Source organism: Ruoffia sp. FAM 24228, from assembly GCF_045528575.1.
Taxonomy (GTDB): Bacteria; Bacillota; Bacilli; order Lactobacillales; family Aerococcaceae; genus Ruoffia; species Ruoffia halotolerans.
On the sequence record NZ_JBGQQZ010000014.1, the window covers coordinates 1 to 43,514 of the forward strand.

General features: G+C 36.6%; 39 protein-coding genes and 3 other annotated features. Of the genes, 37 read left to right on the forward strand and 2 right to left on the reverse strand.

Features of this window, described 5'->3' with window-relative positions:
* Positions 1-200 precede the first annotated feature (200 nt).
* The 17 genes from ACEN33_RS03835 (at position 201) to rpmA (ending at position 17,161) form a co-directional block, all read left to right on the forward strand.
* Positions 201-935, forward strand: a complete 735-nt coding sequence (locus ACEN33_RS03835) for an NAD-dependent protein deacylase (protein WP_197105340.1) — start codon at positions 201-203, stop codon at positions 933-935.
* Between the two features lie 79 nt (positions 936-1,014).
* Positions 1,015-1,218 (forward strand) — a binding site (T-box leader).
* A gap of 88 nt (positions 1,219-1,306) precedes the next feature.
* A complete protein-coding gene (locus ACEN33_RS03840; protein WP_407094630.1) occupies positions 1,307-3,943 on the forward strand; it encodes a valine--tRNA ligase in 2,637 nt (878 codons plus the stop codon).
* 107 nt (positions 3,944-4,050) lie between these two features.
* Positions 4,051-5,391 carry a bifunctional folylpolyglutamate synthase/dihydrofolate synthase gene (locus ACEN33_RS03845; protein WP_407094622.1) on the forward strand — a complete coding sequence of 447 codons (1,341 nt, stop codon included), beginning with the start codon at positions 4,051-4,053 and terminating at the stop codon, positions 5,389-5,391.
* 56 nt (positions 5,392-5,447) lie between these two features.
* Positions 5,448-6,143 (forward strand): DNA repair protein RadC, encoded by a 696-nt coding sequence (gene radC / locus ACEN33_RS03850; protein ID WP_407094623.1) that lies wholly within the window; start codon positions 5,448-5,450, stop codon positions 6,141-6,143.
* A gap of 158 nt (positions 6,144-6,301) precedes the next feature.
* The gene (locus ACEN33_RS03855; protein ID WP_338489361.1) at positions 6,302-6,502 is read left to right on the forward strand and encodes a cold-shock protein; all 201 of its coding nucleotides are present in this window, start codon (positions 6,302-6,304) and stop codon (positions 6,500-6,502) included.
* 219 nt (positions 6,503-6,721) lie between these two features.
* Positions 6,722-8,125 (forward strand): aldehyde dehydrogenase family protein, encoded by a 1,404-nt coding sequence (locus tag ACEN33_RS03860; RefSeq protein WP_407089585.1) that lies wholly within the window; start codon positions 6,722-6,724, stop codon positions 8,123-8,125.
* A 220-nt stretch (positions 8,126-8,345) separates the two neighbouring features.
* Positions 8,346-9,365: a rod shape-determining protein gene (locus ACEN33_RS03865; RefSeq protein WP_407089586.1), complete on the forward strand. Its 1,020-nt coding sequence runs from the start codon at positions 8,346-8,348 to the stop codon at positions 9,363-9,365.
* A 27-nt stretch (positions 9,366-9,392) separates the two neighbouring features.
* Positions 9,393-10,232 carry a rod shape-determining protein MreC gene (gene mreC / locus ACEN33_RS03870; RefSeq protein WP_407089587.1) on the forward strand — a complete coding sequence of 280 codons (840 nt, stop codon included), beginning with the start codon at positions 9,393-9,395 and terminating at the stop codon, positions 10,230-10,232.
* Positions 10,233-10,775, forward strand: a complete 543-nt coding sequence (gene mreD / locus ACEN33_RS03875; protein ID WP_407089588.1) for a rod shape-determining protein MreD — start codon at positions 10,233-10,235, stop codon at positions 10,773-10,775.
* A gap of 110 nt (positions 10,776-10,885) precedes the next feature.
* Positions 10,886-11,107 (forward strand) — a binding site (T-box leader).
* 110 nt (positions 11,108-11,217) lie between these two features.
* Positions 11,218-12,033 (forward strand): transporter substrate-binding domain-containing protein, encoded by an 816-nt coding sequence (locus tag ACEN33_RS03880; protein WP_407089589.1) that lies wholly within the window; start codon positions 11,218-11,220, stop codon positions 12,031-12,033.
* A gap of 43 nt (positions 12,034-12,076) precedes the next feature.
* Positions 12,077-12,880 (forward strand): transporter substrate-binding domain-containing protein, encoded by an 804-nt coding sequence (locus tag ACEN33_RS03885; RefSeq protein WP_407089590.1) that lies wholly within the window; start codon positions 12,077-12,079, stop codon positions 12,878-12,880.
* A gap of 141 nt (positions 12,881-13,021) precedes the next feature.
* Entirely contained in the window at positions 13,022-14,389 is a 1,368-nt protein-coding gene (locus tag ACEN33_RS03890; RefSeq protein ID WP_407089591.1) for a Sapep family Mn(2+)-dependent dipeptidase, read from the forward strand.
* A 16-nt stretch (positions 14,390-14,405) separates the two neighbouring features.
* Entirely contained in the window at positions 14,406-15,383 is a 978-nt protein-coding gene (locus ACEN33_RS03895) for a dipeptidase (RefSeq protein WP_407089592.1), read from the forward strand.
* 9 nt (positions 15,384-15,392) lie between these two features.
* A complete protein-coding gene (locus tag ACEN33_RS03900) occupies positions 15,393-16,019 on the forward strand; it encodes a DUF1054 family protein (RefSeq protein ID WP_407089593.1) in 627 nt (208 codons plus the stop codon).
* 61 nt (positions 16,020-16,080) lie between these two features.
* Positions 16,081-16,156 (forward strand) — a sequence feature (ribosomal protein L21 leader region).
* A gap of 42 nt (positions 16,157-16,198) precedes the next feature.
* Positions 16,199-16,507: a 50S ribosomal protein L21 gene (gene rplU, locus ACEN33_RS03905; protein ID WP_138403602.1), complete on the forward strand. Its 309-nt coding sequence runs from the start codon at positions 16,199-16,201 to the stop codon at positions 16,505-16,507.
* A gap of 2 nt (positions 16,508-16,509) precedes the next feature.
* A complete protein-coding gene (locus ACEN33_RS03910; protein WP_138403601.1) occupies positions 16,510-16,857 on the forward strand; it encodes a ribosomal-processing cysteine protease Prp in 348 nt (115 codons plus the stop codon).
* A gap of 13 nt (positions 16,858-16,870) precedes the next feature.
* Complete coding sequence (rpmA, locus tag ACEN33_RS03915; protein ID WP_197105071.1) at positions 16,871-17,161, forward strand: 50S ribosomal protein L27; 291 nt, start codon at positions 16,871-16,873, stop codon at positions 17,159-17,161.
* Between the two features lie 222 nt (positions 17,162-17,383).
* On the opposite strand, the gene ACEN33_RS03920 is transcribed toward rpmA, so the two are convergent.
* Positions 17,384-18,925, reverse strand: coding sequence for an ATP-binding cassette domain-containing protein (locus ACEN33_RS03920; RefSeq protein WP_407089594.1), 1,542 nt, complete (start codon positions 18,923-18,925; stop codon positions 17,384-17,386).
* Positions 18,926-19,288: 363 nt separating this feature from the next.
* Between ACEN33_RS03920 and ACEN33_RS03925 the strand changes: the two genes are divergently transcribed.
* Complete coding sequence (locus tag ACEN33_RS03925; RefSeq protein WP_407094624.1) at positions 19,289-21,634, forward strand: ATP-binding cassette domain-containing protein; 2,346 nt, start codon at positions 19,289-19,291, stop codon at positions 21,632-21,634.
* A 144-nt stretch (positions 21,635-21,778) separates the two neighbouring features.
* On the opposite strand, the gene ACEN33_RS03930 is transcribed toward ACEN33_RS03925, so the two are convergent.
* A complete protein-coding gene (locus ACEN33_RS03930; RefSeq protein WP_407094625.1) occupies positions 21,779-23,002 on the reverse strand; it encodes an NADH-dependent flavin oxidoreductase in 1,224 nt (407 codons plus the stop codon).
* A gap of 163 nt (positions 23,003-23,165) precedes the next feature.
* Here ACEN33_RS03930 and ACEN33_RS03935 point away from each other — a divergent pair, with 163 nt between their 5' ends.
* The 19 genes from ACEN33_RS03935 to ACEN33_RS04025 form a co-directional block, all read left to right on the forward strand.
* Positions 23,166-23,954: a hypothetical protein gene (locus tag ACEN33_RS03935; protein ID WP_407089597.1), complete on the forward strand. Its 789-nt coding sequence runs from the start codon at positions 23,166-23,168 to the stop codon at positions 23,952-23,954.
* An 18-nt stretch (positions 23,955-23,972) separates the two neighbouring features.
* A complete protein-coding gene (gene anmK, locus ACEN33_RS03940; RefSeq protein ID WP_407094626.1) occupies positions 23,973-25,112 on the forward strand; it encodes an anhydro-N-acetylmuramic acid kinase AnmK in 1,140 nt (379 codons plus the stop codon).
* Positions 25,113-25,282: 170 nt separating this feature from the next.
* A complete protein-coding gene (locus ACEN33_RS03945) occupies positions 25,283-25,603 on the forward strand; it encodes a PTS lactose/cellobiose transporter subunit IIA (RefSeq protein ID WP_407089599.1) in 321 nt (106 codons plus the stop codon).
* 25 nt (positions 25,604-25,628) lie between these two features.
* Complete coding sequence (locus tag ACEN33_RS03950; protein WP_407094627.1) at positions 25,629-25,946, forward strand: hypothetical protein; 318 nt, start codon at positions 25,629-25,631, stop codon at positions 25,944-25,946.
* A 12-nt stretch (positions 25,947-25,958) separates the two neighbouring features.
* Complete coding sequence (locus ACEN33_RS03955) at positions 25,959-26,276, forward strand: PTS sugar transporter subunit IIB (protein ID WP_407089601.1); 318 nt, start codon at positions 25,959-25,961, stop codon at positions 26,274-26,276.
* Between the two features lie 12 nt (positions 26,277-26,288).
* Positions 26,289-27,638 (forward strand): PTS sugar transporter subunit IIC, encoded by a 1,350-nt coding sequence (locus ACEN33_RS03960; protein ID WP_407089602.1) that lies wholly within the window; start codon positions 26,289-26,291, stop codon positions 27,636-27,638.
* 66 nt (positions 27,639-27,704) lie between these two features.
* Positions 27,705-28,799, forward strand: a complete 1,095-nt coding sequence (locus tag ACEN33_RS03965) for a DUF871 domain-containing protein (protein WP_407089603.1) — start codon at positions 27,705-27,707, stop codon at positions 28,797-28,799.
* A 26-nt stretch (positions 28,800-28,825) separates the two neighbouring features.
* Positions 28,826-29,677: a MurR/RpiR family transcriptional regulator gene (locus ACEN33_RS03970; protein WP_407089604.1), complete on the forward strand. Its 852-nt coding sequence runs from the start codon at positions 28,826-28,828 to the stop codon at positions 29,675-29,677.
* 146 nt (positions 29,678-29,823) lie between these two features.
* Positions 29,824-32,445 carry a pyruvate, phosphate dikinase gene (gene ppdK / locus ACEN33_RS03975; RefSeq protein WP_407094628.1) on the forward strand — a complete coding sequence of 874 codons (2,622 nt, stop codon included), beginning with the start codon at positions 29,824-29,826 and terminating at the stop codon, positions 32,443-32,445.
* Positions 32,446-32,480: 35 nt separating this feature from the next.
* On the forward strand, positions 32,481-33,101 hold the full coding sequence (locus tag ACEN33_RS03980) for a helix-turn-helix transcriptional regulator (RefSeq protein WP_407089606.1): 621 nt from the start codon (positions 32,481-32,483) through the stop codon (positions 33,099-33,101).
* The gene (locus ACEN33_RS03985) at positions 33,101-33,937 is read left to right on the forward strand and encodes a pyruvate, water dikinase regulatory protein (RefSeq protein ID WP_407089607.1); all 837 of its coding nucleotides are present in this window, start codon (positions 33,101-33,103) and stop codon (positions 33,935-33,937) included. Before ACEN33_RS03980 ends, ACEN33_RS03985 begins: the two co-directional genes overlap by 1 nt.
* Positions 33,938-34,096: 159 nt before the next feature.
* Entirely contained in the window at positions 34,097-34,549 is a 453-nt protein-coding gene (locus ACEN33_RS03990; protein ID WP_407089608.1) for a MarR family winged helix-turn-helix transcriptional regulator, read from the forward strand.
* A 9-nt stretch (positions 34,550-34,558) separates the two neighbouring features.
* Positions 34,559-36,733: an ABC transporter ATP-binding protein gene (locus ACEN33_RS03995; protein WP_407089609.1), complete on the forward strand. Its 2,175-nt coding sequence runs from the start codon at positions 34,559-34,561 to the stop codon at positions 36,731-36,733.
* Complete coding sequence (locus tag ACEN33_RS04000) at positions 36,733-38,613, forward strand: ABC transporter ATP-binding protein (RefSeq protein ID WP_407089610.1); 1,881 nt, start codon at positions 36,733-36,735, stop codon at positions 38,611-38,613. Before ACEN33_RS03995 ends, ACEN33_RS04000 begins: the two co-directional genes overlap by 1 nt.
* A gap of 138 nt (positions 38,614-38,751) precedes the next feature.
* Positions 38,752-39,702, forward strand: coding sequence for a hypothetical protein (locus ACEN33_RS04005; RefSeq protein WP_407089611.1), 951 nt, complete (start codon positions 38,752-38,754; stop codon positions 39,700-39,702).
* Positions 39,703-40,047: 345 nt separating this feature from the next.
* Complete coding sequence (locus tag ACEN33_RS04010; protein ID WP_407089612.1) at positions 40,048-41,535, forward strand: SLC13 family permease; 1,488 nt, start codon at positions 40,048-40,050, stop codon at positions 41,533-41,535.
* 10 nt (positions 41,536-41,545) lie between these two features.
* Complete coding sequence (locus ACEN33_RS04015) at positions 41,546-41,821, forward strand: chorismate mutase (RefSeq protein WP_407089613.1); 276 nt, start codon at positions 41,546-41,548, stop codon at positions 41,819-41,821.
* A 24-nt stretch (positions 41,822-41,845) separates the two neighbouring features.
* Positions 41,846-43,102 (forward strand): LL-diaminopimelate aminotransferase, encoded by a 1,257-nt coding sequence (locus tag ACEN33_RS04020; RefSeq protein WP_407089614.1) that lies wholly within the window; start codon positions 41,846-41,848, stop codon positions 43,100-43,102.
* A 64-nt stretch (positions 43,103-43,166) separates the two neighbouring features.
* The coding region (locus tag ACEN33_RS04025) for a transposase (RefSeq protein ID WP_407094629.1) at positions 43,167-43,514 on the forward strand (348 nt) is incomplete at its 3' end.

Here is a 43,514-nt window from a genome sequence, read left to right on the forward strand (position 1 = left end):
AACACAACACAAACTATCGTTGCATAGAGAGACACTTAAACATAGGAATAAAAAAAGAGCCAAGGTGACTGCGTCACCTGGCTCCTCGGTCCACCAACATCAAAAATTCATGAACCTTTATTTTTCAGCAAAGTCATTTGTATGAAAAATAAAGAGTTTTTTAGTAATATGAATATTAACAATGACATCAGGAGGCTATTATGAATAATATTGAAAAGTTACAACAACAAATAAAAGATTCAAAGCGTATCGTCTTCTTTGGTGGGGCAGGTGTATCGACTGAAAGTGGGATTCCAGATTTTCGTTCGGCAGAAGGAATCTTTGTTCAAGAGACCGGTTACCAATATTCACCCGAAGAAATTATTTCGCACTCATTCTTTCAACAGCATCCTAAAGTTTTCTTTGATTTTTACTTTGATAAATTAATTTATCCTGATGCAAAACCAAATTCAACGCATCAATTTATTGCTGATTTAGAAAAGTTGAATAAAGACGTCACAGTCATTACACAAAACATTGACGGCTTGCATCAAGATGCGGGAAGTACGACAGTCTATGAACTGCATGGAACGGTGAGAGAAAATTATTGTCTAAAATGTCATCGAGAATTTACAATTTCAGAGTTAGAAAGAGATGCTGATGGCATTCCAAGATGCCCGGATGATCAAGGAATCGTTCGACCGAATATTGTCTTGTACCAAGAAGGTTTAGATCAAGATATTCTCAATCATGCGATTAAAGCGATTCAAGAAGCAGACATGCTAATCATTGGAGGAACTTCTTTAGTCGTATATCCTGCTGCTGGTTTAGTAAATTATTTTGGTGGCGAATATTTAGTGGTTATTAATAAAACAATCATTCAAGCGGGTCAACAAGGGGCTTTAACTTTCGAAGACAGTTTATCAAATGTATTTAACCAAATTGAGTTAAACTAAGTTGAATAAACTGTGTAAAATGAGCCGTCGGCTACTTGTAGAATGTAGTAAGATTTGATACACTATGTCTATATTTTAATACATTGCTAAGAAGAGAAGAGTAATCGACAGCACACTACAGAGAGGGAACAATCGGTGAAAGTTCCTAATGTTGATGAAGGTAGCTTGGAGCAATAAAGTGCGAAGATATTTTTGAGTGCTTTACGGAGATGACACTTCGATACGAACAAAGAGAATGAGTAATCATTAAATTAGGTGGTACCACGATAACGTCGTCCTATGTTCAGACATAGGACTTTTTTTGTGAGAAAAATAAAGTGATACGATTTAATAATGCATACTAAAAATAATTATACTTAGAAAGGATTGACATAATGAGTAAAAAAGTATTATCAACTAAGTACCAACCGCAAGAAGTTGAAACGGGCAAATATGAACAATGGCTAGAAAAGGGTGTTTTTAAACCGAGTGAGGATCCGAATGCAGAACCTTATTCAATCGTTATTCCACCTCCTAACGTGACAGGTAAACTTCATTTAGGACATGCTTGGGACGTTACTTTACAAGATATGATTATCCGTCAAAAACGTATGCAAGGTTACGATACGTTATGGTTACCAGGAATGGACCACGCCGGAATCGCAACTCAAGCAAAAGTTGAAGCAAGATTACGTGAACAAGGTGTTTCAAGACATGACTTAGGTCGTGAGAAATTCTTAGAAAAAACATGGGAATGGAAAGAAGAGTATGCTTCACACATTCGTGAACAATGGGGAAAAATGGGGGTATCTGTTGATTACTCTCGTGAAAGATTCACCCTAGATGATGGCTTAAACAAAGCGGTTAATAAAGTCTTCGTTAAATTATACGAGAAAGATTTAATTTACCGCGGTGAATATATCATTAACTGGGATCCAGTAGCACAAACAGCTTTATCAGATATTGAAGTTATCCATAAAGATGTTCAAGGGGCATTCTACCATGTTGAATATCCAGTTGTTGGCTCAGATGAGCGTGTAGAAATTGCGACAACTCGTCCTGAGACGATGTTAGGAGATACTGCAATTGCGGTTCACCCTGAAGATGAACGTTACCAACACTTAATCGGTAAGACTGTTCTATTACCACTAATGGACCGTGAAATACCAGTTGTAGCCGATGAATACGTGGAACGCGAGTTCGGAACAGGTGTTGTTAAGATTACACCAGCGCATGATCCTAATGACTTTGAAGTAGGAAATCGTCATGACTTAGAACGTCTAAATGTGATGCATAAAGATGGATCAATTAATGCTAACGGTGGAAAATACGAAGGCATGGACCGTTTCCAAGCACGTAAAGAAGTAGTTAAAGACTTAAAAGAACAAGGTTACTTAATTAAAGTTGAAGAACACCTACACTCTGTAGGACACTCTGAAAGAAGTGGGGCTGTTGTAGAACCATATCTTTCAACTCAATGGTTCGTAAGAATGGAACCTTTAGCTAAACAAGCGATCGATAATCAAAAGACTGATGATGCGGTAGAATTCTTCCCACCAAGATTTAATGATACATTTATTACTTGGATGGAGAATGTTCATGACTGGGTTATCTCACGTCAATTATGGTGGGGACATCAAATTCCAGCTTGGTACCATAAAGAAACAAATGAAGTATATGTTGGTGAAGAAGCACCATCAGATATCGAAAACTGGGAACGTGATGAAGACGTATTAGATACTTGGTTCTCATCTGCATTATGGCCATTTTCAACGATGGGTTGGCCAGAAGAAACTGACGATCTTAAACGTTACTTCCCAACAAATACGCTAGTAACTGGATATGATATCATCTTCTTCTGGGTAAGTCGTATGATCTTCCAATCATTAGAATTTACTGGTGAAAGACCGTTTAAGAATGTTTTAATGCATGGTTTAATTCGTGACCCTGAAGGACGTAAGATGAGTAAATCTTTAGGTAACGGAATTGATCCAATGGACGTAATTGAAGAGTATGGTGTGGATGCATTACGTTGGTTCTTAGCGAATGGTTCAGCGCCAGGGCAAGATGTTCGTTATATTCCAGAAAAACTATCATCAGCATGGAACTTTATTAATAAGATATGGAACGCAAGTCGTTATGTATTAATGAATGTGGATGATATGACGCTTGATGAAGTTCAGATTGGTGATGATATGACCTTAGCGGATCGTTGGATCTTATCACGTTTACAAACCGTAACAGAAAATGTTACTCGCTTATTCGATAAATTCGAATTCGGTGAAGCTGGTCGTATACTATACCACTTTATTTGGGATGATTACTGTGACTGGTACATCGAAATGACAAAAGAAAACTTACAAGATGATAGTACAGACAATACAACAACGAAAAGTATTTTAGTATATGTTCTAGACCAATTCTTACGTCTATTACATCCAATTATGCCATTCGTGACTGAAGAAATTTGGCAACAAATTGCTCCCGCAGACGAGTCAATTGTTGTATCAAACTATCCAACTGTACAAGATAAGTTCATTGACAAAGATAGTGAAGAAGCAATGACGAAATTAATTGATATTATTCGCTCAGTTCGTCAAATTCGTAATGAGATGAATACACCACTTTCAAAAGCGGTTGATTTATACATCAAAGTAACAGACGAATCAGATCGTAACGTATTAGAAGAAAACATTGCTTACATTCAACGATTCTGTAACCCAGAGCATTTAGAAATTGGTAGCGAAGTTGAAACACCAAGTGAGGTTGTAACACAAACTTTACCATTCGCGCAAATCTTAATGCCATTAGAGGGCTTAATTAAGATTGAAGACGAAATCAAACGTCTTGAACAAGAGAAAGCTAAACTAGAAAAAGAAGTTGAACGTTTAGTTAAAAAATTAGGTAACGAAAACTTTGTTAAAAAAGCTCCTGAAGCCGTTGTAAATGAAGAACGTGCTAAAGAAGCAGACTATAACAAACAATTAACTGCAGTTACCGAAAGAATTGCAGAATTAAAAGCACTATAAAAAACAACGAGTATTCCCTAAAAGAAACAATTGGGCAATGAACAAGGAGTATTATTTTCAGGGGAGTTAATATTCGAATTATATTAACGGGGAGTCTTGATTATAAAATGAAATTTACTACTGTCGAACAAGCAACGGCTTGGCTAGATGCACATAAAAATCCTAAACAAAGAATTGGACTTAAGAAAATTGAAACAGCAATGAACTATGTTAATAATCCACACCTAGGACTTCCAGTTATTCATATAACTGGAACGAATGGTAAAGGATCAACAACCACTTTTCTTAAAGAATTGTTATTAAGCCAAGGACTAGCTGTTGGAACATTTACATCACCACACATTATGCGATTTAACGAAAGAATCAGTTACAATGGCGAAAATATTAGTGATGATGATTTAATTCGAATTATCGAACAAATGGTTGAAGTCAATGAATATATGGAAACAACTGAATATGGACGTTTAATTTTCTTTGAACTATATACTGTCATGATGGCTTTGTACTTCCAGGAAAAACAACCAGATGTTTGTTTAATTGAAGTAGGTATTGGTGGGGAAAATGATTGTACCAATGTATTTAAAGCTGATTTAGCGATATTAACTACAATTGGATTAGATCATGAAGATTTATTGGGAGATACTGTTGAAGCAGTAGCTACTGAAAAGTCAGGGATTATTAAAGAGAAATCGATTGTAGTCACTGGTCCCATCCAAGCCTCTCCCTTAAATGTCGTAAGTGAGCGTGCAAAATTAATGAACGGTTCGCATGTGAAATTTGATGTCGATTATGGTTTTGACAATATCCAAAACTTAAAAGAAAATGGATCATCATTTGACTTTTGGCAAGTCGTTGACGGTCAAAAACATGTTCGAAATTGGCAAATTACAATGCTAGGACGTTATCAAATAGATAATGCTACAATTGCCTTAAAAGCATTTATTGCTTGGATGTCACATCACGGTCAGTACATTAATTTTGAAGATGCTGCTTATGCGTTAAAACATACAAAATGGATGGCCCGAATGGAGAAAATTTCGGAAAACCCAATTATTTATATCGACGGTGCTCATAATGCGCATGGTTTAACTGCTCTAAAATCATTGGTCGATGAATATTTCTATGATAAAGAAATCACTATTTTGTATGCAGGCTTATCAACAAAAAATCAAGATGAGCAATTGCCAATATTACAATCCTTTGAAGCTGATAATCTTTATTTAACTCAATTCGATCATCGAAAAGCGATGTCGATTGATGATTTTGAAGAGTTAGCAGATGAGTTACTTGATACTTCTTTTGAGATGGTTGAGGACTGGCAAAGTTTTCTTTTAGAATTTGTTGAGGAAGCTGATGAGACCAAGGAAAGAATCCTATTAGTTACAGGTTCATTGTACTTTGTTTCAGATGTGAGACAATTATTTTTAAAAAAAGTGAAAATTAAATAATGGAAATGCCTCTTTTTTGCGTATTTATATATATACACAAAAAGGAGGTATTTTTTATGAACATTTCAAAATCATTTATTCGAGAAGTTCCAAAAGATTTGCAACCGAGGGAAAGATTACTGACTTATGGTGAAAAAGCTTTGTCAGATCAGGAATTATTAGCAATATTGTTTAGAACTGGAACACGAGAAGAGAATGTACTCAATCTTTCGCTGCGTTTTATCGATCACTTTCAAAATTTAAATGAATTAAAACATTCCAGCATTGAAGAGTTTCAACAAGTCAAAGGTGTCGGACCGGTGAAGGCCATTGAGCTTAAAGCCGCGATAGAATTAGGTTACCGGATTGCGACGAGTGCAGTACCAAAGTATGGACATATTGTGTCTACCAAGTCTGCTGGGGAATGGCTCATTACAGAAATGGCTGATTTACATCAAGAACATCTTGTTGTATTATTTCTTAATACCAAAAATGAAATTATTAAGAAACAGACTATCTTTATTGGCTCCGTAAATAGTTCTGTCGCGCATCCTAGAGAGATTTTCAAAGAAGCGGTAAAGTATCCAACGGCTCGAATTATCATCGCTCATAATCATCCAAGTGGGGATACACAACCAAGCCCAGCAGACTTACACTTTACTAGGCGAATGATTGCGTGTGGTGAGTTAATGGGGATTAATGTTTTGGATCATTTGATTATAGGGCAGCATGAATATTTAAGTATTCATGAAACCACGAACTTATTTGATTAAAATTTTAAATAAAAATGTAAAAATATTGCATTTTTTATCCATTGTGATAACATTAACATATGTTTTTGTCAGAGGTAAGAAAGATTTTTAAATAATTCAATTCGTACCATCAGCAAGAATATAATACAAGTGCTAGGCACGAAGAGGAGGCTATGAAAATGGCAGAAGGAAAAGTAAAATGGTTTGACGCTGGTAAAGGATTCGGATTCATCGAACGTGATGGAGAAGAGGACGTATTTGTACATTTCTCAGCAATCCAAGGTGACGGATTCAAATCTTTAGAAGAAGGTCAAGAAGTATCTTTCGATATTGAAGAAGGAGCTCGCGGACCTCAAGCAGCTAACGTTAATAAACTATAATTTTGTTAACAATGACTAATTAAAATCTCTTTAAAGAGTAAGGCTCAGGACATTTGTCTTGAGCTTTTTTATATGCATATAAATTGAATGAAAGTGCTTCCGATGATAGACTGAATTGTGAACAGAGTAAATATTAAACCATTATATTGATAGTGACTCATGTATTTATTGAATGAATTTAAACATATGATGCTTATAATCATGAAAGGGGAAATATTAGTGAAGACTTACCAAATTTATATCGATGGTTCTTGGACAAATAGTCAAAGCCCAGAGACAAAAGATGTTATTAACCCTACAACCGAGGAAGTCATTGCGAAAGTTCCAATTGGAAATAAAGAGGACGCGAATAAAGCTGTTGAAGCTGCAAAAAGAGCATTCCCAAGTTGGAACACGTTATCACCTGAAGAACGCGCGGAATATGTCTTAAAAATTGGAAAAGGCATTCGTGAAAGAGCAGAGGAAATTACAGACTCAGTCGTAGCAGAACTAGGATCTGCTCGTAGTTTTAGTGAATATTCTCAAGTCGTTCGTTCAGCTGAAGAACTAGAGGCTTCTGTTGAAGCATTAAAACAATTTGATTTTACAGAAGAAATTGAGAATGCGACCATTATGAAAGAGGGCGTTGGTGTTGTTGCAGCTATTACACCTTGGAACTATCCTTTAAACCAAATTCAGCGTAAAATTACACCCGCACTTTTAGCAGGGAATACAGTTGTTGTTAAACCTGCTTCGGATACACCGATAACTGCAATGATACTAGCTGAAATCATTGATGAAGCTAGGTTACCTAAAGGTGTTTTCAACTTAATTACAGGTAGCGGGAGTGATTTAGGGGACTACTTAGCAGGACATACTGATGTCGGCTTAATTTCCTTCACAGGTTCGACGGATGTCGGTCGTAATTTATTCGACAGAGCTAAAGGTGGCATTAAAAAGCTTGTACTTGAACTAGGTGGTAAATCTGCCTTAGTTTATTTAAAAAATGGTGATTTACAAACAGCAGTGAAATCTTCAATGGATACGGTATTAAATAATACAGGACAATCGTGTTCTGCGTTAACTCGCTTACTTGTGCCAGAAGATGAACTTGACGCCGTGAAAAAGGCACTTGTTGAATATGTCGAAGAGGCTAAAGTCGGCGATCCAAATGATAAAGAGATTGTTGTTGGTCCCCTAGTTTCAAAAGGACAAAAAGAAACAGTTCTTGAATACATTGAAAAAGGAAAACAAGAAGGAGCGGAAGTTCTTATTGGTGGGAATGAAATTGGCCGTAAAGGATACTTTGTTGAACCAACTGTATTTGTGAATGTTTCTAACGATATGACTATCGCACAAGAAGAAATTTTTGGCCCAGTGCTTTCAGTTATTACTTATAAAGATGTCGCTGAAGCCATTGAAATCGCGAACGACTCAGAATACGGTCTAAGCGGCGCTGTTGTGGGTGTCGAAGAAGAAGCTTTAGAAGTAGCTCGTCAACTTAGAACAGGAAATGTTATTGTTAACGGAGCGACAGTTAACAATGCGGCACCTTTCGGAGGTTATAAACAATCGGGTGTTGGCCGGGAGAAAGGCCATTACGGAATTGAAGATTACTTAGAAATTAAAGCGATATTTAAATAAGTTTTATTAGGGGCTAGCAAGACAGCCCCTTTTTTATGGGAAAAATTAGAAGAATAATAAGTCTTACTTAAGAAGTTCGAGTAATCCTATTTATTTAGTTTACAAATTGAAAAAAACTTATATAATTTTATTAAGAGTGTGAAGATTGGTAGCTTTTTGATTGATTGGTTTGCTATAATGTTTTGGTATGATTATATTCTTGTCAAAAGGAGGAGAAGCAATGTTTTGGAATAAGCAAAGACTAGGCATTGACCTCGGTACTGCTAACACCATCATTTATATTGAGAAAAAAGGCATTGCGCTGAGAGAACCTTCCATTGTTGCCAAGCAAATAGAAACCGGTGAAATTGTTGCCTTTGGAAAAGAAGCTGAGCAGTTAGTTGGAAGAACCTCTGACAAATATGAAATTATTCGGCCAATGCGTGATGGGGTTATTGCAAATTTCGGATTAACAAAACAGATGTTATCGCACTATATAAAACAAGCTGTTCATCGGTCCATTTCACGGCCAGAAGTAGTTATCTGTGTGCCAAGTAATATTTCAAAAGTTGAAAGACGAGCAATGATTGACGCCATTAAAGACTTAGGAATTTCACGTGCTATGATCATTGAGGAGCCGTTTGCAGCAGCTTTAGGTGCTGACTTATCAATATCCGAACCCCGCGGAAAGATGGTGGTCGATATTGGTGGTGGAACAACGGATGTTGCGACCATCTCTTATGGTGAAGTTGTAGATAATATTACAACTCGTGCTGGTGGGAATCGCATGAATGAAGCGATTCAAGCATTTGTTCGTGAAAATTATCAATTAGCCATTGGTTACGGTGAAGCAGAAGCATTGAAGATAGAAATTGGGAATGCGAAATTTACTGAATATGATAAAAATGATAAGATGGTCGTTAAAGGTCGTAATATCGCAACTGGTGTTCCTGATGAGCGAATTATATATGCTAAGGTTGTTTCTGAAGCCTTAGATGAAGTCATCTCGATGATCGTAACGTCAATTAAACAAGTGTTAGAAGTGACGAAACCTGAGCTTTCTGTTGATATAATGGAATCTGGCATTGTCCTATCGGGCGGTGGCGCCTTATTGAAGCGTCTACCTGAAAGATTGTATGACGAAATTGGTATCCCTGTGCACTTATCTAAGATACCTCTCGATAGTGTCGCAATTGGTGCAGGAAAGATGCTGAAAGAACTAAATAAACAAGGTAAAGAACACGAGCGTCGCTCACGCTAGAGTTTTTTAGGTAAGGAAGAGGAATGAATGTTAAATAATAAGAAATTAATCGGATTACTTATCTCAGGTATAGCCGTAATTTCATTGGTATTCTTTTCACTGAATAATGGGACTACTAATGTTGTCAGTAGTGCAGTCAATGAAACCGGTGCGTGGGTAGGAAGAGTCTTCTCTGCTCCCGTGAATATCGTAGTGAATTTTGTTGATTCAGTTGATGAATTAATAAATACCTTTGAAGAAAATCAAAGTTTAAAATCTAAAATTGATGAAATCGATGAGATGCAAGTAAGAATTGCAGATTTAGAAACAGAAAATGAAAAAATGCGTCAAGAATTAGATTTATCAGAGACGTTAAGTGACTTTACTCGTGTCAATGCCACGGTCATTTCTAGAAACCCTGACCAATGGATGGAAACTCTAACAATTAATGTTGGGGCCAATGAAGGTATCAAAAAAGACATGTCTGTCATGGCTGGGAATGGTTTAATTGGACGTATTGTCGAAGTAAACCCAATGAGTTCTAAAGTGATGTTATTAACAACACAACAACAAAACGAAAGCATGGTCTCTGCAAGAATCCAAACGCAAGGTGATTCATCAGCCAATGGTATCGTGAGTTCATATGATCCAAGAACCGGACATTATATTATGACTCAAGTCGATCCAGCAGCAGAAGTGGCAAGTGGTGATATGGTTATTACATCAGGTCTTGGTGGAATCACACCTGCTACTTTATTAATTGGGGAAGTAGCTGAATCTTATATGGATGATTATGGCTTATTCCAAGTTGTTGAAATTGAACCTGCGGGTGAGATGACTGATATTCGTTTTGTCACAGTGATTATCGGTGAAGGGCAGAGTGAATAGATGAGAATCAATCGTTGGCAAAGATTAAAGTGGACAATTCCTGTAATTTTATTCCTAACAACAATTATTGATGCAGCCTTACCAGCCATATTTCCAGCTGCATTTTTAGGGAATGGCCAAGTGATCGTATCACATATCACTTTGTACTATATTGTGACATTTGCTTTTTATTTTCGTGAAAGTAATATTTTAATTTATAGTTTTATGTTTGGGTTATTCTATGATTCGTATAACACAACCGTTTTAGGTGTTTATGCTACTTTATATTTCATCATCGCTTATTCAATTATTAAAGTTAAAAAGTATTTTCCAAAGAAGATGCCAGTTCATGCGATGTTATTCTTTGTAGGGATTGTAATCCTCGATGCCTTAGTTTACGTCTTTTATAATGAATTAGGCACGTCAATGATTTCTATGACTGGCTTTTTAGTTTCAAGATTAAGCCCGACATTGATTTTTAATATTGTGATGGCGATTATTCTTTATTTCCCAACACGAAGCTTATTAAATTGGTTAGGTTACGAAGATTACATAATATTCTAATTATTAGAATGAAATGATAAAAAAACGGCAGAATGAAAGTTTTTTTAATAAAATGATAAAAACAGTTGACTTATCTTATAAGAATTGCTAAACTCATTTCAAGTTAATAAATTAAGTCTGAGATTAAGAGAGTAGACAATAAAGCTCATCAAAGCGAGGTAAGGTAGAGTGGAAGCTTACCGATGAATTATTGTTGAACCGCACTTATGAGACAGGCAAGTGAATAAGTAGCTTGCTTCGCTGTCTGAGCGTTAACAATTTTGAGGGAATTCTTCTAGTTTATTTAGAGGAGTTAACTAGAGTGGTACCGCGGTCTCAAACCCGTCTCTATGTTCGAAGGAACTAGAGACGGGTATTTTTGTATGCATTTGTAAATAAGGCTTAATATTTAACAGTCGCGTTGAAGTTGAATTAAATAGAAAAACAAAAAGGAGAAATAAAAATGAAAAAAATGATGAAAGTATTATTATCTGTCGTAGTCGTAATAGGTTTATTCGCATCAGTGAAACCAGCAGAAGCACAAAAAACATTAGCTGATATTCAAGAAGCAGGTGAATTAGTCGTAGGTACAAGCGCTGATTTCCCACCATTTGAATGGGTAGTCCTAGATGGAGGCGAAGCACAAGTCGTTGGGATTGATGCGGATCTAGCACAATTAATTGCCGATGAAATTGGTGTTGAGTTAGTTATTGAAGATACATCATTCGATGGTTTAATTCCTTCAGTTAGCTCAGGCCGTGTAGACATGGTTCTTGCAGGAATGACTTATTCTGAAGAACGTGCTGAGCAAGTGGATTTTTCAGAAGTTTATTATGAAACAAATAGTAAATTCGTTGTCCCTGTTGGAGAAGAAGGAAACTTTGAGTCAATTGAAGATTTCGCTAATTTAAAGATTGGTGTTCAAAAAGGTACAATTCAAGAAAGTTTACTAAATGATGTTCTTCCTGATGCTGAATTAGTATCAATGAACAAAAATGGCGATCTTATCGAAGCTCTAAAATCAAAACGAGTGGATGCAGTCTTAATGGACGGTATCGTCGTTGGTGAATTCGTTAACTTAAACAGTGACGCAATTGTCTTACTAGACGACATCCAAGTTGAAGAAGAAAACGAAGGTTTCGCTGCTGTAACGGCTAAAGGTAACACTGAGTTAATGGAAGCCATCAATGAAGTTATCGCTGATGTGACTGAATCAGAACAAATGGAAGAAATCGTAACTAAGAATACAGAATTAAACGCTGAACAAACGGAAGAATAGGCGATAAAGAAAGCATCAGCGGACAATATCAGGAGGCGTAACAATGAAAAAAATAATGAAAGTTATCACAGCTGTGATGTTATTAGCATCACTTGTCTTACCATTATCAAACGCAAAAGCACAAACAACGCTAAAGAGCATTAAAGAAAAAGGGCAACTTGTTGTTGGAACATCGGCTGATTATCCGCCTTTCGAATGGATTTCTATCGAAGATGGGCAAGAGGAAATTATTGGAGCAGATATTGATTTAGCACAAAAGATTGCCGACGAAATTGGGGTAGAGCTCGTTATTGAAAATATGGGCTTTGACGGTTTAATCCCTTCGTTAAAGACAAATCGTGTGGATATCTTAATTGCTGGTATGGGTTATACTGAAGACCGTGCTGAGCAAGTTGATTTCTCAACACCTTATTATGAAACAACAGATTACTTCGTTGTTCGTGCTGAAGACGCAGAACAGTTTGAAGATGTCTCAGCTTTTGCTGAGAAACGCTTAGGTGCTCAAAAAGCTTCAATTCAAGAAGGAATCATTCTAAGTGAATTCCCTGATGCAAATTTAACTTCTCTAGGGAAAAATAATGATTTAATTCAATCACTATTAACAAACCGTTTAGATGCTGTTTTATTAGACGAAGTCGCAGCAGCTCAATTTATAAAGCAAAATGATGGTAAACTAGTTCTTTTAGAAGAATTCCCATTCATTGATGAAGAAGCTCAGACAGGTCAATCAGTTATTTTGAATAAAGATAACGAAGATTTGTTAGAAGTCATTAATGGCGTTGTTGAAGAAATGGTTGAAAATGGCGAGTATGATGAGTTAATTGAAAAATATATAGAGTTAATCTAAAGAAATATCAAAGAAGCCGTTTGTAATATTACTGACGGCTCTTTTTTTAAATGAATATAAATATGTTAAACTTAATAAGAATGTAAGCCTTTATATCATATTTATAATTGAAGATAAGTATTTACGGGAGGATTTGGTTGAATGGATTTAGCAGAACGAATTAAACAATTGACAGAACAGCACAATGATATGATCATTGAAGGAATGGTTGACTTATTACAGATTCCCACAATATACGAAGAAAAGACTGTTTCTGAAGAAGCACCTTACGGTGAAGGTATCGCGAACGGACTTGCTTGGATGAAGGAAAGAGCCGATCAGGATGGCTTTAATACTTTTAACGATAAAGGCCAGTATTTAGTTATCGAACTACCTGCATCTGAAAAGACTGACAAACGTATTGACGTTGTTGGACACATGGATGTCGTTTCAGTTGGAGATGGTTGGAATTACGATCCATTTGGAGCAGAAATTGTAGGAGATCATCTCTACGCACGTGGTGCTCAAGATATGAAAGTGGCTGTTTGGTTGTCCTATGTATCTTTACTAATGATTAAAGAAATGGATTTAACTTTAAGCCATAATTTACGTCTCGTAGTAGGAACAGATGAAGAGAGTTCATTCGAAGATATTGTATACTATGTAGAACAAAATGGCTTACCAAACTTTATGTTTACACCAGATTCATCATTCCAAATAACACTTGGTGAAAAAGGGGATGCAGCCTTTTCATTAGAAGGGGAAATTCAATCAACGATAGTTGACACAATCGAAACAATTAACTCTGAAAATGCGATTAATGATCGTGTTGATGTCATTCTTAAAGAAGAAGCGATAGATAAAGTCACTGAAGCACTTGAGGAATTAACTTTCAAACATGCGTTAGTTGGTAATAGTTTAACTATTTATGGGAAATCTGCACACAGTTCTAAGCCTGAATTAGGAGAAAATGCACTCGCACACTTATTCAAATTGCTAGCGGAGAAATTAGATGAAGAATGGGCAGTGCCATTTAATGCAGCTTTTAATGACTACAACGGTGCTGGTTTAGACTTAAAATCACACTATGAACCTATGGGGTCACCGACTGTGAATCCGTCACAATGTCATTTAACAGATGGTGAACTTAGACTTGTGGTAGATATTCGTTTCCCTAATCCGGTTACTAAAGACCAATTACAAACAACTTTAGAAAGTAAGTTTCCAAATTTTATTATTGGGAACCATTTCCACTTCCCACCTACTGAAATTTCAATGGATAATCCCTATGTAAATCAATTAATGGGAGTTTATGATGATTGGATTTCAGAGGATCAGCCTGCATTTTATAGTGGGGGCATTACTTATGCCAAATTATTCCAGGGAGTTGGTGTCGCATTCGGAATCACATACTTAAATGATGGTATGGAAAACCGCGCACATCAGGCAGATGAATACTTTAATTTATCAGCCATACCTACCGTTTTGGGTGCTCTAACAGATGCAATGGTTCGTTTAATTCAATTATAGAAAGTAGGGTTTATGTATGAAGTTCATTGATTTACATGCAGACACACTTATGCATACGTCGTTATCAGGTGCCGATTCTTTAATGCACAATTCTCTAACACACCTTGATATTCAACGATTAAGTCAAGGCGGAGCGATGGCACAATTTTTAGCTGTTTTCATGCTAAATGAAGCCATATTTAAAAAGCAAAATAGACCAATAATTAGCGATAAAGAATACATCGATCAACTATACAAACATTTACAAGAAAGTATTGATAAGTTTAGTAATAGCATTCAATTAGCAACTAACTATGAGACACTTGGAAGCAACCAAATGGCTAATAATATCTCGATATTCTTAACTTTAGAAGACGGCAGACCGATTGGGGAAGATCTCACTCGCTTAGAAGATCTATACGAGATGGGCTTTAGATTAGTCACACTTACTTGGAATAAAGAAAATTCTATTGGATACCCGAATAGTTTTGACAAGAACGACATGCGAAAAGGCTTAAAGAAATTCGGCTTTGAAGCTATCGAATTAATGAATAGCCTAGGCATGGTAATTGATGTCTCGCATCTATCTGATGGTGGGTTCTATGATGTGATTGAAACGTCAACGAAACCAATCATTGCGAGCCACTCAAATGCAAGAGCTCTTTCACCGCATCCAAGAAACTTATCAGACGATATGATCAAGAAAATCGCTGAGTCTGGTGGAGTCATTGGTCTGAATTTCTTTGGCAAATTCTTAAATAAAGATATAACGCAAAATCAATCGACCATTAAAGTTATGATTGAACACTTGGACCACATTCGTAACATTGGTGGTGCAGAAGTCCTCGCTTTAGGAACAGACTTTGACGGCATGAGCGGTGAGTTAGAAATTGATGGCCCAGATAAGATGAATCTGTTATTTGATGCCTTATGGCATTCAGGCTGGGATTACGGAACTATTGAAAAATTTGGTTTCCAAAATGCCATGCGTGTAATTAAAGATGTAATGAAATAGGGGAATGTGATGGAAAATATTTTTACAGAAGAGGAATTCAATCTCTTCAATATTAAAGGCTTAGACACACAGATGGCTTTGATTCGCTCAGAAATCCAACCATTATTTAGATATTATGGTCATTTCATTTCGGAGCATATTCAAACAAAATTGAATTCAACTGAATCCTTGCCAGTTCATGTCGCAAAGCATATCCAACGCTCAGTTCACGAGCTAGAATCAACTTGGTGTGCCATTGGTGGAGATAACCGTGGTTATAAGAAATATCCTCATTTTCAAATTGGGATTAAGGGAGAGTATCTTTTTATTATGTTGTCTTTTATTGATAATATCTTATATCAAAAAGATATTGCGAAACTCTTTCAGGACGATATTGAAGTGTTTCAATCTTTACCTGAGGATATAATGATTATTCCCAATCATACCAAATTGGCTTATGAAACGATTCAAGAAGCGGATTTAGCTAAGTTATTCGAACGTCTAGAAATAGTTAAAAGTGCAGAGTTTATGATTGGGAGAATTGAACCTAAGATGAACCATCAATTACAGTCTGAAGAAGACTATAAAGTTTGGCTAGCAAAGACAGTTGATGAGCTTTTACCTATGTATCAAAAAGCAATGAAATTTTATGAATAATTATTAAAAATAGTTGACGCTTATCTATTATTTTGCTATGATACTACTGTTGTATTTGTGCACCCATCTGCAACCGCACATCTTAAGTATATAAGTGATGGAAACATCCACTTAAAATGGCGAGTCTCGGTGTAGGAGTAAGTGATTACTCTGACAATAAAAATATAGGAGGTGCTTGAATGTACGCAATTATTAAAACTGGCGGAAAACAAGTAAAAGTTGAAGAAGGACAAACAATCTTCATTGAGAAGTTAGACGTTAACGAAGGTGACACAGTCACTTTTGATGAAGTTGTATTAGTAGGTGGAGAAGACACTAAAATTGGTGCTCCATTTGTAGAAGGTGCTACTGTTGAAGCGACTGTTGAAAAACAAGGTCGCGGTAAAAAAGTAACAATCTTCAAATACAGACGTCGTAAAGACTCTCATACTAAACAGGGTCACCGTCAACCTTATACAAAAGTTACAATTAACTCAATTAACGCATAATAATGATTAACATATCATTTTATCGCGATACTCATAAGCACATTAAACAAGTCTTAATGACGGGTCACGCAGGTTATGCTGATCCAGGTTATGATATTGTTTGTGCGGCAGTATCGAGTCAAGTTATTTCAGTTGAGAATTCATTAGTTCAATTGTTGAACATTGAAGTTGAAACGGAAGTAAACGAAATTGAGGGAGGTTACTTAAAAGTAACGCTACCTTCAAATTTAAGTAAATCAGTGACTCATGATGCGCAGTTATTACTTCAACATTTGCATTTTGCTTTTGAAGTGCTGGCAGAAAGTTATCCTGAATTTATAAATATATACGAAAAAGAATTCATATCATAGGAGGTGCATTGGAATGTTAAAACTTAATTTACAAATGTTCGCTACGAAAAAAGGTGGAGGTTCGACACAAAACGGTCGTGACTCAATCGCTAAACGTTTAGGTGCAAAAGCATCTGACGGACAAACTGTTACAGGTGGATCAATCATTTTCCGCCAACGTGGAACTAAAATCCACCCAGGTAACAACGTAGGTCGTGGTGGGGATGATACATTATTCGCACTAGTTGACGGTGTTGTTAAATTTGAGCGCAAAGGACACAGCAAAAAGCAAGTTTCTGTATACCCTGCAGTTCAAGAAGCTTAATTAGTATTAATTAAGAATCAATTGAAATAAGCCAGTTTAGACGATTTAAAAGTCTAAACTGGCTTATTTTTTTATTTTGTTTTTGGCAGATTTATACTGGTCCTATGAACGTGGACAACCAGAGATATGTCCATTTCATTAGTGGGCTCATTTCATTTCTGAAAAAATTTAAGCAGATTCCTATATAGAACCCAAAAGCTTATGAAGACTAATCAAAGTCGTCTACTCCTTCAACATATCACTTCGATCAACAAAGCCATCTGGTGTTAATTCAACAATACGATTACATACAGCTTGTAAAAAGCGGCGGTCATGCGATACCGTGATGATTACACCAGGAAAGTCTTTAAAGTTTTGTCTTAATTCACCCTGCGATGTAGCTGAAAAGTTTCTTGACGGCTCATCTAATAACAATACATTTTGTTTTTGTAGGTCAAATTTTAGTAAGAATAGTTTTGCTCTTTGGCCACCAGAAAGGGCGTTGAAAGAATGCGACATTTCATCAGGCAAAAACTTCATGCTACCTAAGTAAGTCATAATTTGTGTTCTTTCTTCAGCCGAACCAGTTTCACTTAAGAAACTAATGGGAGTATCTTCGGGTGAAAGGATGTCTTCATAATTTTGTGGCATATAACCAACTTTTACTGCATCAGTATTCACCAATTTTTGCTCAATTTTCTTTAAGAAGGTACTTTTACCGATACCATTTTGTCCTATAATACCGATTTTGTCAGACCCATTCACAGTTAGTTTAAGGTTTTTGGCTAAAACTTTGTCATCAATTTCTATCGTTTCATTATATAGATTAAGAATTTGTTTACCTTGAGGAACAGGCTGGGTATTCGAAAAACGAATATCAATAGGATCTTCTTTTATTGGGACTTCGTCAAAATTTTCAGTTTCGCGGTCATAGCGATTCCCCGTAGATTTGACTGCTTTCATTTTCTTGGCAAGCAATCTACCAGCAGTTGCATCATGCGCAGCTCTTAACTGTTGTGTCACACTTTGTTCGATGCGATGATGACGTGCCATCTTTTTATCGTGTTCTTCGCGTTGCTTCAATGAAACTTTCATTTGTTGATTAAACTTGGATTCTTTTTGGCTAATATAGTCACTATAGGGTAAGTTGGCGAAGGTTGCTACAGGGCGTTCTTTGTGTTGCAATCTTTCAAGATGTAAGACACTTGTAGCAGTTTCTTCTAACAGGGCTTCATCATGGGAGATAAAGATGACCGTTTGTGTTGTATTTTTTATAAAATTCGTCAACCAATTCAAAGTTTCGATATCTAAATCATTGGATGGTTCATCTAATAGTAATAAATCACAGCCGATCATGAGCAATTTAAGAAGTTGAACTTTAATGCGTTCACCACCAGAAAGTGATTTCAGTGTTTGTTGGGAGTATAATCTGTCAATATCAAAGGCAAGTTGACTCCCAAATTTATATAATTCAGTGTAATCAAGTGTTGCGACGTCTATATCCGCAAAGAAAAATGATTCAATCTCTTCTTCTAATAATTCTTCCGGTAGAGCTTGTGGTAGATAGCCTACTTTACTAAACTGATTGACCAGCTCACCAGAAATATCTAAGTAACTGTGGATGTGATTTTGTTGTAAGATATAGTGCAGCAATGTTGATTTACCATTACCTTCTTGTCCAATAATCGCGAGTTTATCACCCGAATTCACCACGAAGTTGACATTTTCCATTAAAATCGATAAATCATATCGATGTCGTATAGTTAAATTTTTAATTTGTAACATAAATATTCACCTCATATTCAAAAAAACGGCCGACTACAATGAGATTGCAGCACGGCCGTTTTTAGGAAAGGGCATATTAGTAGGCAGTTTGGTATACCAAAAAAGCCTGTAGGATGCACAATTATCATCTAAAAAAGACCGCAGAAAATAAACCTTGTGTGTCTATTTTCCTAAAGCTGCTTTTTTAGATAATAATCATTTGTACACCACCTATCTTTTTATTATTCAAAATGTACCACAAAGTCAGATTTTTTACAAATATTTTCTTAAAAAGGGATTAATTAATGTAGAGTCAATAAATCAGTGGTAAAGTAAAAGGTGGACATAAATTCAATCTTAAAATATATATAAAGGAAGTGAAGTATGCTAGAGTTAAAAAATCTCAAAAAAGTATACAAAGTAGGAAATACAGTTACGAAAGCATTAGATGATGTATCTGTTGCGTTTCGTCAAAAAGAATTCGTAGCAATTCTTGGGCCAAGTGGTTCAGGGAAGACAACATTTCTAAACGTGGTCGGTGGACTTGACCGCTACGATAGTGGAGATATGATTATTAATGGGCAATCAACTAAATCTTTTAAAGATACAGATTGGGATGCTTATCGAAATAACTCTATTGGTTTTGTTTTCCAGAGTTACAATTTAATTAGTCACCTAGGCATTACTGATAATGTGGAATTAGGTATGACATTAAGTGGTGTTTCGAAAGAGGAAAAACGTCAAAAAGCGGAAGATGCCTTAAGACGAGTTGGCTTAGGAGATCACTTAAATAAAAAACCAAATCAATTATCCGGAGGACAAATGCAGCGTGTAGCCATTGCACGTGCGTTAGCAAATGATCCAGATATTTTACTATGTGATGAACCCACAGGGGCATTAGATTCAGATACTGGTATTCAAATTATGGAGTTAATTCAAGAACTATCACTTGAGAAATTAGTGATTATGGTCACACATAACCCTGAATTAGCTGAAAATTATGCCAATCGCGTTATTGAATTTAGCGATGGTCAAATGGTTAATGACTCAAATCCATATGACAATACGGTTGAAGCAGATAAATTAAATTTAAAACGTACTAAGATGAGCTATTTTACAGCATTAAGCTTATCATTTAAAAATATTTGGACTAAAAAAGGACGGACGTTCCTAACTGCATTTGCATCCAGTATCGGAATCATCGGAATAGCAGTAGTCCTATCTTTATCAAATGGTTTCCAAAAGCAAATTGACCAAACACAAGCAGAAACATTAGCGCAGTTTCCGATTACGATTTCTCAAATTGCTCAAGATACATCCGCAGAGAATCTGACGAATATTCAAGATAGCGGCGAACCTTTTCCTGAGACATCAGAAGTAGTCGCAGATGTGGATCCGAGAGAGAATTTACAACATATTAATCCAATTGATGAAGAATTTATTGATTATGTGGAAAATATTGATCCGGCGTTAAGTCAACATATTAACTATGCGCGTAGCACGCAGTTGAATTTAATGCGTGAAATTGATGGCGAGCCACAAGTGGTTCGATTTTCAAATGTTGATAGCGAAAATCAAATCACTGGTGATATGATGAATATGGTCTCAAGCATGACGGGTGTTGGTGTCTCAACATTCCCGCATAACTTAGATTCTGGCAACAATACATTCTTACAAGATAACTATGATGTCCTTTCTGGAAATTATCCAGCCAATGAAAATGAAGTCGTCCTAATTGTCGATGAGAATAACGAAGCGAACTTACATGGCTTGAATAATTTAGGATTTGAAGTAGAAGAAGGTGACGCGATTCCATTTGAAGATATTGTCGGAACTAAAATTGCATTAGTTTATAATAATGCTTATTATGAAGAGTTACCTACAGGTAATTATGTACCAAACCAAGATTTAGAAGAGGTTTACAATAATGATTCAAATGAAACAATCACAGTTTCAGGCGTTCTTCGAATTAAAGAAGACTCACCAATGGACTTATTAGCTCCAGGTATTGCGTACAGTGATTTACTCGCTCAAAAAGTTGTAAACGAAAATCAAGAATCTGATGTCGTTCAAGCACAAGAAGAATCCGATGTTAATGTGATGACAAATGAACCTTTAGAAGGTGAATCAAAAGATCAATTAATGACTTTCTTAAGTGCCAATGAAATACCAAATACAATTATGATTTACCCGAACAATTTCGAAGCTAAAGATGAAGTGTTGGCATACCTTGATGAATTTAATGAAGGTAAGGCTAATGAAGATAAAATTATTTACTCTGACTTAGCTGGTACGATGACAGAATTAACTGGAGGCTTAATGGATGCGATCACGTATGTGTTAATCGCCTTTGCAGCTATTTCATTAATTACAAGTATGATTATGATTAGTATAATTACTTACACGTCTGTACTTGAAAGAACGAAGGAGATTGGTGTACTGAAAGCCTTAGGTGCTCGTAAGAAAGATATCACACGTGTATTTGACGCTGAAACATTAATTCTTGGGGTCTTCTCAGGTGTTATAGGAATCGTCGTCGCTTACTTACTGACTTTCCCAATAAACTCAGTAATCGAATCGTTGACGGAATTACCTAATGTTGCCCAACTAGATCCAGTACACGCACTCGTATTAGTAATCATCAGCACGATCCTAACTGTACTAGGTGGACACATTCCTGCTAAAATGGCAGCTAATAAAGACGCGGCGATTGCTTTACGAGCAGATTAATCGGTTTATGGTTGGTGAGCGATACTATGGAAACTCAAAGTGTCACTTCCACGCAGAAAATCAATAAATTAAGAAGGATTCACATTAAATTTCCTACCTAAACCAAAAAAACGACTCAACCGCATAGGATTGAGTCGTTTTTTGCTATTTAAACTCTTTAAAGTAACTTGTGTCGTCTTGTTGAGTCAGTTTACGGAATTCATCGCGCGTTTCTTGAGGTAACGATCCACCGAAGTCCATAAATTCGATTAAATCTTTGAAAGCGCGTCTCGGAATCGCTAAATCAGCCAGCTCATCTAATTCAAAGCCAAGTCTGATGTCACCTTCTTTACCAATTTCCAATTTTTGAACAAAATCTGGTTCAGTAACAAACACAGATGACATTCCGATCATGTCAGCATTTTCTAAAGCTTCTAGTGCTTTATCGGGGTCATTTATCCCACCTGTTGCTATGACTGGAACACGTCCATTAATATGATCATAAACTGCTTTGTTAACTAATTCGCCTTCGTGTTTTCCAGCGCGGGCAGTTGCTTTATAAATGTCGCGCCCCCAGCTAGCAATCGCATAGTATTGAATATCTGACACTTCTAATAGCCAATCAAAATATTGATTAAACTCATCTACAGTATAGCCAACTTCAGATCCACGCGTTTCCTCAGGTGTTCCTCTAAAGCCAAGAATAAAGTTTTCAACACCTGACTCATCAATAGCACCTTGAACAGCTTTCATCACTTCAACACCGAAACGTGCACGATTTTCCAATGTTTGAGAACCGTATTCGTCATCGCGTTCATTTGAGAAAGGTGAGAAGAACTGTTGTGGTAATAGGCGTTGAGCATTCGAAATTTCAACTCCGTCAAATCCAGCTTCAATGGCACGGCGTGTCGCGTCAGCATATTGTTGAATCACGTGGTTAATTTTTCTTTTAGACATAGGTAAAACTTCGTGTTCAATCGGAGTTTTTAAACTCATTTGGCTTGGACCATATACTACGCCGTAATCGCGCAAAGTTACTTTCGCAAAACGACCGGCATGAGTTAATTGTAGTATGGCTTTCGCACCATCTTTTTTCATAGCTTCGGCCCATTTAGATAAACCATAGATATAACTGTCGTCACGAACACTCGGTCCAAACTCGAACAATTGTGCATAATCTTCGATATATGCAGCAGTAGTTATTTGTAGGGGCGCAGATTTACTTCGTCTTTCTGCATAGAGCGTTACTTCTTCAGTTACATAACCTTCTCGAGAAGATGCGTTCGTTGTTAATGGGTTTAATGAGAAACGGTTTGCAATCTCGATTCCATTAGGTAAACGCAAGGGTTCGAAAAGAGGGGCATATTTTTTGTTAATTTGGTTAGACATTAGATCCTCCTATTAATTTATATTATATCAATTGTATCATAGAGATAATAAAGCGACCACTCACACGCTTACACAATAACTCATATTAGTACCACTATGAAAGGGATTTCAGTATAATAAAACAAGATAGGTTGCTGCTTTATATGGAAGGGTGGAAATAAAAATGAAAAATATGAAAAAAAGTTTAGTCATGTTACTTCTATTCACGATGTTTGGTCCCCTAATAAATCATGTTCATGCAACATCAGAAACAACAAGCACAGACTTTGAAATGATACCTGATTGGGCACTCACATTGTTTGAAGACACAGCTCAGGAGAATAAAATGTTAGATCAAGCTTGGGAAGATTATCAAACTGCTATCGAAGAGTATCAATTAGCAGATTTAGAAACAATGGATCCAGGAACATCTTACACTCAAGTTCTTGAAACATATAATCCAGATGAGGATATTGAAGTTGCTGAGGAATCGGCAGAAGATGGAACTGCAACGATTAGTTTTATTTATCGGGCTGAAGAAGGGGATTTAAATCCGACCACCGGTATTGAAGACTGGGCTCAAGTTGATTTTTATTTTGTGAATGAGAATTTAATTTATACGGGGATTACTACTTTATCACTTGCCTTTATGGCAGACGGATTAGTTTCAACTACTGACCATTCAGCTCTAGTATCTGACAATGCAAGTGTGGATGAATTGGTAGAGGTTGAAAATTTTGAATTAAATGGGTTTGGACAAATAAAAGTAGACGGTGAGTATGCGTACGGAGTAGGCTATCCAAAAGAGTCAACAAATATTGGCGAAGGTGGTTTATTAATTATTCAAGATGGGCAAGTTGTGGGTGACTCAACAGCTACTTTTGAAGATTTAATGGCCTATAGTTTTTCAGGATTCATATATTTAATGCTTGTTTCGCAAGTGGATAATCAAGTCTTTGAACCTGCGCAATAAATAAAGAGGAGGTCGTTTATGCTTTCAGTTGGAATTATGTCGGGGACATCTTTAGACGGAATTGATGTCGCCTTATGTGAAATATTAGGCTCCGGAACGGATACGAGTGTGCGTTTAATTGAATTTGATACGTATGATTTACCTCAAGCAATTCAAGAAAAAGTTCGTCAATGTGCTGCAAATGAGTTCATTCGACCAGCCGATTTGTCATCGCTAAACTTTGAATTAGGTGAATTGTTTGCTGATGGAGTTAAACAAATTTGTCAAAAAGCTAGGATCGAAACAACTGAGTTGGACTTTGTTGCCAGTCACGGTCAAACAATTTACCACCATCCTTTTCCTAATAATGAATACGTTGCAAATACAATGCAATTGGGTGAAAGTGGCGTCATCGCAGCACGTTGTGGCTGTACAGTGATTAGTGATTTTCGCGTGATCGATGTTGCATTAGGTGGGCAAGGAGCCCCTTTAGTTCCATATTCTGAGTACGTAGTGTACGCAGATAAGAATAAATCCAGAGGTTTACAAAATCTTGGTGGCATAGGAAATATTACAATCGTCCCAAATACAATGGATTCCAACGATATTGTAGCATTTGATACAGGACCAGCAAATATGATGATTGACTCGGCAATGAACCATTATTTTCAGAAAAACTATGATAATGGGGGAGAATCAGCCTTGAGTGGTGAATTCATTCCTCAACTCCAAGCTGAATTGAAAGGTCATCCATATTTAAAGTTACCCATTCCAAAATCAACAGGTCGAGAAATGTTTGGCGATGATTATGTGGCGCCTATATTAAAAAGATATAAATCAAGTAAAGCAGAAGATGTCGTGGCGACACTAACTTGGTTCACAGCGTATTGCATCAGTTATCACTACTACGAATACGTAGAGAAAATACATACTCTCGATGAATTAATCATTTCTGGTGGGGGAAGTCATAATAAAGCCATAAGAAAGTACTTGTCAGAATTAATGCCAGAAGTGTCTATTTTAGTTCAGGAGGATATTGGGTTCAATTCAGATGCGAAAGAAGCGATTGCGTTTGTTATATTAGCCAACGAAACTCTTCATAAACAACCGTCAAATGTCCCAAGTGCCACTGGCGCTTCAAAACCAGCCATCTTAGGTAAAATTCAATACGCACCTTAAATATTATAATAGCTCAACAAGCTCAAAATCTTGTTGAGTTTTTTTGCTGATTATTGAAGAAAATTTCATTTATTTTTAAAATACACGAAATGATATTTCAATTTAAGTAAATGTATGTTATTATCAATGTGTGAAAACGTATTCATTAAAAATGAGACAGGAGCGATGAAATGGAAGAAATTATTTTCGAGATTATTTCTAATGGAGGCAATGCGAAGTCATTAGCCTATGAAGCAATCGAAGCGTCAGAAAAAGGGGAGTACGAGAAAGCCGAGGAATTACTTGTTGAGGCGAATGAGTTTTTGAAAAAAGCACATAAAGTACAAACAAGCATTATTACGGATGAAGTGAATGGAAACCATATTACGGTTTCAGTTTTATTCGTCCATGCCCAAGATCACTTGATGACTGCGATGGAAGTAAGGGATTTAGCGAATATACTCATTAGACAGAATAAACGATTGAATGAGTTGGAGAAGAAATTAAGTTAAGCATAAAAGGTGAAAGGTGATGATGATGGCTAAAAACAGATCAGAAACAAAAGCAAGAACGCAAGTTCCAACACTCAGTTTCAAAAATGCCTTTTTACTGATGTTGTATATATTTATAACATTTACCATTGGAATGACTATTATTGAATACATTCCAAGAAATATGCTTTTAGTAGTAATTACACTATTAAGTCTAGTCATTGGTTATGGTATAGGTTTTATCCAAGAAAAAATTCAAAACAAAAAGAAATTAGGTAAAGCTTTTCTTTGGTTAGGGGGCGTGTTTTCAGTCTTAGCTTTTGTCATGTTATTTGGAATTTATTATGCTGCTGTCTTATTTTAAGGAGGAATTAGAATGAAAATATTATTAGTTTGTGCCGGTGGAATGTCGAGTGCCATTGCTGCGAAGTCGTTAAAAGAAGCAGCTCAAAAAGATGGATTGGATTTTGAAGTAAATGAAATAAGTACTTCTGCCTTTTCTGATGAAGTAGGAAGAGAGTATGATTTAGCATTAGTAGCACCGCAAGTGCGTCACAGATTTGATACGTTTAAAGCAGATGCTGACAAAGCCAATGTGCCAATCTTATTAATTGCACCTAAAGGTTATTCACCCATCGGTGGGAAATTTTTATTAGAGCAAATTAAAAATGAAGCCAGTGATTTATTCAACTAAGGAGGATAAAAAATGTTTGAAAACATAGCGAATTGGATTGATTCACATCTTTCGACACCGATGGCAAAATTAGGTGAGCAACGTCACTTAAGAGCCATTCGTGATGGTATTGTTGCGACATTACCGATCATTATTGTTGCTTCTATGTTTATGGTTATTGCCTTTTTACCAAACTCATTACCTGAATCATGGGGTATTTCAAATTGGATTATGGAGAGTCAATTCAAGATTCTATTACCTTATAGAATGTCAATGTACATTATGACCTTATACGCTGTCTTTGGTATTGGGTATTCTTTAGCAAAATCTTACGATTTAGATGGTTTATCAGGCGGGATTTTAGCAGAATTAGCTTATCTATTAACTGTCATCCCGGTGATGATTCCTGCAGTCACTGATGGCGTGACTGAATTAGCTACACAGAATCCTGAATTGGCAACTTATTTAGAACAAATTCCAGCTGGCTTTAATATTCCAATGGCAAATCTTGGATCCGGTGGGATGTTTATCGGGATACTGAGTGCCTTCTTCGCCGTTGAAGTATATCGATTTACTCAACGTAGTGGTTTCAAGATTTCTATGCCAGAACAAGTTCCTGCTTCAGTGGCACGTTCATTTGAAGCCCTAACGCCAACTGCTATTATTCTAATTGTCGTATCAGCGATTACAATGTGGATGGAAATAGATGTTCACGGAATTATTGCAACATTTATGGAACCACTTATTTCAGCTTCTGACTCATTAGGTTCGGTATTACTATTAACGTTCTTAACGAATTTCTTCTGGATCTTTGGTATTCACGGTGCATCCATTGTTGGATCTTTAGCTCGACCTTTATGGTTAGTCCTTTTAGAGCAAAATACAACCGCATTAGCTGCGGGTGAAGCCATTCAGAATACAGCTCCAGAGCCATTTTATCAATGGTTTATCTATATCGGTGGTGCAGGAGCAACGATTGGTCTTGCATTATTACTTGCGTTCGCAACTAAATCTACTTATGGGAAAACCTTAGGTAAAACAGCGTTAGTTCCAGCAATCTTTAATATTAACGAGCCATTAATCTTCGGGGCACCAGTTGTCTTGAACCCAACATTAATGATTCCATTCACGGTTGCTCCAATGGTGAATGCTGTAATTGCCTGGTACGCAACAGAATGGGGATTTGTCAGTCGAACAGTCGCAAGTGCACCGTGGACGTTACCTGGCCCAATAGGAGCCTTCCTTTCTATGGGGAATGACTGGAGAGCAGCAGTACTAAATATTGTCTTAACACTCATCGCTGTCTTAATTTATTATCCATTTGTTCGTACTTATGACAACCAATTATTAGCCGAAGAACAACAAGATACAAGCGCAGAATAAAATATCATCACACATTCAAACGTCCTATTAATCTAGGGCGTTTATTAAGTAAAAAGGTAGGTAATTATGAGAAAACTAGGAATATCAATTTATCCAGAAAAAGATGACAGTCAACGTATCAAAGAATATATTAAAGCCGCTTCAGAAAGTGGCTTCAGTCGAATCTTTTCATGTCTTCTATCAGCTGATGGTAACAAAGATCAAATCATATCTGAATTTATAGAAGTGAATCAGTATGCTAAAGACCTTGGCTTTGAAATTATTGTTGATGTGGCCCCTCGTATCTTTGAGAAGTTAAACATAAGTTATGATGATTTATCATTCTTTAAAGAGATTGGAGCCGATGGCTTGCGTTTAGACATGGGCTTCACCGGAAGTGAAGAGGCTTTAATGACTTTTAATGAGCAAGATTTGCTGATTGAGATTAATATGAGTAATAATGTACATACGATTGATACCATCATGGACTATCAACCTAACCAATATAATTTAATCGCTTGTCATAACTTTTATCCACACCGTTATAGTGGTTTAGGAATCGATTTCTTCAAAGCATGTACAAAGCGATTTAGCCAATATGGGTTAAGAACGGCAGCCTTTATTACAAGTCAGAATAAAGATACATATGGACCTTGGCCAGTCACGGATGGTCTGCCAACATTAGAGATTCATCGGGAATTACCTTTAGATGTTCAATTAAAACATTATATTACATTAAACCTCATCGATGATATAATTATATCTAACTGCTTCCCAACAGAGGACGAATTACAAAAAGTAAAAGAATTAGATCTAACAATGCCGGTATTTAACGTTGATCCAATTGAGAATTTACCTGAAACTGAGACAGCTATTTTATTCGATACATTGCACTTTAACCGAGGCGATATCAGTGAAAATATGATTCGCTCTACCCAAAGCCGAGTAAAATACAAAGGACACCAGTTTGATGTCATAAATCCAGTAGAAGTCATCCGACGAGGTGATGTCATTATTGAAAGTAGTGAGTACGGACATTATGCTGGAGAATTACAAATTGCCCTCAAGGATATGAAAAACAGCGGTAAGAGTAATGTTGTAGGAAGAGTAAGAGAAGAGGAAATGTTTATCTTAGATGATATAAAACCTTGGCAAAAATTTAAACTTCAAGTAAATCGTTAATATTATAGAAAAGTGGTGAGGATTGTTTGGCTGAGACAAATATTATTGGCTTGATAAAATCAATCAAAGAGAGTTTACCTAAGGCGGAAAAGAAGATTGCTCAAGCAATTATAGATGCACCAGAAGACACAATCTATCTTTCAGCTAAGCAGTTGGGAGAAAAAGCGGGTGCCAGTGCTCCAACCGTGGTTCGTTTTTGTAGACGCTTAGATATTGATGGATATACCCAGTTGAAACTAATGATTTCCAGCGAATTATCAAAATTAACCGATTCAGGTTACTCTGATATAAGTGAGGATGAGAATTTTTATGAAATTAAAGAAAAATTATTGGGAAATGCGCATCAATCTTTAGTTGATACAACATCATTAATTAAAGAAGAAGAAGTCAATGCTTCCATTCAGCAAATTGAAGAGGCAGATGTTATTTATGTATATGGGGTGGGATCTTCTCACCTCGTGGCAGAAAACTTTGCCCAAAAGTGGCGCCGTATTGGCAAGATAGCGATTGTTGAAAAAGATGCACATGTGATGATTACTCTCATAACAGGGAACCAACAAAAGGCTCTTTTCGTGGGTATATCTAACTCGGGTGAAACAAAAGAAGTGATAAAGTTAATGCAACTTGCAAATAAAGCAGGTTGTCAGACGATGGCGATTACACAGTTTGGAAAGAATAGTTTATCTGAAGAAGCCGACGTAACGTTACGCCATGTTAGAGCGAATGAACAATTATATCGTAGCGCGGCGACTGCTTCTCTGCATGTACAGTTTTATGTCGTGGATATATTATTTCACACTTATGCATCAAAACATTATGAAGATGCGATTGATCGAATTTTGCTTTCACGTAAAGCGATTAAAGATTACAATGACTAATTGTTTAACAGCCTATGCTTTGAGCATAGGCTGTTTCTTTATGCGAAACAATATATATGTTGCAATCAATCATCATATGTCTTTTATATAATGCGTATTATATAATTGTATTTATGACGCATTAAATAATTTAGGAGGCATAGATTATGCAACATGTATACGATTTTAATGAAGGAAGCCTAGAGATGAAAGAGTTATTAGGTGGTAAAGGGAGTAACTTAGCTGAGATGACGCGCTTAGGTTTACCAGTACCTAAAGGCTTTGTCATAACGACGGCAACATGTATCGATTATTTGGAACATGGTGAGGAATTGGATTCAATGACACAATCAGAGATAAATGCTGCATTAATTCGCTTGGAGGAAAGTTCAAAGAAAGGATTTTCTGACACAGAAAATATACTCTTAGTTTCAGTTAGAAGTGGTGCGACGATTTCAATGCCAGGAATGATGGATACAATATTGAATGTAGGCTTGAATGATGCAAATGTTGCTTGCTTTGCACAAATCACACAAGATGAACGCTTTGCTTATGATTGTTATCGTCGACTTCTGCAAATGTATGGGAATGTTGTGTATGGTATTGATATGAAACACTTTGATAATATTTTAAATCAAGTTAAAAGAAATAAACGTTATAGCCAAGATTTCGAATTAACAGCTGATGATCTAAAAGATATGATTTCGCAGTATAAAGAAATCTATATAAATCTTGCTGGTAAAGCATTCCCCCAAGATGTCAAAGCACAAATTATGGGTGCGGTTGAAGCGGTGTTTAAATCATGGAATAATGATCGAGCCAAAATTTACCGAAAATTAAATAATATTCCAGATTCAATTGGAACAGCAGTAACAATTCAAGAGATGGTATTCGGTAACAAGAACAAAGAAAGTGGTACGGGTGTTCTTTTCACAAGAAACCCATCAACAGGAGAAGACCAATTATATGGCGAATTCCTATTGAATGCTCAAGGTGAAGATGTAGTGGCTGGAATTCGCACACCCATCTCTATTAACCGTTTAAATGAAAGTATGCCTGAAATCTATACTGAATTACTAGACATGACTAATAAATTAGAACAGCACTATAAAGACATGCAAGATGTGGAATTTACAATCGAAGACCGAAAGCTACATCTACTGCAAACTCGTAATGGAAAAAGAGGAGCAAAGTCAGCATTCAAAATCGCCGTCGATTTTGTTAATGAAGGCATCTTAACTAAAGAGGAAGCATTATTAACGATTGATCCAGAATCGATTAATCAATTATTACACCCGACTTTTGATGAGAAAGATTTAGCTCAAGCTGAATTAGTGACAGACAATGGTCTGCCAGCGAGTCCAGGCGCAACGATGGGACATGTAGTATTTGACGCTGTAACAGCAAAAGAATGGTCGGCACTAGGTAAACCTGTCATCTTAGTACGTCACGAAACTTCTCCTGAAGATATTGAAGGAATGAGTGTCAGTGAGGCAATCGTTACAAACCATGGTGGGATGACTTCTCATGCAGCCGTTGTTGCCCGAGGCATGGGAAAATGTTGCGTAGCAGGTTGTGATGTACTTGAGATTAATGAAGAGCAGAAGTCCCTGCATTATCCTGGTGGTAGTTTAGTTGAAGGGGATATCATCTCAGTCGATGGGGACACAGGATCACTCTATGTCGGAGCAATTCAAACTCGAAATTCAGATTTAGATGAGAATTACCATACTGTGATGTCTTGGGTAAATGACATTGCGACAGTAAAAGTGCGTATGAATGCCGAAACGCCTTTAGATATTCAAGCGGGCTTAGACTTTGGGGCAACAGGAATTGGACTTGTTAGAACAGAGCACATGTTCTTTCAACCAGAACCTTTGAGAGAATTACGTCGCTTTATCCTTTCTAACAGTGATAAAGAAAGAAAAGATGCAATAGGCTCGATTTTAATCCATCAACAAGGTGACTTTAGAGAGATTTTTGAATTGATTCAAGATAAACCAACGGTAATACGTCTCCTGGATATGCCTTTACATGAATTTCTACCAAATTCTAAACAAGATATTGAACTTGTTGCAAGCCAACAAAACGTTTCAGTTGAAGATATTTCGCAAAGGCTGACAGGTTTGAAAGAATTAAATCCAATGCTCGGACACCGTGGTTGCCGCTTAGCAATGACTTACCCAGGATTATATTTGATGCAAGCAGAAGCAATCATGTTAGCAGCTATTGAGTTAAATAGTAAAGGTATAGCCGTTAAGCCTGAAATTATGATACCATTAGTAAGTACAGAGCGTGAAACGGCTTACCTAAGAGAAATTATTCAAGTGCGAATTGAAACTATATTAGAAGAACATCAAGTTCAAGTACCGTATACAATTGGAGCGATGATTGAAACACCTAGAGCAAGTTTAATTGCGGACAAAATTGCGCAACACAGTGACTTCTGTAGTTTTGGTACAAATGATTTAACACAAATGGCCTTTGGTTATTCACGAGACGATGCTGGGAAATTCTTAAACCAGTATGTGAATGAAGGTGTACTTACCTATGACCCATTCCAACGTGTGGATGAAGAAGGTGTCGGTGCTTTACTGAAGATAGCGATTGAAAATATTAAGAAAGTAAATTCAACAATGAAACTTGGTATTTGTGGTGAGCACGGAGGAAACCCAAAATCAGTAGAATTATTTGCGTCATTAGGATTTTCTTACGTGTCTTGTTCACCTTACCGAATTCCGATCGCTCGAATGGCAGCAGCTCAAAGTGCAATCAAATTAAATCAATAATCAGGTATATTTAGATGGTAAAGTGAGGGAATAATATGAATTTCACACAACGGCAGAAACAAATTGTTGAAATTGTTAAAAGCAAAGAACCGGTAAGTGGTGATGTTATTGCTGAAGAGCTTGGTTTAGCGAAGTCGACGTTGAGAAGTGACTTGGCTGTATTAACGATGACCGGGGTTCTGGATGCTAGACCGAAAGTCGGTTATATCTACTCAGGACTTGAACCTCAGTCACTTTTGTTTGAGCAATTTAATCAGTATAAAGTGGCGGATGTGATGATTCAACCCGTCATTGTTTACCCGGACACAAAGGTAAATGATGCAATTACTTCATTATTCATGTATGATGTTGGCTCACTTTATGTAGTGGATTCATCGTCGAAAAGTCTCATCGGAGTTGTATCAAGAAAAGACTTACTAAGAAGTTTGCTTGCAGGCCAAGCTGAAAAGACTGCAGTCGCAATTGTCATGACCAGAATGCCTAACATCATTGCGGTTACATCAGAAATGACGGTGCTGAAAGCGGCGGAATTAATTTCCAAACATCAGATTGATTCTTTACCGGTAATTAGTTCAGACGATCAGGTTATTGGCAAGATGTCTAAGACGAATATAATTGATTTACTCGTTGAGTTAAGTTCAGAGGAGGATGCTTAGTGCAAGAAAAATATCACCAAACATTTTATATTATATCAGATTCAGTTGGAGAGACAGCGATTAGGGTAACAAATGCCGCACTGGCACAGTTTCCGACTTTCACTGATTCAAGTGTTAAACGATTTCCATTTATTAATACGTTAGAAGAATTAACTGAGATTTTAGAAGATGCACTAAAGCATCATGCCACAGTCGTTGCAACCTTAGTTAATGAAGACTTACATTATTTTACAAAAGAATTTACCCAAAAGAATGACTTGTTCTACTTTAATCCGATTCATGATTTAATACAGCATATCTCAATAATCACTAACAAAGAACCGAGTGAACAGAGTGGAAGTTTACATAATTTAGATGATCAATACTTCAAGCGAATTCAAGCTATTGAATTTGCAGTTAAATATGATGACGGAAAGAACCGACGCGGTTTTAAATTAGCTGACATCGTCATCTTAGGAATTTCTCGTTCATCTAAGACACCTTTAAGTATGTATTTAGCTAATAAAGGCTACAAAGTTGCGAATCTACCCATTTTTCCTGAAGCAAATATCCCACGAGAAATTTTTGAAATTCCAAAAGAAAAGATATTTGGCTTATCAGCATCGCCTAAATACATTAGTGATATTCGTAAAGGAAGAGTAAAGTTTCTTGGACTTGATGAGAATGCGACCTATTCAAGTCTTGAACGTGTGAAAACTGAACTAATGTTTGCGAACGATTTATTCGATAAAGTTGATGCTCATATTGTCAGCGTAGAAAATCAATCGATCGAAGAAATGGCTGAACATATTATACAAGAATATAAGAAATATCAATTGAATGATACTGAGAAATAAACACGAGAACCAGCGATTTATAGCTGGTTCTTTTATTTTTAGATAAGAAATCGTATTCATAGATTTATTTGAATGGTTTACTTGAATTCATTTAATAACTCGCTTATAATTAACAAAGTTAACTATTAACAAAGTTAAGTTATTTAAGGAGGTGTTATAGTGAAAAAGCGTCATTTAGTGCATCAGATGTACAACATGTCGCAAATGTTTTCTAGAGCTGCAGAAGTTCAAGGTCGATCAGTGATGTCAAAAAGCGAGTTCAAGATACTGTTTCATGTATGGAAAACTCATCGAGAAGAAGATAAAATGTTGACCTCTCGTGAATTAGCTACTTTAATGAACGTATCTTCACCAGCAATATCTAGAACGGTCAAAGGCTTGGTTCAAAAAGAATGGCTGATTCAAGAAGATGACCCAGATGATCGCCGTAATATCTTTCTTAAATTATCAGATGAGGGAAAAGAAAATTATGAGCGAGCCATTCAACATATGGAAAACTCAATGAAAATTATTTTCGATGAGTTTTCTGAAGAAGAGATCCGTGTCTTTCTCGATACAGGAGCTCGACTGACAAAAGTCTTAAATAAAATAAAAGAGGAAAGTGAGGAATAGTAATATTATATGAAAAATTTAATTAATCATTTAAAACCTCATTGGAAATGGGTTATTATTGCCCTTGTTGCGCATTTTATACAAGCATTCACAACGCTTTTGTTACCAACTTATACGTCTAACTTAGTTGACGTTGGGATTCAAAACAGTGGTGTGGAATTAGCAGTACCATTAAAAATGACAGCCGATTCAATGGCGGAATTCGAGATGTTATTATTACCTGAAAAACAGGAATTAATTGAAGAGCATTATACACAAGATGGAAACGGAAATTATACAATTAAAAGTTCCGTTGAAGAAAACGAAGAAATGATGACAGCTTTAAGTGAATCTTTTGAGGTTCCTTTAGCTATGTATCAAACAATCTCAGGGATGTCTGAAGAAGAATTAGCAGCGACAGCTCAAGAAAGTGACAGTTCAGAAGTGAAGGACTTATCTGGTATGCGTGATGAGTACGTTGAACAAATGAATACACTCGGACCTGCGATGGTGCATTCAACAGCGATTCAATCAGTTTTAGAAGCAACTGAAGAAGCTGGAGGAGACTTAAGTAGTACTCAAATTAACTACGTCTTAACGCAAGGTGGACAAATGTTACTGATTGCCTTAGTTGCATTCGGTGGCGGAGCACTTGCAGCTTATGTAGCAGCAGTCGTTGGTGCGAAAGTCGGAAGTACTTTAAGAACAAAATCTTACGAAAAAGTTCTTCAGTTCTCTAATGAAGAGATGGAGAAATTCTCAACGGCTTCACTGATTACACGTGGGACAAACGACGTGCAACAAGTACAAATGGTGGTAACAGTATTCTTTAGAATTGTGTTATTCTCACCAATGTTAGCGATTGGGGCATTAATTTATGTATTCCAATCACAAATTTCAATGTCTTGGATTACGATTTTAGCCCTATCACTTGTCGGAGTTCTTATGGGAATTCTTATGAGTGTTGTTATACCAAGATTTAAAGTGTTACAAAAACAAATTGACAGAGTGAACTTGTTTGCCAGAGAGATCTTAACTGGGCTACAAGTTATTCGTGCATTTGGTCGACAAGATTTAGAATCTGAGCGCTTCGATGGCGCGAACCAAGATTTACGTAATAGTTATATCTTTGTTGGTCGTACAATGGCATTAATGAACCCAATCCTATTACTGATTGCCAATGGTATTTCAGTCTTAATTATTTGGGTAGGTAGCCACCGTATTGGTGACGGCTTAATGCAAGTAGGTGAGATGATGGCATTTATCACTTATACAATGCAAGTCATCTTCTCATTCTTTATGTTAACGATGATGTCAATTATGATTCCGCGTGCGATCGTTTCTGGGGAACGTATCCAAGAAATACTTGATACACCGTTATCTATTAATGATAAAGAAGACATAAAAGTAATTGAATCACCAAAAGGTGTCGTAGAATTTGATAACGTCAGTTACAAATTTACTGGTGCAGATAATAATGTAATTAATAACATTAGCTTTACTGCAGAACCAGGTAAGACAACAGCAATTATCGGAGGTACCGGTAGTGGTAAATCAACGATTTTAAATCTATTAATGAGATTCTATGATGTTTCAGAAGGATCAATTAAGATTGATGGCGTTGATATCAGAGATATTAGTCAAAAACAACTCCGTGATATCATCGGATACGTACCGCAAAAAGCCGTACTATTCTCAGGTACCATTGAAAGCAATATTGGATACGGTGTTGATTCACTTTCTGATGAAGTGATGCATGAATCGGCTGATATTGCTCATGCAACTGAATTTATCGAAGAAAAAGAACGTGGCTTTAAAGAGCGTATCTCACAAGGTGGAGGTAATGTGTCTGGTGGGCAAAAACAACGTTTATCAATTGCTCGTGCCATTGCAAAACAACCTAAAGTGTTCATCTTTGATGACAGTTTCTCTGCTTTAGACTACAAGACCGATGCATCACTACGTCAAGCTTTAAGTGAAAAAGTTTCGGATGCTTCAATGATAATTGTTGCTCAACGTATTAGTACGATCCTTGATGCTGAGCAAATTCTTGTTCTAGATGAAGGTAAAGTTGTTGGATTAGGTAATCACTTAGAATTAATGGAAACAAGCGAAGTTTACCGCGAAATCGCAACATCTCAATTATCTCAAGCCGAATTAGATAATTATGAAGAACAATTTAAACAAGAGAGGGAGGGAGAATAATGGCAGATAAAGATACTCAACAAGAAGAAAAAGTACAAAATCAACCAAAAGTTGCTGGACCCCGTGGTCAAGGCGCCGTAGAAAAACCAAAAAACTTTAAAGATAGCTTACTTCGAATCTTTAAAGAAGTATTGAATTTTAAATGGGCAATATTACTTGTCTTTTTTACGACTATTCTCTCTGTATTATTTAATATTATTGGTCCTCGTGAATTAGGTAAAGCCACTTCAACATTATTTGAAGGTGTATTAGCTGAAGTTCAAGGAACAGGTTCGATTGAATTTAATGTTATCGGTAGAATCTTATTAACAGTATTAGCCTTATACGTAGTGAGTTCAATTTTCAACTGGGTTCAAGGTTTTGTAATGACAGGTGTTACGGAGAATGTCACTTACGGTTTACGTAAAAAGATGTTAGATAAGATTGATAATATGCCAATGAAATACTTTGAATCTCACTCACATGGTGAGGTCTTATCAAGAATTAGTAACGATATCGATACACTTGGAGCTTCATTATCACAGAGTTTTGCTCAATTATTAAACTCTATCATGACAATGCTTGGTATTGCGATTATTATGTTTACAATTAATTGGATACTCGCTTTAGTTGTATTAATTGTCGTACCAATTAGTTTAATTACAATTCGTATACTAATTAATGTATCTCAAAAATACTTCCGTCAACAACAAGTATCCCTTGGTGTAATTAACGGACAAATTGAAGAAAACTTCTCAGGGCAAAATATAGTTAGAGCATTTAACCAAGAAGATAATGCTATTGATGTCTTTTATAAAGATAATGCTAAACTAGAAGAATCTGCGTGGAAATCACAGTTCTACTCAGGTGTCATGTTCCCATTCATGCGTTTCTTACAAAACTTTGGCTATGCTGCTGTTGTAATGGTTGGGGCATACCTTGTAATTATTGGTATGATTCGTGTCGGGGTTATTCAAGCCTTCACTCAATACGTTAACCGATTTACACAACCTATCACTCAGTTAGCTCAAATTGTAACTTTATTACAAACAATGGTTGCAGCGGCAGAGCGTGTATTTGAATTCTTAGATGAAGAAGAACAAGATCAAACAACAGGTAATGCTTTAGATATTGAAAATGTACACGGTGATGTATCATTTAACCATGTTCAATTTGGATATAATCCTGATCAAGTCATCATTACAGACTTTAATGCCGATATAAAAGCCGGACAAAAGGTTGCCTTAGTTGGTCCGACAGGTGCTGGTAAATCAACAATGGTTAAGCTGTTAATGCGCTTCTATGATGTTGATAACGGATCAATAAACTTAGATGGTGTTGACGTTAAAACGTATAGTCGTGCTAATTACCAACGTTCAATTTCGATGGTATTGCAGGATACTTGGTTATTTAACGGAACAATTATGGAAAACATTCGTTACGGTCGATTAGATGCCACGGATGAAGAAGTGATTGAAGCAGCAAAAGCTGTTCATGTCCATAATTTCGTTAAGAACTTGCCTGGTGGCTATAACTTTGAAATTAACGAAGAAGCTTCAAACATCTCTCAAGGTCAAAAACAACTTGTGACGATTGCAAGAGCTTTATTATCAGACCGTCCAGTTCTTATTCTTGATGAGGCGACAAGTTCAGTTGATACACGTACTGAAATTCTCATCCAACAAGCGATGGACCGTATTGTAGAAGGTCGTACAAGTTTTGTTATTGCTCACCGTCTTTCAACGATTAAAAACTCTGATTTAATTCTATACATGGAAAACGGAGACATTGTTGAACAAGGGAACCATGACGAATTAATTGCTAGAGGTGGCAAATATGCAGATCTTTACAATAGTCAATTCGCTTCAGGTGGTTCACCGTTTGAGGAATTTGATGATTAAAGTCAATATTGAATAAGCAAAAGACATGAACAAATCGTTGTTCATGTCTTTTTTATATGCAAAAACTTCGATATATTTGAACTTAAGTTTATATAAAGCTTATAATATAAGTATCAAAGAAGATAGGAGCGTTTACAAATGAAGAAAATAATAAACGTCATACTTGTTACTCTATTAATTGTCTTAACTATGGGGCCCTTACCGGCAAAAGCACAAGAACTTGCTCCAGATGATGTCTTGTTAAATGTGATTAATGGATTGAAAGAAATTGAATCCTTTAAAGGTGACTTTGAAGGTAATATGGATTTAATTTATCCTGAAGGAAAGATGGACTACACTGTTGATGGAAGACTTCAAGTCAAGATAGCGCCCGAACTTGAAGTAGGTTTTGATTTAGACGCAACGATGAACGCTGAACATAACGATGGGTCGACAAAGGATGAAACATATCACTTACTAAATTATATCATCGATGAAACAATGTACACATTTGAAGAAGATTCTACTAAAGAGGGTGAAAGTGAATGGGTCACTGCTGACCTTACTACGGTACTCGGTATGCCAGCGGAACAAATTACTACTCAATATCAAATGCTTGTATCAGTCATCGAAGGATCAATTCGTAGTTATTATATTCCGTCTAGGGTGCATCAGTTATTAAGTGAGAAAACGACGGTAGAAGAGAATGATAATGGCTACACTGTCACAATTAACTCTTTCGAAACAGAAGAAGAATGGATTGAATTCTTTGAAGCCTTAGAAGAGTTAGGAATGACTGTGACTCAAGAAACAGTGGATTCGGGTGTTGAGATTAGTAATCAAATTGAAAATTATGAAGGTCAAGCTATTGCTTTGGCTGATGGATTAAATTATACAATTACCGTCGAAATGGATGAAGATTATTTTATTACAGCGATTCAAGTGATGGTTGATTCGGATGTTCAAACACTCGAAGAAGCTTCAGCATCTGAACCTGATCCGGACATGCCAGAGTCATTGCAAGTAGAATTTAATTATAATGTCACTGACAAAAACTTTAATGAAAGTATTGAAGTGCCTGATGAAGTTCCAGTGGGAGTAGCTTCATAGAATAAATAATGAAAACAATATAAATTAAAATATTATTAGAATTTGATGTTGATTTCGTGTGAGTAGTCAGGTATACTGTTTGAAACAGAGAAATGAGGTTAGGAACATGCAACAATCATCCCATACATTAAAATCAATGTATTTTAGCTACTTTAGATAGCGTTCATACCACCTAGTATGAACGTATAACGAAAGTTCATATCTATGGAGGCTTGATATTGTTGTGTCTTGGCCGCTTAGAGTATAAATTAAGCGGACCTCCTAAAATGGCCAGTTTCGAGAACTGCTTAGTTTATGCTAAGCAGTTTTTTTGTTGAAAAGTTATAAAAAAGGGGAGTGTAAACAATGTCAAATTCTATTTCAAAAGGATTTAAAACTAGTGAGATTATCTCAATCGTCATTAGTTTACTTATATTAGCTCTAGCTGTTTTGAATTCAACGATGCAAATTGGTTTATTCAATATTCCAACCGTTACTTTTTCAGTTCTAGCTATTTTTGCTAGTAGCTTGGTATTGTGGCTGTTTGTTGCCATTGATTGGCCAAGTATTTTATGTTTAATTTGTTTAGGTTTTCTACCTGAAGTCACTTATGGACAAATTTTCCAGCAGTCATTTGGTAATACAACGTTTGTCTTTTTATTCTTTACGTTCTTAGTGACACATGCCTTAGAACAAACATCATTTTTAAAGCGTGTTTCGGCATGGGCAATTAATAGTGCTTGGGCTCAAGTGAGTCCTTGGAGATTTGTTTTTGCTTTTCTATCGGTGATGTTATTAATCAGTACGTTCGTTTCACCAACGATCTTATTTATGATTGCCTTTCCAATCTATGAAGAGGTTATGACCCAATTCGGATTAGAAAAAGGGGATAAGCAAGCTTCGAAATTATTAGTCGCCTTATATGCTTCAATAGCTATTGGAACAGCGATGACGCCTATTAACCACGTGTTCGCAATTACTGCGATGGGGCTATATGAAACGGCCTACGGAACGGCGATTACGAATGGTCAATATATGAGTTTCGCAGTGCCAGCAGGCTTAACAATTTTCTTAATTCTTTTAGTCTCTCTAAAGTGGATTTGGCGAATGGATTTATCTAACGTAAAACTGGGTGAGATTGCTTCATTATCAGATTTACCAAAAGCGGATAAAAAGGAAAAAGCAGTCGTTTCGATCTTTAGTGGAGTAGTTGCTTTATGGTTATTACCAGAAGTATTAGGCTTTATCTTACCTGGAGTGGCAGCCTTCCTAAAATCAGCGGGAATTGCCTTTCCACCAATGATCGGTTCTTTAGCTTTAGCAGTAGTTCACGTAGATGGGAAGCCCTTAGTTAAGTTACAAGAGGGAATTTCTAAAGGTGTGTTCTGGCCGAGTTTACTCATCGTAGCCGCGACACTCACTTTAGGTAGTTTCTTATCAAATCCTGATATGGGTGTGATTACATTAATCGAATCATTCTTAACACCATTGTTAGTTGGCTTGTCACCATTATTAATGGTATTAGTTTTCATTCTTTGGGCAGGCTTCCAAACAAACTTCTCATCAAACTTAGTAACTGTGTCGGTTGTTACTACTATTGTTATAACAATTGCAGGTTCACAAGTAGATTTACCAATTAACGTGGCTGTAGTTGCGAGTTTAATTGGATTCATGGCGTCACTTGCATACATGACACCACCTGCAATGCCTTATATTGCTATCTCAATTGGATCTGGTTGGACCACAGCTAAAGATGCTTTATTATATGGTTTTTACTTATTATTATGGAGTGCCGCAAGTGCGGTATTGGTAGGATATACATTAGGAAGCGTATTTTTAAGTCAATTATCATAGGAGGAATAATATGTTAGAAAAACAAAGAGCAACCATCGACCGAATTGATCGCGAATTGGTAAATTTATTTGAAGAACGAACGAAAACGGTTGAAGAAGTAGCTGAAATTAAATTAGAGAACAATATGGAAATCTTAGATAGTGGCCGTGAAGCGGTCGTTATCGAGAAAGTACAAAGTTACTTAGAAGTTGATTCTTTAAAAGGTGAGTTAGCCGATTTATATGAGAACATTATGCGCATTTCCAGAGGTCATCAACAAGAATGGATGAGTAAAAGAAAGTCGTAAGAGATAGGATAAAGGAGCAGTTTTATGAAAATAAATCCGAATTTTAATCGCTTACCTGGGAATTACTTATTTAATCATATTGCTGAGAAAGTTTCAGCATTCAAAGAAGGCAATCCTGACTCAGAAGTTATCAAATTGTCTATTGGTGATGTCACTCAACCTTTACCAAGGGGAGTGGATGAAGCAATGACTCAAGCAGGTCAAGAACAATTGAATTCTGAAACTTTCAAAGGCTATGGGCCAAGTACTGGCTATCCATTTCTTAAGCAAGCGATTATAGAGCATAGTTATCAAACATTGAATATTGATTTATCAGAAGATGACTTATTTATATCAGATGGTTCAAAGACAGATGCAGGAGCCATTCAAGAGTTATTTAGTCTGGAAGCTAAGATTGCCATTGGTGATCCGGCGTATCCAACTTATATTGATAGTAATGTTATGGCGGGACGCTTAGGACATTATGATGATATGAGTCAAAGTTGGTCTGAATTAATAACGATTCCGATGACGGTCGATAATCACTTTCAAGCGGTGCCAGATTTTGATGAAGGCGAGCAGCCAGATGTGATATATATTTGTTCACCGAATAATCCCACGGGTGTCGCTATGACGAAGGATCAACTGCAAGAATGGGTTGACTATGCGATTGAGCATGAAAGTGTCATAATTTTTGATGGGGCTTATGAATCCTTTATACAAGATGATCATATCCCGCATTCCATCTATGAATGTGAAGGGGCTAAGCAATGTGCGATTGAAATGCGTAGCTTTTCTAAGACAGCGGGCTTCACGGGTATGCGTATAGGTTATACTGTCATACCTAAAGAACTTGTGATTGAAGGTCAATCATTGAATGCCATGTGGACGCGTCGCCAACCAACGAAATTTAACGGTACCTCATATATCATTCAACGCGCGGCATTAGCGACTTTCGAACCGGAAGTTAAAAAAGAGTTGAAGGATAATATTGTATATTATCAACGTAATGCTCAGCATATGGTTGATGCTTTCAATGATGCAAAAATTGAACATTATGGTGGGGTAAATGCGCCATATATTTGGTTGAAATCACCGAGAGACTTATCTTCTTGGGAATATTTCGATGAATTACTACAGGAAAGTCAAGTTGTCATCACACCAGGTTCTGGCTATGGGGCTAATGGTGAAGGCTTTATGCGACTGACTGCCTTTGGAACATATGAAGATACAGTTGAAGCGACTCAAAGAATCGTCGAAACTTATTATAACGCCGATTGTAAAATTAAGCTAGACAACTAAAACAGCCATTTGTGGTACACTCAACTTGTAATTCCGACCAAAGAATACAAAGGAGTGACCACAAATGACCTACACCCATCTTACCACGGATGAACTGGTGATGATAGAATCATATTACCACCAACATATTCCGGTCTCGACCATTGCCAGTCGTTTAAAACGTTCTAGAACACCTATTTATAACGTCATCAACTTCTTAAAAGAGGGCCATACCGCCATTGAGTATTACCAACAATATAAGAAAAACAAACAACGGTGTGGTAGATGTAAGTGTGTCCTTCCTGCAGACCAACAAGTCTACATTAAAGAAAAAGTCTCACAGGGCTGGACACCCGATGTCATTATCGGGCGTAAAGAAAAACCCATTGACTGTTCCATGCGGACGCTTTATCGGCGTTTCAAGGAAAAGGTG

Coding starts and splice junctions, on each gene's coding strand:
- ACEN33_RS03835 (WP_197105340.1), top strand. CDS start 201: ATGAATAATATTGAAAAGTTACAACAACAAATAAAAGATTCAAAGCGT.
- ACEN33_RS03845 (WP_407094622.1), top strand. CDS start 4,051: ATGAAATTTACTACTGTCGAACAAGCAACGGCTTGGCTAGATGCACAT.
- radC (WP_407094623.1), top strand. CDS start 5,448: ATGAACATTTCAAAATCATTTATTCGAGAAGTTCCAAAAGATTTGCAA.
- ACEN33_RS03855 (WP_338489361.1), top strand. CDS start 6,302: ATGGCAGAAGGAAAAGTAAAATGGTTTGACGCTGGTAAAGGATTCGGA.
- ACEN33_RS03865 (WP_407089586.1), top strand. CDS start 8,346: ATGTTTTGGAATAAGCAAAGACTAGGCATTGACCTCGGTACTGCTAAC.
- mreC (WP_407089587.1), top strand. CDS start 9,393: ATGTTAAATAATAAGAAATTAATCGGATTACTTATCTCAGGTATAGCC.
- mreD (WP_407089588.1), top strand. CDS start 10,233: ATGAGAATCAATCGTTGGCAAAGATTAAAGTGGACAATTCCTGTAATT.
- ACEN33_RS03880 (WP_407089589.1), top strand. CDS start 11,218: ATGAAAAAAATGATGAAAGTATTATTATCTGTCGTAGTCGTAATAGGT.
- ACEN33_RS03885 (WP_407089590.1), top strand. CDS start 12,077: ATGAAAAAAATAATGAAAGTTATCACAGCTGTGATGTTATTAGCATCA.
- ACEN33_RS03890 (WP_407089591.1), top strand. CDS start 13,022: ATGGATTTAGCAGAACGAATTAAACAATTGACAGAACAGCACAATGAT.
- ACEN33_RS03895 (WP_407089592.1), top strand. CDS start 14,406: ATGAAGTTCATTGATTTACATGCAGACACACTTATGCATACGTCGTTA.
- ACEN33_RS03900 (WP_407089593.1), top strand. CDS start 15,393: ATGGAAAATATTTTTACAGAAGAGGAATTCAATCTCTTCAATATTAAA.
- rplU (WP_138403602.1), top strand. CDS start 16,199: ATGTACGCAATTATTAAAACTGGCGGAAAACAAGTAAAAGTTGAAGAA.
- ACEN33_RS03910 (WP_138403601.1), top strand. CDS start 16,510: ATGATTAACATATCATTTTATCGCGATACTCATAAGCACATTAAACAA.
- rpmA (WP_197105071.1), top strand. CDS start 16,871: ATGTTAAAACTTAATTTACAAATGTTCGCTACGAAAAAAGGTGGAGGT.
- ACEN33_RS03920 (WP_407089594.1), bottom strand. CDS start 18,925: ATGTTACAAATTAAAAATTTAACTATACGACATCGATATGATTTATCG.
- ACEN33_RS03925 (WP_407094624.1), top strand. CDS start 19,289: ATGCTAGAGTTAAAAAATCTCAAAAAAGTATACAAAGTAGGAAATACA.
- ACEN33_RS03930 (WP_407094625.1), bottom strand. CDS start 23,002: ATGTCTAACCAAATTAACAAAAAATATGCCCCTCTTTTCGAACCCTTG.
- ACEN33_RS03935 (WP_407089597.1), top strand. CDS start 23,166: ATGAAAAATATGAAAAAAAGTTTAGTCATGTTACTTCTATTCACGATG.
- anmK (WP_407094626.1), top strand. CDS start 23,973: ATGCTTTCAGTTGGAATTATGTCGGGGACATCTTTAGACGGAATTGAT.
- ACEN33_RS03945 (WP_407089599.1), top strand. CDS start 25,283: ATGGAAGAAATTATTTTCGAGATTATTTCTAATGGAGGCAATGCGAAG.
- ACEN33_RS03950 (WP_407094627.1), top strand. CDS start 25,629: ATGGCTAAAAACAGATCAGAAACAAAAGCAAGAACGCAAGTTCCAACA.
- ACEN33_RS03955 (WP_407089601.1), top strand. CDS start 25,959: ATGAAAATATTATTAGTTTGTGCCGGTGGAATGTCGAGTGCCATTGCT.
- ACEN33_RS03960 (WP_407089602.1), top strand. CDS start 26,289: ATGTTTGAAAACATAGCGAATTGGATTGATTCACATCTTTCGACACCG.
- ACEN33_RS03965 (WP_407089603.1), top strand. CDS start 27,705: ATGAGAAAACTAGGAATATCAATTTATCCAGAAAAAGATGACAGTCAA.
- ppdK (WP_407094628.1), top strand. CDS start 29,824: ATGCAACATGTATACGATTTTAATGAAGGAAGCCTAGAGATGAAAGAG.
- ACEN33_RS03980 (WP_407089606.1), top strand. CDS start 32,481: ATGAATTTCACACAACGGCAGAAACAAATTGTTGAAATTGTTAAAAGC.
- ACEN33_RS03995 (WP_407089609.1), top strand. CDS start 34,559: ATGAAAAATTTAATTAATCATTTAAAACCTCATTGGAAATGGGTTATT.
- ACEN33_RS04000 (WP_407089610.1), top strand. CDS start 36,733: ATGGCAGATAAAGATACTCAACAAGAAGAAAAAGTACAAAATCAACCA.
- ACEN33_RS04005 (WP_407089611.1), top strand. CDS start 38,752: ATGAAGAAAATAATAAACGTCATACTTGTTACTCTATTAATTGTCTTA.
- ACEN33_RS04010 (WP_407089612.1), top strand. CDS start 40,048: ATGTCAAATTCTATTTCAAAAGGATTTAAAACTAGTGAGATTATCTCA.
- ACEN33_RS04015 (WP_407089613.1), top strand. CDS start 41,546: ATGTTAGAAAAACAAAGAGCAACCATCGACCGAATTGATCGCGAATTG.
- ACEN33_RS04020 (WP_407089614.1), top strand. CDS start 41,846: ATGAAAATAAATCCGAATTTTAATCGCTTACCTGGGAATTACTTATTT.